Source organism: Pseudomonas sp. MYb541, assembly GCF_037479595.1.
GTDB classification, from domain to species: Bacteria; Pseudomonadota; Gammaproteobacteria; order Pseudomonadales; family Pseudomonadaceae; genus Aquipseudomonas; species Aquipseudomonas canadensis.
In genome coordinates, this window is record NZ_JBBGYS010000003.1 from 57,672 (window position 1) to 114,089 (window position 56,418).

At 60.7% G+C, this 56,418-nt stretch carries 50 protein-coding genes (1 of these 50 cut by a window edge); 26 read left to right on the top strand and 24 right to left on the bottom strand.

Annotation, left to right across the window (positions count from 1 at the left end; translation table 11 throughout):
• The 3 genes from lon to WH299_RS02725 form a co-directional block, all read left to right on the top strand.
• Window positions 1-791, top strand: the final stretch of a protein-coding gene (gene lon / locus WH299_RS02715; protein WP_028616934.1) for an endopeptidase La. The gene continues 1,606 nt to the left of window position 1, outside the view; the window shows 791 of its 2,397 coding nt (coding positions 1,607-2,397); its start codon lies off the left edge, out of view; its stop codon occupies window positions 789-791.
• 148 nt (window positions 792-939) lie between these two features.
• Window positions 940-1,212, top strand: a complete 273-nt coding sequence (locus WH299_RS02720) for an HU family DNA-binding protein (protein ID WP_003174819.1) — start codon at window positions 940-942, stop codon at window positions 1,210-1,212.
• A 230-nt stretch (window positions 1,213-1,442) separates the two neighbouring features.
• Window positions 1,443-3,317, top strand: coding sequence for a SurA N-terminal domain-containing protein (locus WH299_RS02725; RefSeq protein WP_122729205.1), 1,875 nt, complete (start codon window positions 1,443-1,445; stop codon window positions 3,315-3,317).
• A gap of 48 nt (window positions 3,318-3,365) precedes the next feature.
• On the opposite strand, the gene WH299_RS02730 is transcribed toward WH299_RS02725, so the two are convergent.
• On the bottom strand, window positions 3,366-3,806 hold the full coding sequence (locus WH299_RS02730; protein ID WP_122729203.1) for a helix-turn-helix domain-containing protein: 441 nt from the start codon (window positions 3,804-3,806) through the stop codon (window positions 3,366-3,368).
• 79 nt (window positions 3,807-3,885) lie between these two features.
• Between WH299_RS02730 and WH299_RS02735 the strand changes: the two genes are divergently transcribed.
• The gene (locus tag WH299_RS02735; protein WP_339549539.1) at window positions 3,886-4,380 is read left to right on the top strand and encodes a DUF2938 domain-containing protein; all 495 of its coding nucleotides are present in this window, start codon (window positions 3,886-3,888) and stop codon (window positions 4,378-4,380) included.
• A gap of 89 nt (window positions 4,381-4,469) precedes the next feature.
• On the top strand, window positions 4,470-4,994 hold the full coding sequence (locus WH299_RS02740; RefSeq protein WP_122729199.1) for a GNAT family N-acetyltransferase: 525 nt from the start codon (window positions 4,470-4,472) through the stop codon (window positions 4,992-4,994).
• Here the strand turns inward: WH299_RS02740 and WH299_RS02745 are convergent.
• Window positions 4,974-6,146: an MFS transporter gene (locus WH299_RS02745; RefSeq protein ID WP_339549540.1), complete on the bottom strand. Its 1,173-nt coding sequence runs from the start codon at window positions 6,144-6,146 to the stop codon at window positions 4,974-4,976. The genes WH299_RS02740 and WH299_RS02745 overlap by 21 nt on opposite strands.
• 119 nt (window positions 6,147-6,265) lie before the next feature.
• Here WH299_RS02745 and WH299_RS02750 point away from each other — a divergent pair, with 119 nt between their 5' ends.
• Both WH299_RS02750 and WH299_RS02755 read left to right on the top strand, forming a co-directional pair.
• Complete coding sequence (locus WH299_RS02750) at window positions 6,266-7,165, top strand: LysR family transcriptional regulator (RefSeq protein WP_122729195.1); 900 nt, start codon at window positions 6,266-6,268, stop codon at window positions 7,163-7,165.
• A gap of 89 nt (window positions 7,166-7,254) precedes the next feature.
• Complete coding sequence (locus WH299_RS02755; RefSeq protein WP_122729193.1) at window positions 7,255-8,040, top strand: DUF2242 domain-containing protein; 786 nt, start codon at window positions 7,255-7,257, stop codon at window positions 8,038-8,040.
• A 1-nt stretch (window position 8,041) separates the two neighbouring features.
• Here the strand turns inward: WH299_RS02755 and aceE are convergent, their stop codons facing one another.
• Window positions 8,042-10,702, bottom strand: a complete 2,661-nt coding sequence (gene aceE, locus WH299_RS02760; protein ID WP_339549541.1) for a pyruvate dehydrogenase (acetyl-transferring), homodimeric type — start codon at window positions 10,700-10,702, stop codon at window positions 8,042-8,044.
• Between the two features lie 146 nt (window positions 10,703-10,848).
• Between aceE and WH299_RS02765 the strand changes: the two genes are divergently transcribed.
• Entirely contained in the window at window positions 10,849-11,319 is a 471-nt protein-coding gene (locus tag WH299_RS02765) for a MarR family winged helix-turn-helix transcriptional regulator (RefSeq protein ID WP_122729189.1), read from the top strand.
• 65 nt (window positions 11,320-11,384) lie between these two features.
• Here the strand turns inward: WH299_RS02765 and WH299_RS02770 are convergent, their stop codons facing one another.
• A complete protein-coding gene (locus tag WH299_RS02770; RefSeq protein ID WP_339549546.1) occupies window positions 11,385-12,389 on the bottom strand; it encodes a transketolase-like TK C-terminal-containing protein in 1,005 nt (334 codons plus the stop codon).
• Between the two features lie 200 nt (window positions 12,390-12,589).
• On the opposite strand from WH299_RS02770, the gene WH299_RS02775 reads away from it, so the two are divergent.
• Window positions 12,590-12,715, top strand: coding sequence for a hypothetical protein (locus WH299_RS02775; RefSeq protein WP_256656620.1), 126 nt, complete (start codon window positions 12,590-12,592; stop codon window positions 12,713-12,715).
• An 8-nt stretch (window positions 12,716-12,723) separates the two neighbouring features.
• Here WH299_RS02775 and WH299_RS02780 read toward each other — a convergent pair whose 3' ends face one another.
• On the bottom strand, window positions 12,724-13,752 hold the full coding sequence (locus tag WH299_RS02780) for an AraC family transcriptional regulator (RefSeq protein WP_122729185.1): 1,029 nt from the start codon (window positions 13,750-13,752) through the stop codon (window positions 12,724-12,726).
• Window positions 13,749-14,879 (bottom strand): carbon-nitrogen hydrolase family protein, encoded by a 1,131-nt coding sequence (locus WH299_RS02785; RefSeq protein ID WP_339549547.1) that lies wholly within the window; start codon window positions 14,877-14,879, stop codon window positions 13,749-13,751. The genes WH299_RS02780 and WH299_RS02785 overlap by 4 nt, the downstream gene beginning before the upstream one ends.
• A gap of 211 nt (window positions 14,880-15,090) precedes the next feature.
• Here WH299_RS02785 and WH299_RS02790 point away from each other — a divergent pair, with 211 nt between their 5' ends.
• Together WH299_RS02790 and WH299_RS02795 are read left to right on the top strand one after the other, a co-directional pair.
• Window positions 15,091-17,130, top strand: a complete 2,040-nt coding sequence (locus WH299_RS02790) for an NADPH-dependent 2,4-dienoyl-CoA reductase (protein ID WP_122729181.1) — start codon at window positions 15,091-15,093, stop codon at window positions 17,128-17,130.
• A gap of 57 nt (window positions 17,131-17,187) precedes the next feature.
• Window positions 17,188-18,072, top strand: a complete 885-nt coding sequence (locus tag WH299_RS02795) for a pyridoxal-phosphate dependent enzyme (protein ID WP_122729179.1) — start codon at window positions 17,188-17,190, stop codon at window positions 18,070-18,072.
• Here the strand turns inward: WH299_RS02795 and WH299_RS02800 are convergent.
• The 3 genes from WH299_RS02800 to WH299_RS02810 all read right to left on the bottom strand — a co-directional run bounded on the left by WH299_RS02800 (window position 18,062) and on the right by WH299_RS02810 (window position 20,760).
• Complete coding sequence (locus WH299_RS02800) at window positions 18,062-18,619, bottom strand: cytochrome b (protein ID WP_339549548.1); 558 nt, start codon at window positions 18,617-18,619, stop codon at window positions 18,062-18,064. The two genes, WH299_RS02795 and WH299_RS02800, sit on opposite strands and share 11 nt — an antisense overlap.
• Before the next feature lie 114 nt (window positions 18,620-18,733).
• Entirely contained in the window at window positions 18,734-19,561 is an 828-nt protein-coding gene (gene phnX / locus WH299_RS02805; protein WP_339549549.1) for a phosphonoacetaldehyde hydrolase, read from the bottom strand.
• 50 nt (window positions 19,562-19,611) lie between these two features.
• On the bottom strand, window positions 19,612-20,760 hold the full coding sequence (locus WH299_RS02810; protein WP_339549550.1) for a 2-aminoethylphosphonate--pyruvate transaminase: 1,149 nt from the start codon (window positions 20,758-20,760) through the stop codon (window positions 19,612-19,614).
• Between the two features lie 110 nt (window positions 20,761-20,870).
• Between WH299_RS02810 and WH299_RS02815 the strand changes: the two genes are divergently transcribed.
• Together WH299_RS02815 and WH299_RS02820 are read left to right on the top strand one after the other, a co-directional pair.
• On the top strand, window positions 20,871-21,728 hold the full coding sequence (locus WH299_RS02815) for a LysR substrate-binding domain-containing protein (protein WP_339549551.1): 858 nt from the start codon (window positions 20,871-20,873) through the stop codon (window positions 21,726-21,728).
• Window positions 21,729-21,827: 99 nt separating this feature from the next.
• Entirely contained in the window at window positions 21,828-22,535 is a 708-nt protein-coding gene (locus WH299_RS02820) for a YebC/PmpR family DNA-binding transcriptional regulator (RefSeq protein ID WP_028616915.1), read from the top strand.
• 122 nt (window positions 22,536-22,657) lie between these two features.
• On the opposite strand, the gene WH299_RS02825 is transcribed toward WH299_RS02820, so the two are convergent.
• Both WH299_RS02825 and zapE read right to left on the bottom strand, forming a co-directional pair.
• Window positions 22,658-23,959, bottom strand: coding sequence for a protein kinase (locus tag WH299_RS02825; protein WP_339549605.1), 1,302 nt, complete (start codon window positions 23,957-23,959; stop codon window positions 22,658-22,660).
• A 39-nt stretch (window positions 23,960-23,998) separates the two neighbouring features.
• Window positions 23,999-25,093 (bottom strand): cell division protein ZapE, encoded by a 1,095-nt coding sequence (zapE, locus tag WH299_RS02830; protein WP_339549552.1) that lies wholly within the window; start codon window positions 25,091-25,093, stop codon window positions 23,999-24,001.
• Between the two features lie 215 nt (window positions 25,094-25,308).
• On the opposite strand from zapE, the gene WH299_RS02835 reads away from it, so the two are divergent.
• The 7 genes from WH299_RS02835 to WH299_RS02865 all read left to right on the top strand — a co-directional run bounded on the left by WH299_RS02835 (window position 25,309) and on the right by WH299_RS02865 (window position 31,616).
• The gene (locus WH299_RS02835; RefSeq protein WP_431490645.1) at window positions 25,309-25,806 is read left to right on the top strand and encodes a Csu type fimbrial protein; all 498 of its coding nucleotides are present in this window, start codon (window positions 25,309-25,311) and stop codon (window positions 25,804-25,806) included.
• A complete protein-coding gene (locus WH299_RS02840) occupies window positions 25,800-26,342 on the top strand; it encodes a Csu type fimbrial protein (protein WP_323624301.1) in 543 nt (180 codons plus the stop codon). The genes WH299_RS02835 and WH299_RS02840 overlap by 7 nt, the downstream gene beginning before the upstream one ends.
• An 18-nt stretch (window positions 26,343-26,360) precedes the next feature.
• Window positions 26,361-26,903 carry a Csu type fimbrial protein gene (locus WH299_RS02845; protein WP_339549553.1) on the top strand — a complete coding sequence of 181 codons (543 nt, stop codon included), beginning with the start codon at window positions 26,361-26,363 and terminating at the stop codon, window positions 26,901-26,903.
• A gap of 2 nt (window positions 26,904-26,905) precedes the next feature.
• Complete coding sequence (locus tag WH299_RS02850) at window positions 26,906-27,394, top strand: Csu type fimbrial protein (protein WP_028616910.1); 489 nt, start codon at window positions 26,906-26,908, stop codon at window positions 27,392-27,394.
• A 25-nt stretch (window positions 27,395-27,419) separates the two neighbouring features.
• Window positions 27,420-28,208: a fimbrial biogenesis chaperone gene (locus tag WH299_RS02855; protein ID WP_122729167.1), complete on the top strand. Its 789-nt coding sequence runs from the start codon at window positions 27,420-27,422 to the stop codon at window positions 28,206-28,208.
• A gap of 139 nt (window positions 28,209-28,347) precedes the next feature.
• The gene (locus tag WH299_RS02860; protein WP_339549606.1) at window positions 28,348-30,642 is read left to right on the top strand and encodes a fimbria/pilus outer membrane usher protein; all 2,295 of its coding nucleotides are present in this window, start codon (window positions 28,348-28,350) and stop codon (window positions 30,640-30,642) included.
• Window positions 30,639-31,616, top strand: a complete 978-nt coding sequence (locus WH299_RS02865; RefSeq protein ID WP_339549554.1) for a Csu type fimbrial protein — start codon at window positions 30,639-30,641, stop codon at window positions 31,614-31,616. The genes WH299_RS02860 and WH299_RS02865 overlap by 4 nt, the downstream gene beginning before the upstream one ends.
• Here WH299_RS02865 and WH299_RS02870 read toward each other — a convergent pair.
• Both WH299_RS02870 and WH299_RS02875 read right to left on the bottom strand, forming a co-directional pair.
• Window positions 31,613-32,350 (bottom strand): anti-sigma factor family protein, encoded by a 738-nt coding sequence (locus tag WH299_RS02870; protein ID WP_339549555.1) that lies wholly within the window; start codon window positions 32,348-32,350, stop codon window positions 31,613-31,615. The two genes, WH299_RS02865 and WH299_RS02870, sit on opposite strands and share 4 nt — an antisense overlap.
• Window positions 32,347-32,853 (bottom strand): RNA polymerase sigma factor, encoded by a 507-nt coding sequence (locus tag WH299_RS02875; RefSeq protein WP_122729159.1) that lies wholly within the window; start codon window positions 32,851-32,853, stop codon window positions 32,347-32,349. Before WH299_RS02875 ends, WH299_RS02870 begins: the two co-directional genes overlap by 4 nt.
• Window positions 32,854-33,036: 183 nt before the next feature.
• Between WH299_RS02875 and WH299_RS02880 the strand changes: the two genes are divergently transcribed.
• The gene (locus WH299_RS02880; protein WP_122729157.1) at window positions 33,037-34,119 is read left to right on the top strand and encodes a catalase family peroxidase; all 1,083 of its coding nucleotides are present in this window, start codon (window positions 33,037-33,039) and stop codon (window positions 34,117-34,119) included.
• Window positions 34,116-34,655 carry a cytochrome b gene (locus tag WH299_RS02885; RefSeq protein ID WP_028616903.1) on the top strand — a complete coding sequence of 180 codons (540 nt, stop codon included), beginning with the start codon at window positions 34,116-34,118 and terminating at the stop codon, window positions 34,653-34,655. The genes WH299_RS02880 and WH299_RS02885 overlap by 4 nt, the downstream gene beginning before the upstream one ends.
• A gap of 33 nt (window positions 34,656-34,688) precedes the next feature.
• Here the strand turns inward: WH299_RS02885 and WH299_RS02890 are convergent, their stop codons facing one another.
• Together WH299_RS02890 and WH299_RS02895 are read right to left on the bottom strand one after the other, a co-directional pair.
• Complete coding sequence (locus WH299_RS02890; protein ID WP_339549557.1) at window positions 34,689-35,840, bottom strand: M14 family metallopeptidase; 1,152 nt, start codon at window positions 35,838-35,840, stop codon at window positions 34,689-34,691.
• Between the two features lie 466 nt (window positions 35,841-36,306).
• The gene (locus tag WH299_RS02895; protein WP_122729152.1) at window positions 36,307-36,648 is read right to left on the bottom strand and encodes a DUF6124 family protein; all 342 of its coding nucleotides are present in this window, start codon (window positions 36,646-36,648) and stop codon (window positions 36,307-36,309) included.
• Window positions 36,649-36,780: 132 nt separating this feature from the next.
• On the opposite strand from WH299_RS02895, the gene WH299_RS02900 reads away from it, so the two are divergent.
• The gene (locus WH299_RS02900; protein ID WP_339549559.1) at window positions 36,781-37,413 is read left to right on the top strand and encodes a LexA family protein; all 633 of its coding nucleotides are present in this window, start codon (window positions 36,781-36,783) and stop codon (window positions 37,411-37,413) included.
• On the opposite strand, the gene WH299_RS02905 is transcribed toward WH299_RS02900, so the two are convergent.
• From WH299_RS02905 to WH299_RS02920, 4 genes are read right to left on the bottom strand one after another with little or no spacing between them, the layout of a single operon-like run.
• Window positions 37,410-39,335 carry an acetyl/propionyl/methylcrotonyl-CoA carboxylase subunit alpha gene (locus tag WH299_RS02905; protein WP_339549561.1) on the bottom strand — a complete coding sequence of 642 codons (1,926 nt, stop codon included), beginning with the start codon at window positions 39,333-39,335 and terminating at the stop codon, window positions 37,410-37,412. The two genes, WH299_RS02900 and WH299_RS02905, sit on opposite strands and share 4 nt — an antisense overlap.
• Window positions 39,332-40,138 carry a gamma-carboxygeranoyl-CoA hydratase gene (locus WH299_RS02910; RefSeq protein ID WP_028616898.1) on the bottom strand — a complete coding sequence of 269 codons (807 nt, stop codon included), beginning with the start codon at window positions 40,136-40,138 and terminating at the stop codon, window positions 39,332-39,334. Before WH299_RS02910 ends, WH299_RS02905 begins: the two co-directional genes overlap by 4 nt.
• A 15-nt stretch (window positions 40,139-40,153) precedes the next feature.
• Window positions 40,154-41,761 (bottom strand): carboxyl transferase domain-containing protein, encoded by a 1,608-nt coding sequence (locus WH299_RS02915; RefSeq protein ID WP_339549562.1) that lies wholly within the window; start codon window positions 41,759-41,761, stop codon window positions 40,154-40,156.
• 11 nt (window positions 41,762-41,772) lie between these two features.
• Complete coding sequence (locus WH299_RS02920; protein WP_122729145.1) at window positions 41,773-42,936, bottom strand: isovaleryl-CoA dehydrogenase; 1,164 nt, start codon at window positions 42,934-42,936, stop codon at window positions 41,773-41,775.
• Window positions 42,937-43,086: 150 nt separating this feature from the next.
• Here WH299_RS02920 and WH299_RS02925 point away from each other — a divergent pair, with 150 nt between their 5' ends.
• Together WH299_RS02925 and WH299_RS02930 are read left to right on the top strand one after the other, a co-directional pair.
• Window positions 43,087-44,721 (top strand): AMP-binding protein, encoded by a 1,635-nt coding sequence (locus tag WH299_RS02925; protein ID WP_339549563.1) that lies wholly within the window; start codon window positions 43,087-43,089, stop codon window positions 44,719-44,721.
• 119 nt (window positions 44,722-44,840) lie between these two features.
• Window positions 44,841-49,589 carry an NEL-type E3 ubiquitin ligase domain-containing protein gene (locus WH299_RS02930; protein WP_339549564.1) on the top strand — a complete coding sequence of 1,583 codons (4,749 nt, stop codon included), beginning with the start codon at window positions 44,841-44,843 and terminating at the stop codon, window positions 49,587-49,589.
• A 601-nt stretch (window positions 49,590-50,190) separates the two neighbouring features.
• Here WH299_RS02930 and WH299_RS02935 read toward each other — a convergent pair.
• The 3 genes from WH299_RS02935 to WH299_RS02945 all read right to left on the bottom strand — a co-directional run bounded on the left by WH299_RS02935 (window position 50,191) and on the right by WH299_RS02945 (window position 52,616).
• Window positions 50,191-51,090, bottom strand: coding sequence for a hydroxymethylglutaryl-CoA lyase (locus WH299_RS02935; protein WP_323624309.1), 900 nt, complete (start codon window positions 51,088-51,090; stop codon window positions 50,191-50,193).
• A gap of 16 nt (window positions 51,091-51,106) precedes the next feature.
• Entirely contained in the window at window positions 51,107-51,499 is a 393-nt protein-coding gene (locus WH299_RS02940) for a MerR family transcriptional regulator (RefSeq protein ID WP_038844104.1), read from the bottom strand.
• Window positions 51,500-51,680: 181 nt separating this feature from the next.
• Window positions 51,681-52,616: a LysR family transcriptional regulator gene (locus tag WH299_RS02945; protein ID WP_028616891.1), complete on the bottom strand. Its 936-nt coding sequence runs from the start codon at window positions 52,614-52,616 to the stop codon at window positions 51,681-51,683.
• Window positions 52,617-52,767: 151 nt separating this feature from the next.
• Between WH299_RS02945 and WH299_RS02950 the strand changes: the two genes are divergently transcribed.
• Complete coding sequence (locus WH299_RS02950; RefSeq protein WP_016977420.1) at window positions 52,768-53,997, top strand: acyl-CoA dehydrogenase; 1,230 nt, start codon at window positions 52,768-52,770, stop codon at window positions 53,995-53,997.
• Window positions 53,998-54,024: 27 nt separating this feature from the next.
• On the opposite strand, the gene WH299_RS02955 is transcribed toward WH299_RS02950, so the two are convergent.
• Together WH299_RS02955 and xthA are read right to left on the bottom strand one after the other, a co-directional pair.
• Window positions 54,025-55,356 carry a substrate-binding domain-containing protein gene (locus WH299_RS02955; protein WP_068935122.1) on the bottom strand — a complete coding sequence of 444 codons (1,332 nt, stop codon included), beginning with the start codon at window positions 55,354-55,356 and terminating at the stop codon, window positions 54,025-54,027.
• 197 nt (window positions 55,357-55,553) lie between these two features.
• Window positions 55,554-56,366: an exodeoxyribonuclease III gene (gene xthA / locus WH299_RS02960; RefSeq protein WP_339549565.1), complete on the bottom strand. Its 813-nt coding sequence runs from the start codon at window positions 56,364-56,366 to the stop codon at window positions 55,554-55,556.
• Window positions 56,367-56,418: the final 52 nt, after the last annotated feature.

The window sequence follows — 56,418 nt, forward strand, 5'->3', positions numbered from 1 at the left end:
GTGTACGGGGCCTGGAGCGCCAGATAGCGAAGATCTGCCGTAAGGCGGTCAAAGAGCATGCACTGGAAAAACGCTTCTCGGTGAAGGTCACGGCCGATTCCCTGGAGCACTTCCTGGGCGTGAAGAAATTCCGCTATGGCCTGGCCGAGCAGCAGGATCAGGTAGGGCAGGTGACTGGCCTGGCGTGGACTCAGGTGGGCGGCGAATTGCTGACCATCGAAGCCGCGGTGATCCCTGGCAAAGGCCAACTGATCAAGACGGGTTCCCTGGGTGACGTGATGGTTGAATCCATCACTGCCGCGCAGACCGTGGTGCGCAGCCGCGCCAAGAGCCTGGGGATCCCCCTGGACTTCCATGAGAAGCACGACACCCATATCCACATGCCGGAAGGGGCGACCCCGAAAGACGGCCCTAGCGCTGGCGTAGGTATGTGTACGGCCTTGGTGTCGGCATTGACTGGCATTCCAGTGCGCGCCGATGTCGCCATGACGGGGGAAATCACCCTGCGTGGCCAGGTATTGGCCATCGGTGGTCTGAAAGAGAAATTGCTTGCTGCACACCGCGGTGGTATCAAGACGGTGATCATTCCTGAAGAGAATGTTCGCGACTTGAAGGAAATTCCAGACAATATCAAGCAAGATCTGCAGATTAAACCGGTTAAATGGATTGACGAGGTCCTGCAAATTGCGCTGCAATACGCGCCGGAGCCCTTGCCGGATGTGGCTCCGGAGATAGTTTCCAAGGACGAAAAACGTGAGTCTGATTCCAAGGAAAGAATTAGCACGCATTAATGTGTTAAAGCCTGGGGGCTTCCTTGACAGCTTTTTAGAGCCCTTGTTATAAAGCGGCTCTTAAGTGTCTGTAGGCCATTCAGCACTGGTTTTTGCTTTCACCAAAAAACTTAGAATCATACTCAATAGATATATAAGGGGACTTAGAGTGAACAAGTCGGAACTGATTGATGCTATCGCTGCATCCGCTGATATCCCGAAAGCTGCTGCTGGCCGTGCGCTGGATGCAGTAATCGAATCCGTCACTGGCGCTCTGAAGGCCGGCGACTCCGTGGTACTGGTAGGCTTCGGTACTTTCTCTGTGACTGACCGCCCAGCTCGCACTGGCCGTAACCCACAGACTGGCAAAGCACTGCAGATCGCTGCTGCCAAGAAACCAGGTTTCAAAGCCGGTAAAGCCCTGAAAGAAGCCGTTAACTAAGCTTCGATACAGCCTTTACCTACCCAGGTCGAACCCAGGTTCAACCTGGGAGCGGAGCGGCAGCAGACCCGTGTATGCATCGGGTCGCCAAGCCGGGGGGAGAACCAAAGCCCTCGTCCGCTCCGCCAGTTGCGAGAAGGCGCATCCTTGGATGCGCCTTTCTTATATCCGTACTCTACCCACGCTCCACGGTTGCCAATTTCTGAAGTTCAACCGTTTCTGGGGGACGCATGCTGCAAAATATCAGGGACAATTCACAAGGCTGGATTGCCAAGACCATTATCGGGATCATCGTCGCATTGATGGCGTTCACCGGTATCGAGGCCATTTTCCAGGCTTCGGGTAACAGTAAGCAGGACGTGGCCAAGGTCAACGGTGAAGAAATCACCCAGACCGAGCTGAGCCAGGCCGTCGACATGCAACGTCGCCAGCTGATGCAACAGCTGGGCAAGGATTTCGATGCTTCCCTGCTGGACGAAAAACTGCTGCGCGAAGCGGCCCTCAAGGGCCTGATCGATCGCAAGCTGCTGCTGCAAGGCGCCGCCGATTCCAAGTTTGGCTTCTCTGAAGCCGCGCTTGACCAAGTGATCCTGCAGACGCCGGAATTCCAGGTGGACGGCAAGTTCAGCGCCGAACGCTTTGACCAGGTGATCCGTCAACTCGGCTACAGCCGTATGCAATTCCGTCAGATGCTGACCCAGGAAATGCTGATCGGCCAGGTTCGCGCAGGTATTGCCGGCAGCGGTTTCGTCACCGATTCCGAAGTGCTGGCATTTGCGCGTCTGGAAAAACAGACCCGCGACTTCGCCACCGTCAACATCAAGGCCAACCCTGCCGCGGTGAAACTCACCGACGATGAGGTCAAGGCTTACTACGACCAGCACGCCAAAGAGTTCATGACTCCGGACCAGGTGGTCATCGATTATCTGGAACTGAAGAAGTCTTCCTTCTTCGACCAGGTCAGCGTGAAGGACGAGGAGCTGCAGGCGGCCTACCAGAAAGAAACCGCAAACCTCGCTGAACAGCGTCGTGCCGCGCACATTCTGATTGAAGTCAACGACAAGGTCACCGACGCGCAAGCCAAGGCCAAGATCGAGGAGATCCAGGCACGCCTGGCCAAGGGTGAGAAGTTCGAAGCCCTGGCCAAGGAGTTCTCCCAGGATCCGGGTTCGGCCAACAGTGGCGGCGACCTCGGCTTTGCCGGCCCAGGCGTCTACGACCCGGACTTCGAAACCGCCTTGTACGCGTTGAACAAAGACCAGGTCTCGGCACCGGTGCGCAGCACCTTCGGTTGGCATCTGATCAAGCTGTTGGGCGTTGAGGCACCGCAAGTGCCGACGTTTGCCAGCCTGAAAGACAAGCTGACCAAAGAGCTGAAAACCCAACAGGTTGAGCAGCGTTTTGTTGAAGCGACCAAGCAATTGGAAGATGCGGCATTCGAAGCCTCCGACCTGGCCCAGCCGGCGTCCGACCTGAAGCTGACCGTTCACACCTCCGCGCCGTTTGGCCGTGACGGTGGCGAAGGTGTTGCGGCCAACCGTGCCGTGGTCACTGCTGCGTTCAGCCCGGAGGTGTTGGATGAAGGTGCCAACAGCACCGCCATCGAGTTGGACCCGGAAACCATCATCGTGCTGCGTGCCAAAGAGCACCTGAAGCCTGCGCAATTGCCGCTGGAAAGCGTCAATGCGGCGATTCGCACGCAGATGGCCAAGGAGCGCGCCAGCGCGGCTGCCAAGGCTCATGCTGACGAGCTGATCGCCAGCCTGCGTGATGGCAAGACCCCGCTGAACCAGCCGGTCGACGGCCAGGCGTGGAAGGTCACTGAAGCGGCTACCCGTAGCCAGGAAGCGATCGACCCTGCCGTGCTGCAAGCTTTGTTCCGCATGCCCAAGCCTGCGGCCAAGGACAAGCCGACCTTCACCACTGTGAGCCTGGCGGATGGTAGCCTGGTGATCGTGCGCTTGAACGGCGTCAACGAAGCCGCGGCCCCAACGGACGAAGAAAAGGCGCAATACCGCCGCTTCCTCGCCTCCCGTGTCGGTCAGCAGGACTTCGCGGCGTACCGCAAGCAGTTGGAAACCAAGGCTGACATCAAGAAGTTCTGATGTCGGTTTAAACAAGAAGCCCCCGGCCTGAAAAGACCGGGGGCTTTTTTATGGGCGCTGGAGTGGGCTGCTCGCTTGTGAGGCCCCCGTCGTCCTGCTCCTTTTCAGTCTGCCTGCGGCGACTTTTAGCAGACGCTGGAAGTTCGGGCATTGGCCATGGTCAGTCGCGGGGCACTCTGCAGCGTGGCGCAATCCGAGGCTCATCGCTTTCAGGCGCTTGATGGTCGCGTCTATGCTGTCGGCCTTGTCCAGCAACAGCTGCCTGTCCACCTGCAATGGGCCCTCGAAGGGGAGCATGCTGCGGATCTCGTCCAGGGACAGGCCGCCAGCTTGCCCAAGGGCAATCAGCGCCAACTGATCGAGCACATCGGGTTTGAAGTGCCGTCGTTCGCCGGGTGCGCTGGTCGCGGCGATCAACCCGGTCTTTTCATAGAACCGCACGGTGGAAGAGGGTAGTCCGGTACGTCGGGCCACTTCTGAGATATCCATGATGCATCCCTTGACTTGAAGTTGACTTCAACTTCTATCCTGCCTGTGAACGAGAGTCTCATCAATCAGAGGGCAGGCAATGTTGTCGATGGCAGAAGGCGTCAGGTTGGTATTGGTCGGAGTGGGTGCGACCGTCGTGATGGACGTGTGGTCGCTGCTCCTGAAAACCTTGGGAGTTGCGACGCTAGACTACGCCATGGTGGGTCGATGGGCGGGCCACCTTGGTCGTGGCACGTTCGCCCATGCCAGTATCGGCAAGGCGACGCCGGTACGTGGGGAAGCCTCCTTGGGGTGGGTGATTCACTATGCCGTCGGCATCGCCTTTGCGGCGCTGCTGGTGGGCCTCTACGGCGTGCAATGGTTGCATGTGCCTACGTGGTGGCCTGCGCTGATAGTGGGCACGGTCACGGTGGTGATTCCTTACTTCGTCCTGCAGCCGGCCATGGGCGCGGGTGTGGCGGCGTCTCGCACGGCCACGCCTTGGAGAAATCGCCTGCGAAGCTTGGTGTCTCATGGCGTGTTTGGTGGCGGTTTGTACCTTTCGGCTGCGACGCTTGCGCAAACAGTGGGGTAGGTAAGGCAGCAGTACTGTGCGATGAGGACTTGTATCCAGTTGTGTTTAACAGGGATGCTGGAGGGCCACTGACGAAGGAGTGTTCAAACATGTGGACTCAAGGAAGCGACAGTTTGGCGATCCGCCGTGCCAGCGCGAAGGACGCTGTGGCCGTATTGCAGGTGTTCGACGAGGTGATTGCCTGGTTTGTCGCCATCGGCAACCATGGCCAATGGGGCACTGAGCCCTGGTCGACGTCGCCCCGGCGCGTCGTGCAGGTGACTGAAGCTTGCGCATTGCCCGGCGCTTGGGTCGTGGAAGGCCCTGACGGGCGCATTCACGCAGCATTGGTCCTGGGTGAGCCTATGCCCTATGTGCCTGCGGCAACTGAGCCGGAGGTGTACGTGCGTCTGCTGATCGCCGCACGCGATAGCGGTGTACGTGGCCTGGGCCGGCGTCTCATGGCTTTCGCCGATGAGCGCGCCCGTGCCTTGGGAGTGCAGCGTTTGCGGGTAGATTGCTACGGTGGTGGGAGCGGCGATCTGGTGCGGTTTTATGAGTCTTGTGGGTATGAGCGCCTCTCAACGTTCGACGTGGAGGGGTGGCCGGGCCAGTTATTGGGGCGCAGTCTTTAGCGCACCGGCAAAGGCCAGCAACATCAGCAGCATGACTGCCCAGGCAAATGCGCCGACGCCCCAACCCTGCAGCAACACCCCGCCTGCCACGCCGCCGCCCGCTATGCCCAGGTTCCAGAAGGTCACCAGCATCGATTGCGCGGCATCGGCCGATTTGCCCGCCGATTGGGCCAGTGCCGTTTGCAGCAATGCGGGCAACCCGCCGAACGCCAGGCCCCATAACGCCACGGCGACGTAGATGACCGCTGGCAGGTTGATCCAGAACGCCAGCGCCAAGGCAATCAGGCCAAACATCGCGCAACTGATCAGCAGCAGCACGCGCAGCCATCGATCAATCAGCACGCCAGCCAGCCATATGCTCAATAACGCCGCAAGGCCGAACACCAGCAGCACCTGGTCGATATCGACAGCCATTCCTGCTGGCGCCAGCAGCGGCGCGATGTAGGTGTAGAGAATGTTATGGGCCAGTACGTAGGTGAACGTCACCCATAGCACCGGACGAATGCCCGGCAACTTCAGCACTTGATGCAATCCCAAGCGTTTTCCTGCCGGTTCGCCTGCGAAGTCTGGGAGTTGCCAGCGCGCCCATACCAACAGCACCAGCGTCAGTCCGGTCATGATCGCAAAGCTCAGGCGCCAGCCAACGGCGGCCCCGAGGAAGGTGCCTGCGGGTACACCCAGCGACAGCGCCAGCGGTGCGCCAAGCATGGCCACTGCAATTGCCCGGCCTTGCAGGTGTGGCGCAACCATCCGGCTGGCATAACCGGCCAGCAGCGCCCACAGCAGGCCGGCAAATACACCGGCAAAAAAGCGCGCCACCAGGGTCAGCCCGTAGTGACTGGAAACGGCGGTCACGCTGTTGACCAAGGCGAAGCCGCCGATGGCCAGCAGTAGCAAGGGGCGACGTCGCCAGCCTCGGGTCAACAGCGTCAGTGGAATGGCCGCCAGCAGTGACCCCAGTGCGTACAGCGTGACCATTTGACCGACCAGTGCGGGCGATACGGCCAGTCCTTCGCCTATTTGCGGTAGGAGCCCGGCGGGCATGGCTTCGGTGAGGATAGTGATGAAGCCGGCGCTGGCCAGGGCAAGCAGACCGCCCAGCGGCAGTGTTTCGGGTCGGGCGTTTACGGGGGAATCGGTGAGGGCAGTCATCGTGCTCTGTCCATGCAAGAGGGCAAGGCGCCAGAGTAGGGGGCTGTGTCTGGCGGAAAAACAGGCTAAGGTTCCGAACTTATCGGACTTGAATGTCCGCAATCATCGAGGACCCTTTCATGGACAGCCTGGGCAGCCTTTCCGTATTCGTGCAGGTCGCGGAGACCCGCAGCTTCACCGCCGCCGGGCGGGTGCTGGGCGTATCGTCTTCGGCCATCGGCAAAAGCATCGCGCGGATGGAAGAGCGCCTGGGTGTGCGGTTGTTTCACCGCAGCACCCGCAGCATCACCTTGACCAGCGAAGGCGCGCTGTTCCTTGAGCGCTCGCGACGCATCCTGGCCGAGGTCGAAGCCGCCGAGCGAGAGTTGAGCGAAGCCAGCGCCACCCCTCGGGGCAAGTTGCGTATCAGCCTGCCGCAAGTGCGTGGCTTGCTGATGCCGGTGCTCAGCGATTTCATGCGCGCCTACCCGGACATCGAGCTGGATGTGGATTTTTCCGACCGCATGGTGGACGTGATCGAGGAAGGGTTCGACGCGGTGATTCGCACCGGCAAGCCAGAAGATTCGCGGCTGATGGCCCGTCATCTGGGGCATTACCAGTTGGTGCTGGTGGGCACGCCGGGCTATTTTCGCGAATATGGCACTCCGCTACAGCCGCAGCACTTGCGCGAGCATGCCTGCCTGCGCCACAAGTTCTGCGCGACCGGCAAGCTGGAACCTTGGCCATTGCGGCTTGCACCGGGTGCCGCCGAGCCCATCTTGCGTGCGCCGTTGGTAAGTACCACCATCGAGTCCCTCAACCACGTGGTGCACGAAGGCTTGGGCATTGCCTGCTTGCCGGACTACATGGTCAACCAAGCCGTGCGCGAGGGACGCCTGCAAAGGGTGCTGGATGATTATCTGGAGCACCGCGGCAGTTTCTGGATGCTCTGGCCATCCAGTCGCCACGCTTCGGCCAAACTGCGCGTGTTTATTGATCATATGTGTGCCGGGCTGTTTCCTACGGGCAGTGTCGTGTAAGGCAGTGACGTTTTACCGACAGGAATGCGCGCGCCAAGGCCGTGTTCTGTTGCACAATACCGCCCGGACCGTTTTCCTCAGGATTTTCAATGTCGACATCATTTCACTTGCGTAGCCTCGGGCTGGCGCTGGTGCTGGCGGGCGCCGCGGGCTGCTCGTCACCCAAGACCGCCATTTATGAACATGAGAATTTCGACGACTCCGGCACGTTTTCCAGGGATTACCCGGTCACGGACGTCGCAGCGTGTGAAGCCGCGCGGCGTGCCTTGCTGAGCCAGGGCTACATCATCACCAGCAGCGACCCGAAACTGGTGGTGGGCAACAAGAGCTTCCAGCAGACCGGTGAGACCCACTTGCAGATCAGCTTCAATGTGGTGTGTGCCGATGATGGCAAAGGCACCCACCATTCGACGATGTTCGCCAACGCCTTGCAGGATCGCTACGCGCTGAAGAAGGTCAACAACTCCGCGAGCCTGGGTGTGGGCGTGCTGGGCTCGGTGTCGATGCCGATCGGCTCCACCGATGACTCCATGGTGAAAGTGGCGAGCGAGACCGTGTCCGCGCCGAAGTTCTACGAGCGTTACTTTGCGCTGGTGGATGTGTTCCTGCCGCAAGAGGTGAAAAAGGCCGAGAACATTCCTGAGAAGCCCAAGGCTGAGCTTGGCGTGCCGGAGCCTAAGGCCGCACCCGTCGCCGAGCCCGTCGCCGAGAAAGTCGAGCCGCCGAAGGAAGAGCCCACTGTGTCACAGCCGGTGGCACCTCCTGTCGAGGCTGCGCCGATTGCACCGCAGGCCGAGCCTGCACCTGCGCCAACCAATCCCGAGCTGCCACCGCCGACAGAAGCCATTCCGCCGCTGCCGACGCCTGCGCAGTAACTCAGACCGCTACGGGATTCGCCTTGTCGACGTTGATCCCGTAGCGGCTGATGGCTTCACTGACTTTTTCACGCCCTATGACGCCGTCATCCGCCAGTGCCTTCAAGGCCGCCAGTACGATGAAGTGCCGGTCCACTTCAAAGAACGCCCGCAGGGTTTCACGGGTATCCGATTGCCCGAAGCCGTCCGTGCCCAGCGCTACAAAACGCCGACCGGGAATGAAGGCGCGGATCTGATCGGCGAAGAGCTTCATGTAGTCGGTCGCCACCACCACCGGCCCGGTTTGCCCGGCCAGGCATTGCTCCACATAGCTCATTCGTGGCTCGCTATCCGGGTGTAGCAGGTTCCAGCGCTCCACCTCTTGCCCCTCACGGCGCAATTCGGTGAGGCTGGTTGCGCTCCATACATTGCTGCGCACGCCGAAGTCCTTTTCCAGCAGGTCAGCCGCAGCCATCACCTCGCGCAGGATTGAGCCACTGCCCATCAGTTGCACCTGCGCCTGGTTGCTTCCACTCAGCCGGTACATCCCCTTGAGAATGCCGTCTTCCACCCCTTCTGGCATTACCGGGTGCGGGTAGTTTTCGTTGAGCAGGGTGATGTAGTAGTAGATGTCCTCCTGTTGCACATACATGCGCCGCATGCCCTCGTGAATGATCACTGCCAACTCGTAGGCAAACGTCGGGTCGTAGGACACGCAGCACGGGATAACCGACGACAGGATGTGACTGTGCCCATCGTCGTGCTGCAAGCCTTCACCCATCAGCGTGGTGCGTCCGGCCGTAGCGCCCAGCAGGAAACCACGCGCACGCGCATCGCCTGCCGCCCAGGCGAGGTCGCCGACCCGCTGGAAGCCGAACATCGAATAGAAAATATAGAACGGCACCGTCATCAGGCCGTGGTTGCTGTAGGACGTACTGGCCGCAATCCATGAGGAAATGGCGCCGGACTCATTCAGGCCTTCCTGCATGATCTGCCCGTCTTTGCTTTCCTTGTAGTAGCTCAGTTGCCCTGCATCCTGTGGGGTATAGAGCTGGCCCACGGCGGAGTGGATACCGATCTGACGGAACAGGCTTTCCATACCAAAGGTGCGCGACTCGTCTGGCACGATGGGCACGATCAGTTTGCCCAGATGCGGATCTTTGAGCAGGGTGCCGAGGATACGCACAAAGGCCATGGTGGTGGAGATCGAGCGCTCGCCCGTGTCCTTGAGCTGGGTAGAAAAGGCGCTCAGCTCAGGGATTTGCAACGATTCGACCGCGCTGTGTCGTGCTGGTACATAGCCGCCCAAGGCCTGGCGGCGTGCAGCGAAGTAGCGGGCTTCTTCACTGTCAGCGGCAGGTTTGATGTACGGAATGTCGGCAAGCTGGTCGTCGGCCACTTCCAGGCCGAAGCGGTCGCGGAAAGCTCTTACTGCCTCTGCGCCCATCTTCTTGAGCTGGTGGTTGATGTTCTGGCCTTCACCGGCTTCACCCATGCCAAAGCCCTTGACGGTTTTCGCCAGGATCACAGTGGGCTGGCCAGTGTGGCGTACGGCAGCGGCGTAGGCGTTGTAGACCTTGTCCGGGTCGTGCCCGCCTCGTGAGAGTTTCCATATTTCGTCGTCGGACATATCTGCAACCAACGCTAGTAATTCCGGGTATTTGCCAAAGAAATGTTCGCGTACGTAGGCGCCGTTCTGTGATTTGTAGTTCTGATAGTCGCCATCCACGCATTCCATCATGCGTTGGCGCAGCAGCCCGTTCGTGTCTTTGTCCAAGAGCGCATCCCAACCACCGCCCCAGATCACTTTGATCACGTTCCAGCCGGCGGCGCGGTACAGGCTTTCAAACTCTTGGATCACCTTGGCATTGCCGCGCACGGGGCCGTCCAGGCGTTGCAGGTTGCAGTTGACCACGAAGATCAGGTTGTCGAGTTTCTCGCGTCCGGCCAGGGAGATGGCCGCCAGTGATTCCGGTTGGTCCATTTCGCCATCACCGAGGAAGGCCCAGACCTTGCGCCCCTGGTGTTGCTTGAGGCCACGCAATTCCAGGTAGCGCATAAAACGCGCCTGGTAAGCGGCGGTGATGGGCCCGAGCCCCATGGACACGGTGGGAAATTGCCAGAAGTCCGGCATCAGTCGTGGGTGCGGGTAGGATGAGATGCCCTCGCCACCGGCCTCGCGACGGAAGTTGTCGAGTTGAGTTTCGCTGATGCGGCCTTCCAGGTAGGCGCGGCCATAGATGCCGGGGGAGGAGTGGCCCTGGATGTACACCAGGTCGCCGTCAAAGGTATCGGTACGCCCACGGAAGAAGTGATCGAAGCCTACGTCATACAGCACCGCGGCTGACGCATAGGTCGCAATATGCCCGCCGACACCAGAGTGTTTACCTGCGCGGAGCACCATCGCCATGGCATTCCAGCGGATATAGGCGTTGATGCGACGTTCGATGGCCAGGTTGCCGGGGTAGGGCAGTTGCCGGTCCACCGGGAGGGTGTTGACGTAAGGGGTGGTGACCCGCCCGTAGAAGTCGCCATGCCGCGCCACGTCGAAATCCAGCAACTGATCGATCAGGTAGTGCGCGCGCGGGCGGCCTTCGGTGGACAGCACCGATTCGATGGACTCGAGCCATTCGCGGGTTTCCTGTGGATCATCGTCGCGTCTGACTGCGTTGTTCGGGGTCATATGAGGCTCCAGGGTAGGCGGATTTCAAGTGGCAGGCTCCTTGTGGGAGTACCGACTAAAGTAATTGCAATTGCAACTACATGACCGAATCTAGCGCGAGATGAGCTACTATTGCAACCTTCTTGGAATGTCCCGGATGGTGTTGCATGTCGTCGAAAGAGCCTGATGTATGGTTCCGTTTTGTCAGGGCTCACAGGACGGTCATCCGTGAAATCGAGCGTCGCCTGGCCGAGGCGGACCTGCCGCCGTATGCCTGGTATGACGCTCTGTGGGGCTTGGAAAGCGGCCCCGACGGCACTCGCCGCATGCACGAATTGGCTGATGTGCTGGCCATCGAACGCTACAACCTCACGCGTCTGGTCGACCGCCTGGAAAAAGACGGCCTGGTGGTACGTTCGCGCTCCGACGGGGATGGCCGGGCGGCATTCGCCTCGATCACCGAGGCCGGTCGGGTGCTGCGTAAAAAGATGTGGAAGATCTACGAAAGCACGGTGGATGAGCTGTTCCTGTCACAGATCGAGCCGGGGCAGCGCCAAGGGTTTGCCGATGCGCTGGAGCGCACAGCGGGGCTGGCGATGGAGGCTGGGGTACAGACCCGCAGCCGGCGCAAAACCTGAAATGTGCTGAAGATCTAATGTGGGAGCGAGCAAGCCCGCTCCCACATTTTTAATCGTGTTCCCGTTCATATGAGTGGATACCGGTTCATCGCTATCTGCACTTGCTGCGGATCGATACGCCCTTCATCCGCCAACGCCCGCAGCGCCATCACCACAATCCAATACCGACTCGGCGCCCTGGCCTGCACCGACCCCGCTCCCAGCGCCACAAACCGTGCATCCACATACCCCGCTAACTGATCGACAATCGCCTGCGGATAGCCGGTCACTGCAATCACTGGCGCTGCATTCCCGGCCAGGCAATCGCGCAGGTGGCAACTGCGCTTGAGCCCCCCGGGGTGCAGGCGATTCCAGCGTTCAGCCACTGCAGCCTCACGCGCCAGTCGTGTGTAGCTGGGGCAGCTCCACAGTTGCGCGGTGATGTCCCAGTCCTGTTCCAACAGCTGCTTGGCCTGCAGCACCTCTTCAAGCGCCCGGCCTGCGCCGAGCAGTCGCACATCCGCAGGGGTGTCAGGTTGGAGTCGGTACATGCCCTTGAGCGCGGCTTCTCGGTCCTGTTCACTCAGGGGCGCCGCGCTTTCATGATCATGCAGGGCCAGGTAATAGAACCCGGGTTTGCCGTCGACATACAGGCCACGCAACGCCGCCAGTACAATCGCTCGGGCTTCCTCGCCGGAGGCCGGGTCATACGGCGTGCAGCGCGGGTGGGTGGCGAGCCATAACGGCAGGGAAGGCTGCGCGCCCTTGGGCCACCGGGAGGGTTGGTTTTCGATGTCGTTGCACAGGATGCCGCGCTGTTGTGTGGCGTCCGACAACGCACTCAACTGCGCCGACGAGTGCGCGCTGTGCAGGTACAGCAAGGGTTTTTCGGCAGTATTGCGTGCAAACCAACTGGGCCAGTTACCCACACGCCGGGAGTGTGACTGGCCGCGAATCACCCAGGCTTGGCGGCTGAATTCCAGGGTGTTGGCCATGCTCATCACGGTATACAGCGGTGAGCTGTCGACGGTGGCGGTGGTGTTCAATGCGTCGATACAGAGTTGCGCGGCGTGTGCAGTAGTGGCGGACATCGGGAGGTTCACCTGGCGACGAATGCCATTACCCTAAAGGAAATTTGTACATAATTGCAATTGCAATCATTGCAATAGTTCCTCAAAGCCCAGGTGCTAAATCCCGGTAACGCTGCTACGTTTAATCCTTAAGTGCAGGAACGTCATGGCGTAGACATTTTTTCGTCATGACGGCACTTTAGGCTGGCTGTGCAGGTCATTTGTTCACAGCCGCTTTTAACGTCAAGAAGGAGTCCACCATGGACGATTACCAGGAAGAACTGCTTGAGTACCACGCGATCGAGTTGGACCCGCTGGAACCCGCAGACGATGCAACAGAGCTGTAACATCGGCTTCAGGCGGAATGCCGCTGACTGCGGCGAAATTCCCCTGGGGTCTGGTTGTTCCAGCGCCTGAAGGCCCGTTGAAACGCTTGGGCCGAAGCAAAACCGAGCAAGTAGGCGATCTCGCCGAACGCCAGTTCCGTATCGCGGATGTAGGTCATGGCCAGGTCGCGGCGGGTATCGTTGAGAATCGCGCGGAACTGTGTGCCTTCGTCGGCCAGTTTGCGGCGCAGCGTCCAGGTAGGCAGCTTCAAGCGTGCCGCCACTTCTTCCAGGTCGGGTTCCCGGCCGCCATTGAGCATCGGCCCGAGCAACCGGGTAATGCGCTCGCGCAGGCTGCGGGTGCGGGTCAATTGCTCTAACTCTCGCTCACACAGTTGTAACAACAGGTTCCAGGTGCTGGGGCAATGCTGTGGGTTGCGCAGGGCCAGGGTCTGCTGGTTGAGGCGTAATTGGTTGGCCTCGGCGCCGAAGTGGATGTCTCCCAGCATGCTGTACTGATCGCTGTACTCCGGCGCTTCAAATTCGATGTCGATGCGTTGTGCCTGCACCGGCTGCTGGGCCAGGCTCGACAGTTGATGCAGCCAGCCGGCGATGATCGAGTCCACCACAAAGCGGTTGTAGGCGTTATAGGGGCTGATGGAATAGAAGCGCAGCCAGGCGCCTTCAGCATCTTCGACAAAGCTCGACTGTCCACGGTAATTGGAGCCGTACAGCGCTTCGAAGCGGGTGAGTGCACGCGCCGCTTCGCGCACGTTGGGGGCCTGGGCGGCGGTGACGCCCGCCAGTCCGCCTTGGCTCAGGCGGCTGAGTTGGCCCATGCGCAGTCCCAGGCCCGGGTCGCCGGTCAGTTGGATGGCCGCATGGCCAAGGCGCATGTAGCGCGGGATCGACAAACGGGCACCCGCTTCGGCGAGACGTGCCGGGTCGAGGCCGTATTGCAGCAGCAGTGGCTGCGGGTCCAAGCCATGGCTGTGGATGGCGTCGGCCAGGGCGTGCACGAAGCCCACCGACAAATCCCCAAGCCGTACGGGCTTCACAGCCAGACATTCAACAGGCGTGCGCCACGGGCTTCGCCATCGGCGTTGATTTGCCCGTTGCTGCTGAGAAAGCTGTGCCCGGCAGTGCCCAGGTCCCAGAATTGCCCGCGCAGGAACACGCTCATGCCGGCGCTGGCCTGGCTGATGGGTTGCTGGCTGATCAACGTGAGGCGACGCCAGGCTTCGCCCTCACTGAGTTCTTCGGGCTTGAGGCTGATTTCGGTCGGGGTCGACACGCTTTTGAAGCCGCGCCAAGGGCGATCCCAGGTATCGCGACCCAGTACCAAGGCCGGCACTGCGATCAACTGTGCGCCTTGTTCGTTGAGCTTGCGGTAGTTGTCCGGGTACCAGCTGTCGCTGCCCACCAGTACGCCCAAGCGGCCAGCCGGAGTGTCGACCACGCTGACGACATTTTCGTCACCGGGCTCGATAAAGCCACGTTCGTCGTAGATCGGGTAAAGCTGGCGTTGCGGGTTGCCGATCGGCAAGCCATCGGCGGCAAACACCACGCTGGCGTTGTACAAGGCGCCATGGCCAACCCGCAGTTGGCCCTGGCTCACCCTTGGGTTTGGCAGGGTGATGGAGCCGGCGACCAACGTAACGCCGAACTCCTTGGCCAGGCCGCCGAACAGCACTTGGTAGTCCCGCGCCATGCCGTCGGCTTTCATGCGCAGGTAGGCGTCATCGGTGCGGTTGTCACCGGTGGCACTGATCCAGGCGCGGGCGAACAGCAGCGGGTTGCTGACCGACAACCAATTCATTGCATCTTTGGCGTGGAGGGCCTGGTACACCTCGTTCTTTTCGCCAGTGAGCATCAACCAGGTACCGATGTGTTCGGGCAGAACCACGATGGTCTTGTCGTTGATCAGCCCTTGGTCGCGGGCTTTTTGCAGGTAGGCCGCGAGCTTCAAGTGCAGGCGTTCCAGGCTCTGGTAGTCGGCCGGGAACAGCTCCGGCTGGATGCCCAGCAAGTTGCCACGGTCGGCTGGCAGGCCTTCGTTGACGGCGAGGGTGATACGCAGGTCCGACAGGTAATGCGCCACGGGGCGCTCCTGGGTCCAGACCAGATACGCGGCGACGGCGGCAACCAGGGCCATGGTGACGGTAAAAGCGAGAAGTTTACGCATGGGGGAACAGACAACAGACCGTGTGCAGGGTTCGCGACTAGGGTAGGGCCCATAAGCCGGCTTGCCAAGGGGCGCTGTGCATTTGGATCAATAACTTGTCAGTTTCGGTCATTGAGCCGTCGTCCACCGCCTCTTAGTCTGTGGGACATAAACCGATGGCAGGCCATTCGAGCCTTCCACGTCCCGTGATGATCCGTTGTGGAGCTTGACCATGACCGCTGCTGCCTACCCGCACCTGCTGGCCCCGTTGGACCTGGGTTTTACCACCTTGCGCAACCGTACCCTGATGGGTTCGATGCACACCGGCCTGGAAGAAAAGCCCGGCGGTTTCGAACGCATGGCGGCTTACTTTGCCGAGCGCGCCCGTGGCGGCGTGGGCTTGATGGTCACTGGCGGCATCGGCCCGAATGATGAGGGCGGTGTGTATGCCGGTGCGGCCAAGCTGACCACCGACGAAGAAGCGCAGAAACACAAGATCGTGACCCAGGCCGTGCACGAAGCCGGCGGCAAGATCTGCATGCAGATCCTCCACGCCGGCCGGTATGCCTACAGCCCCAAGCAAGTAGCACCGAGTGCGATCCAGGCGCCGATCAACCCGTTCAAACCCAAGGAACTGGACGAAGAGGGCATCGAAAAGCAGATCCAGGATTTCGTCACCTGCTCGTTGCTGGCCCAGGTCGCCGAGTACGACGGCGTGGAAATCATGGGCTCCGAAGGTTATTTCATTAACCAATTCCTCGCCGCTCACACCAACCACCGTACCGACCGCTGGGGCGGCAGCTACGAAAACCGTATGCGCCTGGCCGTGGAAATCGTGCGCCGTGTGCGCGAGGCCGTGGGCCCGAACTTCATTATCATCTTCCGCCTGTCGATGCTGGACCTGGTGGAAGGCGGCAGCACCTGGGAAGAAATCGTGCAGTTGGCCAAGGCCATCGAAGGTGCTGGCGCGACGATCATCAACACCGGGATCGGCTGGCACGAAGCGCGCATCCCGACCATCGCCACCAAGGTGCCCCGTGGGGCGTTCAGCAAAGTCACCGCCAAGCTGCGCGGTGCGGTGCAGATTCCACTGATCACCACCAACCGTATCAACACCCCGGAAATCGCCGAGCAGATCCTCGCCGAAGGCGATGCCGACATGGTCTCTATGGCGCGGCCATTCCTGGCCGACCCGGACTTCGTCAACAAGGCTGCCGCCGGGCGTGCCGATGAGATCAACACCTGCATCGGCTGTAACCAGGCGTGCCTGGACCACACCTTCGGCGGCAAGTTGACCACCTGCCTGGTCAACCCGCGGGCGTGCTACGAGACTGAACTCAATTACCTGCCGGTCAAACAGATCAAGAAGATCGCCGTGGTGGGCGCCGGTCCTGCGGGCCTGGCGGCTGCCACGGTGGCGGCAGAGCGCGGGCATCAAGTGACCCTGTTCGATTCCGCCAGCGAAATCGGCGGCCAGTTCAACATCGCCAAGCGTGTGCCGGGCAAGGAAGAGTTTTTCGAAACTCTGCGCTACTTCAAGCGCAAATTGCAGACCACCCACGTCGAGCTGTGCCTCAACACCCGCGTCGATGTGGCGCAACTGACGGCAGGCGGTTACGACGAGATCATCCTCGCCACCGGCATTGCGCCGCGTACCCCGGCGATTCCAGGCGTCGACAACGCCAAGGTGCTGAGCTACCTGGACGTGATCCTGGAACGCAAGCCCGTGGGCAAGCGCGTTGCGGTGATCGGCGCGGGCGGTATCGGTTTTGACGTGTCGGAATTCCTCGTGCACCAGGGCGTGTCCACCAGCCTTGACCGCGAAGCGTTCTGGAAGGAGTGGGGCATCGACACCCAACTGCAAGCCCGTGGCGGTGTGGCTGGGATCAAGGCCCAGGTGCATGCCCCGGCGCGCGACGTGTTCCTGCTGCAGCGCAAGACCTCCAAGGTCGGCGATGGCCTGGGCAAGACCACCGGCTGGATCCACCGTACCGGCTTGAAGAACAAACAGGTGCAAATGCTCAACAGCGTCGAATACCTGAAGATCGACGATGAAGGTCTGCATATCCGCATAGGTGCCGAGGGCGAACCGCAGGTGCTGGCGGTGGACAACATCGTCATTTGCGCCGGCCAGGACCCGCTGCGCGAATTGCAGGATGGCTTGGTCGCGGCCGGCCAGAACGTGCACCTGATCGGCGGTGCCGATGTGGCGGCCGAGCTGGACGCCAAGCGCGCCATCAACCAAGGCTCGCGCCTCGCCGCCGAGCTGTAAGACCCGGAACGGGGCGGTGTTAGACTACCGCCCCGTTTTTCACGCAGACTCCCTCCGATGGGCCCCTTCGATTGGCTTCCCCATGCACCGCTTGAACCTGTGCGCCTGGATTGGCTGAAAGGCGTCGAGCTGGCCGTGTTGCGCCTGGACCGCATCGACCCGCTGATCAGCGGCAACAAGTGGTTCAAGCTCACCGGGCACTTGGCGCAGACGCCAGATGCGCGCGGCATCATCAGCCTGGGCGGTGCCTACTCCAACCATCTGCATGCGCTGGCGGCGGCGGGGAAGCGTTTCGGTTTTCCCACGGTGGGCCTGCTGCGGGGGCATCCTCAAGACAACCCCACAATCCAAGACCTGAAAGCCTTCGGCATGCAGCTGTATTGGCTGGGCTATGGCGGCTATCGTGCGCGGCATGAGTCGGGTTTTTGGCAACCTTGGCGCGAGCGATACCCGCATCTTCATCCCGTGCCCGAAGGCGGTGGTGGACTCGCCGGTGCGATTGGCTGTGGTGTGCTGGTCAATCAGGCTCGCGCGCAGTTGCCCGCACTGGGCTGGGCGGATTACGACGCGTGGTGGTTGGCGGCGGGTACGGGGACCACCTTGGCGGGGTTGGTGTTGGCAGAGGCGGGCGCGCACCGGGTGTATGGCGCCATGGCGGTGCCGGACGACCACGGCGTGGCACAGAACGTCGATGCCCTCGTGCAGGGCGGCTATGAGCTGCTGAACGCCAGCCGAGGTGGCTTCGGCAAAGTCGACCCGGTGCTGCTCGACTTCATCGACGCCACGCAACAGGCTTGTGGCTTGCCCCTGGAGCCGCTCTACACCGGTAAGGCGTTACTGGCCTTGAAGGCGCAGATCGAGGCCGGGCGCTTCACCCCCGGCACTCGCCTGATCTTCGTTCACACCGGCGGCCTTCAGGGCAACCGGGGCTTCACGGGTTAGCGCGCTTGCCCGGCATCATGCGCAACGCCGTGTTGTCCCGCAGGATGTAATGGTGGGCAATCCCCGCCAGCGCATGCAGCCCGATCAGCCAATAACCGACCTTGCCGAACCACACATGCCAGCCTTCGATCTCCTTGGCCAGTGCTTTGTTCTCACCGATCAACGGCGGCAATTCCATCCCGTAGAACATCACCGAATGCCCCTCGGCACTGACGATCAGCCAACCGGCAATCGGCATGCCGATCATCAACGCGTAGAGTGCGAAGTGCATCAGGGTCGCCAACAGGCTTTGCCATTGCGGCGGCGCCGGTACGATCTTCGGCGCCACTCCCAGGCTGCGTGCGAACAACCGCAGCCACACCAGCACAAACACGGTGAGGCCGAACATAAAGTGCATCTCGACGATCAACGTTCGTGCACCGCTGCCTTTGGGAAATTGGCCGCGTAACTCAATGCAGGCGTAGACCACCGCCAGCAGCACCACCATCAACCAGTGCAACGTGATTGACATGGTGCTGTAACGTGTATCGGAGTTTTTCCACGGCATCGCTGGGTTCCTCACTCATCAGGGCAAACCTCCATTCTTTGGTGATGGAGTCCTTTAACTGTATGCCGGTTTTGCGCGGTTTGCCTGGCGTAAGTGCCCTGGTTTTGACCTCGGTCAGTGGCTCTGCGGCATTTCCCCACGGGCCAGCCGTGCGTTGATGTCGGTGATGACCGCAGGCAGGTCATTGATCGTGTCGATCAGGTAGTGCGGGCGCGAGCCTTCGAACATCGCCTCGATCCGTTTGCGCTCGCTGGCCAGGGTCGTGGCATCCAAGCTGCGAAACTGCTCGTAGGTCAGGCCCAGCGCATTGCCGGAGCAGGTCAGGGCCACGGTCCACATGCCGGCGCGCCGTCCTTCGAGGATGCCCGGCACGGTGTCGTCGACCTTCACGCACGCCGCCACATCGTCAATGCCTAGGGCGATGACGTTGGCCAGAGCCTGGGCCGGCCATGGGCGACCGTTGGGCACTTCGTCGGTGGCGACCACATGGTCGGCGATATAGCCGTTGGTGGCGGCCAGGGCGACGACTTTATCCATGACTTGCTTGGGGTAGCCGGAGCAGGAACCGATCTTGATGCCTTGCACACGCAACCGGGCGATGGTGTCGAGGGCGCCAGGGATCAGCGCCGAGTGTTCGGCGATCTTCTCGATCTGCAAGGGCATGAAGCGCTGGTAGATAGCTGTCACGTCGTCATCGGTCGGCGTACGGCCAAAAGCCTTGTGGTAGCGCTCGGCGACCTGCGGCTGGTCGCAAAGGGTGCGGATGTGGTCCCACTTGCCCATGCCCATTGGGCCACGGGCTTCTTCGATGGAGACTTGCACGTCGAATTCGGCGAAGGCTTCGACAAAGATCTGCGTGGGGGCGAAGGAGCCAAAGTCGACCACGGTGCCGGCCCAGTCGAGGATCACCGCCTGAAGGGTGTTGGGGTTCTGATAGTTCATACACAAATCCTGTAGGAGCTGGCGTGCCAGCGATGAACGAAAATGAGGTTTTACAGAATGACCGCGTCGCCGGTGATCGCCGGCAAGCCGGCTCCCACAGGTTGGAGCACATTCATGTCCTGCAGTACTTGCGCGATCGCGGCGACGGCTGCTTGCATGTCCGTCGCATCCACCTGCCCGATGCAGCCCACGCGGAAGGTTTCCACCTGGGTCAACTTGCCCGGATAAAGGATGAAACCCTTGGCCTTGACCCGTTCGTAGAAGTCCTTGAACTGGTAGCGCGGGTCCTGCGGGGCGTGGAAAGTGACGATGATTGGCGCCTGGATTTCAGTCGGTAGGAAGCTGCGCAGGCCCAGTTCGGCCATACCGTCGAGCAGTGCCTGGCAATTGCGTGCATAGCGTTGATGGCGGGCGGGCAAACCGCCTTCCTCGACGTATTGCAGCAGCGCTTCGTGCAGGGCTGCGACTACATGGGTCGGCGGGGTGAAACGCCATTGGCCGGTCTTGGCCATGTAGGCGTTCTGGTCGAACAGGTCCAACGCCAGGGAGTGGCAATTGCCTTGGGCCGCGGCCAGCGCCTGTTTATCGGTGAAGACAAAACCCATTCCCGGCACGCCTTCCAGGCACTTGCCTGACGCGGCGATCAGCGCATCGAAGGGTACTTCGCGGGCATCGATCGGCAGCGCTCCAAACGAACTCATGGCGTCGATGATCAGGCGCTTGCCGTGGGTTTTGACTACTTGGGCGATCTCGGCCAGGGGGTTGAGAATGCCGGTGCTGGTTTCGCAGTGGATCAGTGCGACGTGGGTGATGGCCGGGTCGGCTTGCAGCAGACCGTCCACATCGGCGGCGGTGGTGGGTTCGTCCTCGGCGGTTTCAAAGGTGCTGAAGTCGCGGCCGAGCACTTCACAGATTTTTGCCAGGCGCTTGCCGTAGGCGCCGTTGATCAGCACCAGCACCTTGCCGTTACGCGGCACCAGGGTGCCGATGGCGGCTTCGACGGCGAAGGTGCCGCTGCCTTGCAACGGCACGCAATGGTGGCTGGCCAAGCCGTCGATGATTGCCAGTAATTGTTCGCAGACGCTGGCGGTGAGGCGGTTGAAGCGGTCGTCCCATGAACCCCAGTCCACCATCATGGCCTGGCGGGTGCGGGCGGAGGTGGTCAGCGGGCCGGGCGTGAGCAGGATGGGCGTCGTCATTACAAGTCCTTGCGAAGCATCGGATGAATCTACGGCGCCTAAATTGCAGTTTGGCTTGTCATCAATCAAATTGTTTGTTGTTATGCGAGCTATCAGTGAGGCCGATAGCTATGAACCTGTTTCAACTGCGTGCATTCGATGCCGTGGCCCGCGAGGGCAGTTTTACCCGTGCGGCGGCGCGGTTGTTTATCAGCCAGCCTGCGGTGACCGGGCATATCAAGGCGCTGGAAGAGCACTATCAGATCCCGTTGTTGCGCCGCACCGCCAGACGCGTGGAATTGACGGAGGAGGGCGCGCGGTTGGCGGCTATCACCCGGGCCATCTTCGGCCTGGTGGACGAAGCGCAGACGATGCTCGAGGCCAACCGCCAATTGCTCATTGGGCGCCTGGAAGTCGCGGCCGACGGCCCGCACCTGGTGATGCCGATGATCGCCAGCCTGCGTGCGCGCTACCCCGGCATCACCGTCAACCTGCGCTTGGGCAATGCCAGGGAAACCCTGGCTGCGTTGCTGTCTGAGCATGCGGATGTGGCGGTGCTGACGGAGGTGCAACCGCGCAACGGCCTGCATCTGCAGCCTTTGAGCGAGTCACGGATTTGCGCGCTGGTGCCGGCCAGTCACCCGTGGGCCGCGCTGCCCAAGGGGATCCGCCTGGAGCAACTCAATGAGGTGATCATGGTGCTGCGCGAGCCGAGTTCCATCACCCGGCGTACGTTCGATGACGCTTGCCTGGCTGTCGGTGTACAGCCCAAGGTGCTGCTGGAACTGGACAGCCGCGAGGCGGTGACCGAAGCCGTTGCCGCTGAATTGGGCGTAGGCGTGGTGTCGTCGATGGAGGTCAGCCCGGACCCGCGCGTGCGCGCCGTGCCGATCCAGGGCAACGGGCTGGTTAACCGGCACATGCTCGGTTGCATGGAGCGGCGTCGGTCGTTGCGCTTGATTCAGGCGTTTTTCGAGTTGGCGCCCTGACGGTTTTTTGGTGGAACGTTGCGTTTTTGCGCTATAAACTCTGCCCCCAAAGCGCCGGCCAGTAGACGTTTGGGCGCGATGGACAGAAGAGAGTGAGTCATGGGCGCACAGTGGAAAGTCAAACATAAAGAAGCGGCAGCCAATGCCAAGGGCAAGATCTTCGGCAAGCTGGTGAAAGAAATCACCATCGCCGCCCGCAACGGCGCCGACACCTCCACCAACGCCCACCTGCGTCTGGTGGTGGAACAGGCCAAAAAGGCCTCGATGCCCAAGGAAACCCTGGACCGCGCCATCAAGAAAGGCGCCGGTCTGCTCGGCGAAACCGTGCAATACCACCGCGTCACCTACGAAGGCTTTGCGCCGCACCAGGTGCCGCTGATCGTCGAGTGCGTGACCGACAACATCAACCGCACGGTGGCGGAAATCCGCGTGGCCTTCCGCAAAGGCCAACTGGGCGCTTCCGGTTCCGTGGCCTGGGACTTCAACCACGTCGGCCTGATCGAAGCCTCGCCGGACAGCCCGGACGCCGATCCGGAAATGGCCGCCATTGAAGCTGGCGCCCAGGATTTCGAAGACGGCGAAGAAGAGGGCACCACCTTGTTCATCACCGAGACCACCGACCTCGACGCCGTACAGAAAGCCTTGCCGGAGCAGGGTTTCACCGTGCTGTCAGCCAAGCTGGGCTACCTCTCGAAGAACCCGGTGAGCGGTTTGAGCGATGAGCAGATGGCTGAGGTTGAAGCCTTCCTCGAAGGCTTGGACAACCATGATGACGTGCAGGATATGTTTGTCGGGTTGGCGGGCTGATTTGTAGCTGGATAAATGGGGTCCAACTGTGGGAGCGGGCTTGCTCGCGAATGCGCAGTGTCAGTCGACATATTTATTGACTGATACACCGCATTCGCGAGCAAGCCCGCTCCCACACTGGTTTAGTGGCGCTGGATAGATTGCAGCAGCGCTTCGATTTCCTCGAACCCCGGCCGTGCCATCACATCAGGCTGGCAGCACCGTTCTTGGAGCATCAACAACTTGCTGCTCACCTGTTCATCAACCCGCTCCAACAACTCCCCCAGCAACACCCCGAACGCCCGCACTTCAATCCGCTGCAACGCCCTGGTTTCCACGCTATCCGCCGTGGCATGAAACGACGCCGCGCCAAAATCCCCCAGCAAGCAGTCGCCGGCTGCATTCCACAGAATATTGTGGCCATACAGGTCACCGTGGGTGATGCCGTGCCGGTGCAGGTGCGCGGCGACCGAAGCGATGCCCCGCGCCATGCGCAGCGCCACTTCCAGGCTGAAGCGAGTTCCCGATTCATAAATGTCGCGGGTGCACGACGCCAGGCTCGGCAGGGCAGCAAGGTTGCGGTAGCTCGGGTCGATCAGGTCCATGACCAGTGCGGCTTGGTCATCCGGGTGGCCGACCACGCGGCCCTCTACCTTGATCAGGTTGGGGTGCAGCCCGGCAGCGATGCAGGCCTGCATTTCGTGCAGCGGCGAGCCATCGCTGGTGATGGTGCCTTTGTAGAGTTTGACCGCGACGGGCTGGCCTGACGGTTTCCACAGGGCCTTGCGGATAATGCCGGAAGCGCCTTCGCCAAGGACTTCGGCCAGTTCCAGCTCTGGCCAGGGAATATTCGGCGTAGCGTCATCACCCGTTACGTCCACGGCCATTTCCACAGGGTTGCCGGCATAGGCCAGCCAAGTCAGGCTTGGCAGTGTCAGTAACCATTCCGGCAGTTGGGTGAAGCGGTTGGAGGCGATGCGCAGCAATTCGAGGTTATGGCAGTTGGCCAGGCTTTCTGGCAAGTGCGCCAGTTGGTTGCCGGCCAGCATCAGCTTTTGCAGGAGCGGTCGCTTGCCCAGTTCATCGGGCAACTGGCTGATCCGGTTATCGGTCAGGATCAACCAGCGCAACAACGGCGGCAGCGCGGCGGCAGGCACGTGGCTGATCTGGTTGGCCTTGAAGCCGATCATGCTCAGTTTGGCGCATTGGCCCAAGCAAGCCGGCAGCTCGGTGAACAGGTTGTCCGAGCAGAACAGCACGCGCAGGTGGGGCAGCCGGTGCAGGTCGTCGGGCAGGCTGCTCAGGGCGTTATCGCTGAGGTTGAGGATCTCCAGGGAGTCGGCCAGTTCGAAGATTTCCCGGGGGAATTCGGTCAGCCCGCAGGACAGGTCCAGGCGGGTGATACCGGCCAGTTGGCCGGCCTTGAGTTGGGCGAGGGTATGCATGAACGGGGTGGTCACTCGGCAAAGGGGCATCAATGGCGCTCATGATACCGGGTCGGGTGCCGGTTGCGGGTCAGCCTGTTGCAATTGTCCCAAACGGCTGGCGGTGCGGGCGAGGTCGATGGCCTGGCCGCTCAGGGCGAGGTCTAGGGGCTGCGCGCCGATCAGGATCAGGTGCTTGTCCCGGTCGTAGAGCACGTCCACCAGGTTGATAAAACGTTGCTGCACGGCGATTGGGCAGTCTGCCAGTTGAGGCAGGCCGTCGATGATCCAGTGATCGTAGTCCCGGCACAGCAGCAGGTAGTCCATTACTGCGGTCAACTGCTCGCAAAGATCGCTGAAGGTGAAGGCGATGGAGCGGCCTGCGCGGTGACGGCAGATCAACGTCCGATTGCCGACGGCCAGGGGCTGTGGCGGGCAGTCGGCAGCGGGAAGACCCAAGGCTTCGCGCTGACGCGCAGTCCCCGGCCAAACGTACTGACCGCTGGTAAAGCGTTGTGTGCTTTGGGCCTGGGGCAGGCTGCGAAAATCCTGGGGCGAACTGACTTCCAATACCTCCATGCGCGCATCGATCAGGTCGATCACCGGCTTGAAACGCTCGTGGTACAGCGGGTTGGGCAGCAGCCCCTGTGGCGCATAATTGGACGTCACCAGCACCAGCACACCGCGTTGGAACAAGGCTTTGAACAGCCGCGTGATCAGCATCGCGTCGCCGATGTCGTGGACGTGAAACTCGTCGAAACACAACACCCGGCAGTCCGTCAGCAGTTCGTCGAGGGTCACGGCCAGGGCATCGTCCTGTTCACGATGCGTGAACATGCCGCGATGCAGGCGCGCGAAAAAGTCATGGAAATGCACGCGCTGCTTCTCGGTAATCGGCAACGCTTGGAAAAAACCGTCCAGCAACCAGCTTTTGCCGCGCCCCACCGGCCCGTGCAGGTACAGGCTACGGGTGGGCCGGCCGGCGAGCAGATGCTGGGTTTCTCGGGCCAGGGCAGCAATGGCTCGGGTTTGTCCGGCACTGAGGGTATAACCCTGTTGCTCGGCTTTTTGCTGGAAGAACGCGGGGATAGGTGAGGCGTCGAGGGCGTCGGTTTTCTTGCCGAGCAGGCGACGGATCAGGGAAAGCGCGGCCAATGCGAGTCACTCTGTATTTCAGTGGTCGCTCACTTTAGGGCGACTGCTGCGTTTTGACCAATAGAGAAGGGCGTTGCGTGCTATCTCGAAAAGGCATGTCACGCTTGCAAGCCTGCCCCGACTGGCAGTTTCTCGTTGAGTGACTAACCTTCTACACAGCAGTCACCCCTGTACAAGGATTTGGGGCAGTGAAGGGACGAGCAGTATTGGCAGTCATGGGCGCGATGCTCTGCAGCACGGCTTTCGGGGCGCAACTCCAGGTGGAGGTGCGTATCGACGTGCAGCGGGGCTGCCAGTTGGTGGGCACCACCCGCAGTGCTGGCATCGAGCAGCTTGGCGTATTGGATTTCGGCAGCGCCGCGCGTCTGGATGACCCGGCCGGGCCCCTGAGTGCGGCATTGATCAGTCAGCGCCAGCCACGGCTGGAATGCAACCCGGACACACCGTATCAGGTGCGTGTGGATGGTGGCCTGCATGGCGGCACCGGTGAAGTGCGTTACCTCAGCGCTGCCCCTTTGATCAAACCTATTCCCTATCGAATTTATGCCGACGCCGCGCGGCGCGTGCCGTTGCCGGTGGATGTGCCGATCAGTGGTCGCGTGCCGGACGCAGGCTTCGTCGACCTGCCGCTGTATGGGCGCATCGAGCCGCTCAAGGACATCCCCGCCGTCGGCCGCTACACCGACCTGCTCAAGGTCACTGTCACATGGTAAGCCGCTATTTGGCCGTGATGGCCATGGGAGGCCTGCTGGTGCTGGCGGATGACGCGCAGGCGGCTGTCGCCACCGGGTTTATCCAGGCGCGACTGGTGATCACCGCCAGTTGTGAAGTGAGCAAAGGCGTCGAAAGCGCGCCGGTCAACCCCACGGGCGGTACGGCGATGCTCGACTTCGGCAGCCAGGGACCGACTTGGAACAACACGCTGGGCGCAGCGGTCTCCGACGGCGACAAGGCGCCGCTGGCGGTGTCGTGCAACCCCTCGGTCTCAAGCTTCACCGTGACTATCGACGGCGGCACCAACGGCGATGGCACTACGCGGCGCCTGAGCAATGGGCGTCAGATGATTCCGTATCGGCTGTCCGCCGATCCACAGGGTCGCAGCACCTACAGCATCGGCCAGCAACGCAATTTTGTCGTGGCCAAGGGCACCCAGATACCGATCCCGGTGTTTGGCTCCGTGGTGGCAAATACCAGTGCCTTACCGGCAGGGATCTACACCGACACGTTGACGGTGACACTGGACTGGTAACTCAAGAGGATGAACACCATGCATGTACTTGTTTCGCGATTAGGCGCTTGTGCGCTGGGGCTGGCAATGGCCTCCAACCTCAATGCGGCAACCACGGTCACCGGCCAGATCACATCGAGCCTGATATTGATCGCCAGTTGCCAGGTCAACGGTTCCGGTGCCGCGACCGGGCTGAACTTCGGTAGCTTGAACTTTGGCACTACCAACAGTCTGTTCACCAACGCCGATGCCCAGTTGCTTGGCGGCACTGGCACCGGCGGGGCGCTGTCGATCCTGTGTTCCAGCGGCACCACGCCAGCGGTCAAGGTGCGTGCCGGTGCCCATGACGGTGCGTCCCCGGGTGGCAGTCGTGCGTTGGCCGACGGTGCAGGCAACTTCGTGCCCTACGACTTCTACACCGACAGCGGCCACTCCGCGCTGTTGGCGATTGACGGCGTGATCACGCTCGCCACCAGTACCGGCGTGGCGCGAACCGTCAACCTCTACGGTCGGGCGGTGGGCAAGGCGGGGCTGCCAGCCGGCACCTACACCGACACCGTGGCCGTGGAACTGACGTTCTAGCGATGTGGCTCAGAGTGTTGCTGGCCTGTGGGCTGGCGGTGCCGCTGCCGTTGTCGGCGGTGACCAGCCAGAGCTTCCAGGTGAGCGCGACTATCACGCCGGGTTGTCTGATTGTGGGCGGGGGCTCCAATTACGGCGCGTTGACCTACGGCAGTTACTCGGCGCTGGCCACCAGTACGGTCACGGCGGCGCTGACCGGGGGTGTCACCTTGCAATGCACGCCGGGGGTGACATTGAGCATGAGCGTCGACGGCGGCCTGCACAGCAGCACCGGGCGCAATCTGCAGCTCAACAGCGGCAGCGCGCGGGTGGCTTACCAGTTGTTTCGGGATGCGGCGTTCAGCCAGAGCCTGGGGATCGGCCAGAGCGTCAATGTGGCGTACAGCGATGCGAACAACATCAGCCTGCCGATCTACGGGCGGGTGCAATTGCCGGGCAATCAGCCTGGGGGGACATACAGCGACACGCTGCAGGTGCAGCTGACGTGGTAAGGCAATCGGTATAAGGAGTGGGGTTATGCGTTCACCTTCCCGGCGGCTGTGGGCCGCGGGTATTGCCTTGAGTGCGGTGTGCACGGCGGGGTTCGTACAAGCGGCCAGTTCGGTGCTGATCTGGCCCATCGACCCGGTGCTGGAGGCCGATCAACAGGCCAGCGCACTGTGGTTGGAAAACCGTGGAAGCGAAACCGCGAGCCTGCAGATTCGTGTGTTCGCCTGGAGCCAGAGCGGCTTTGACGAGCAATACCAGAACCAGCGCGATGTGATCGGCAGCCCGCCGGTTGCGCGAATCGAGCCTGGGCAGAAACAACTGGTACGCCTGACCCGCACCCGCGAAGTCCCGCCGGGGCAAGAGTTGGCCTACCGCATCATCATCGATGAAATCCCTTCGCCCTTGCAGGTGCCGACACCGCCGGAGGGCAAGAACACTGCGGCGGCGATTCGCTTCCAGATGCGTTACTCGGTGCCGCTGTTTGCCTATGGCGCCGGCCTGTGGAGCAAGGAAGACAGCACACGCCAGCGCGACCCCAAGGGAGCAGGCAAGCCAGACTTGAGCTGGCACAAGGTTACGGTGGCGGGGCGCAACTACATCGAGGTGCGTAACCAGGGCGCCGTGCATGCGCGCCTCACCGATGCCTCATTCAAACAGGGCGGCCAGACCAAACCCCTGGTGGATGGCCTGTTGGGCTACGTGTTGCCGGGCGCGACCATGCGTTGGCCAGTGCCGGATGCGCTGTCGGCTGATCAGCCCCTGCAAGTCAGGGTCAACGGTGCGCAACAGTTGGAGAACCTGGCGCCGAAGCGGTAACCGAGTGTAGCGGGGCGGGACGCTCCGGGATTTAAACGGATGGAGATGTCCATTGAAGGACACAACGCCATGTGTGAGTCGTGGTCGGGCTCGTCGTCTATGGCCGTCGGTGGCAGTGGTAAGCGGGCTATGGGCCGCCATGGTTGCGCCCCAGGGCGTGGCTGGCGACCTGCCACCGCCGCCGAGCAGTATGGAGGCTGTCGCCGATGCACAGTTGTTTCTGGAGCTGGTGGTCAACCAGATGGACACCGGTCGCGTCATCGCGGTCGATCAACGTGCCGGGCAACTCTATGTCCCCGCCAGTGCGTTGCAGGATGTAGGCATGAAGCTACCCGGTGACCTGAGTGGCAGCGTGGCGTTGGACACCATCCCAGGCCTGCACAGTGACTACGACAGCAATGGTCAACGCCTGCTGCTGGATGTGCCGCCTGCCTGGCTGAAGGAACAGTTCATCGGCAACCGCAACACCTACCCGCGCACCCAGGCGATGAGCAGTTTCGGCGCCTTGCTCAACTATGACCTGTACTTCAACGATACCGACGAAGGCGGCAGCTACCTCGCCGCCTGGAACGAAGTGCGGCTGTTCGACAACTGGGGCACCTTGTCCAATACCGGGCAATACCGCCAGACCTTGGCCGATGGCGTCAGCAGCAGTACCTTCAACAACGGCTACCGGCGCTATGACACCACCTGGCGTTTCTCCGATGACGAACGACTGCTGACCTACGAGGCCGGTGACGTGATCAGCGGCGCCTTGCCCTGGAGCAGCTCGGTGCGTCTGGGTGGGGTGCAATTTTCACGGGACTTCGCCGTGCGCCCGGACCTGGTGACCTACCCCTTGCCGCAATTTGCCGGTGAGGCCGCGGTGCCGTCGTCGGTGGACCTGTTTATCAACGGCTACAAATCCGACAGCGCGTTGCTGCAACCAGGGCCTTACACCCTGACCAACGTGCCATTTATCAATGGTGCCGGTGAGGCGGTGGTGGTGACCACCGACGCGCTGGGTCGCCAGGTGTCGACCACGGTGCCGTTTTATGTGACGAGTTCGCTGCTGCAAAAAGGCCTGACGGATTTCTCGGTGGCCGCCGGTTCCTTGCGCCGGGAATACACCTTGAAGGATTTCGCCTATGGCCCTGGCGTTGCCAGCGGCACCTTTCGTTATGGTTATTCCGACAACCTGACTCTGGAAAGCCACGCCGAAGCCTCCAGTGACCTGACCCTCGGCGGCCTGGGTGGCAACCTGCGGCTGGGCAACTTCGGCGTGCTCAACACTGCCGTCAGCCAAAGCCAGTTCGAAGGGCGCAGCGGCCAGCAACTGAGCCTGGGGTATTCATACAACAGCACGCGCTACAGCCTGTCGTACCAGCGGGTCGAACGGCGCGACGAGTACGCCGACCTGACCCTGGTCGACACTCCCTATGCCAGCCTCAGCAAACGCAGCGAGCAAGTGACCTTGAGCCTCAACCTTGAGCGCTTCGGCAGCCTGGGCGGAGGTTACTTCGACGTGCAGGCAGCGGACGATTCGCGCACGCGCTTGCTCAACCTGAGCTGGAGCAAACCCCTGTGGCACAACACCAGTTTCTACCTGTCGGCCAACCGTGAGATCGGCGACAGTAACTGGGCGATGCAGGCGCAGTTGGTTATCCCGTTCGACCTCAACGGCAGCCTGGCCGTGAGCACCGAGCGCAGCAAGGATGGCGCCAGTCGCCAGCGCCTCAACTACAGCCACGCGGTGCCGAGCGAAGGCGGGGTGGGTTACAACCTCGGTTATGCCCAGGGCGACGGACCGGCGTACCGCCAGGCCGACCTGACCTGGCGCTTGCAGTCGGTGCAGTTGCAGGCCGGCGTGTACGGCAGCAGTGACGCCGAGACGCGTTGGGCGGATGCCAGTGGCTCGCTGGTGTGGATGGGCGGCGATATGTTTGCCGCCAACCGTATCAATGATGCGTTTGTGGTGGTGAGTACTCAGGGCTTCGCCGGGATCCCGGTGCGCTATGAAAACCAGCTGGTGGGTGAAACCGACCGTAATGGCCACTTGCTGGTGCCGTGGAGCAGCGCGTACTACCGCGGCAAGTACGAAATCGATCCGCTGAACCTCCCGCTCAACGTGCAAAGCCCGAATGTGGAGCAGCGTGTGTCGGTGCGCCGTGGCAGCGGCTACCTGCTGGAGTTTCCATTGCGTCGGGTGCTCGCAGCCAGTGTCACGCTGGTGGACACCCAACATCAGGAATTGCCCCTCGGCAGCCTGGTGGTGCATGAGCAAAGCAGCCAGCAGGCGGTGGTGGGCTGGGATGGCCTGGTGTACCTGGAAAACCTCTCGGCCCATAACACGTTGCAGGTCACGTTGGGTGAAGGGCGTACGTGCCAGGCGCGGTTCGAGATGGACGAGCAGCAACAGGGCGTGCCGTTGATTGGGCCGTTGGTGTGCCAATGAGAGGGCGCGGCATTGCGTTGATAGGCAGTGTGCTGCTCTGCGGTAGTGCGTCGGCCGCTTGCTCGGTGGTGGCGACCGCGCCGGTCAGTTTTGGCTCCGTCAGCTCAATGACGGTGAACACGACGGCGCAAGGCAGTTCCACTGCCAATGTCGGGCTGCGCTGCACGCCGACCCTGATCGCGCTGGTGCCGGGCAGCGATCACTTCATTGCCACTATTACCTCTGCCACGTCAGGTATGGTGGGACCGACCGGAGACGTGATCGGTTACACGATCTATGGCAATAACAGCGCCAGTTTCCCTATCAATCGCGGGGTGGCTTTCGATTTTGGTACCAATGGCATTGCCTCGTCCTTTGGCTTGGTCGCCGGGCCCGGTGCCAAAACCCTGCCGTTGTATGTCGGGAGCATTACCGGCAGCAACGTGGCAGCGGGGGTCTATACCGAGACCTTGAACATTGTCTGGAGTTGGGACTATTGCTCACTGCTGAGCCTGGGCAATGTGTGCCTCGCACGCGACAAGAGTTCCAACCCGCCGGTGGCGACCCTGACAGTGAGCATGACGGTCACCAACGACTGCCAGATCACCGCGCCCAATATCAGCTTTGGCAGCGCCCCGGTCATCAGCGGATTTACCGCCGTGACCGGGCAGACCATCAATATCGCCTGCACCAAGGGCAGTGCCTACAGCGTAGGGTTGAGCGACGGCCAGAACGCCGTCAGCGTGGGCGGTCGGCGGCGGATGATTTCGGGCAGTAACTACCTGGCCTATGACATCTTCAAAAGCGCTGGCACTACGCGCTGGGGTAGCGTCGGCGCTGCACGGCGCGCCAGCTCCACCGCCGAGATCAACCCCGGCAATGGCTTGGGCACCGGCAGCCAGGTGTTCAACTACAACGCCAGGATCTACACCGATCAGACCACGCCACCCGCCGGCACCTACCTGGACAATGTGGTGCTCGACGTCGGTTTCTAGAACTTCAGCATCGGCGGGGCAGGCTGATCCACCGGGCTGACCACCGCATAGTTGTAGCCGGCACCTGACCAGTACTGCGCCTGCAAACCATCGGCACTGCGGCTGCCCCTTGGCAGGAAACCGTTTTCCGGTCCCGGTGGGCGGATATAGAAACTGATGCGCCGGCCTTGCGGGTCCTCATACAGCACCATGGCCGCGGCGCCTTGCTCGGTGGTCAGCAGGCGCCCGCTGACCGGTGTGAACCCGGAAGCACTCAGGTCCGGCAGGCGGTGTGCCTGGTTGAAGTAGCGGTCGAGCCAGGCCTGCATCGTGCCACTGCCCTGCACTTTGTAATCGGCGGGCATGATGCCGTCCTGGGCGAATAAGCGGAACGCCTGCATCGCGTCGGCCATGGGCAGTTGGGCGGGTTGGGTGGCTTCACGGGCGTGCCAGCCACCGATACCGCCGAGGCTGATAGCGATCAGCAGCACGGCGGCCGTAGCAAAATGGCGCTGTGATTGACGCTTGATGCGCTGGCGGATCAGCGCCGGGTCCAGGTCCGGGTTGGCCGGCTGTTGCAGGGCACCGCCCAGCGCGGCACGCAGTAACTGCGCGTCGTGTTGCCAGGCGTGGACCTGGGCGGCGACATCCGGGTGGGCGGCCAAGTAGGTTTCAAGCATGCGGCGATCACTCTCCAGCAGTTGGTGATCGACGTAGGCATGCAAATCGCGTTCGCTGGGGGGCAGGCTGATCATTTGAGTATCCGCAGGGAAGGGCTGGCAATTTCGCCATCACTGAGTTGACGCAAGGCTTGGCGCGCCCGGGACAGGCGCGACATCACGGTGCCGATGGGCACCTCAAGAATCTCGGCGATTTCCTTGTAGCTCAGGCCTTCGACCGACACCCACAGCAGCAGCGCGCGCTGCTCGGTGTTGAGTTGATCGAAGGCTTGCAGGGTCGCTTGGGCGATCACCGTACGTTCCACCGACGGCTGCGCATCGTCGCGTCCGGTGAAGAATTCCAGCATGCGCGCGTAGCGCCGGGTGCGACGGTGGGCATCGAGGAACTGCCGGTAGAGGATCGAAAACAGCCAGGCGCGCAAGTCGCCTTCAACGCGTTTGTCGGCCCAGCTGATGATCGCCCGCTCCAGGGTCGACTGCACCAGGTCGTCGGCGCTGCTGGCGTTACGGGTCAGGGACACGGCAAAACGCCGCAGCCTGGGGATGAGTTCACGCAACTGTTCGTCGAGTTCATGCATGGGAATCTGGCTGGTCACTACGCTGGGACTAGAGAGACGTGCGGCGTGAACGGTTATTCCCGATCCTGGGAAATAAATCAAAGGCCAGGGAATAGAGCCGATCGGCGTTCGTCTTAATGCTCCGACCTTATGTTCACCTCTCCTTATGTTCACCCCTAAGGCCTTCGGCCCTGGAGTTCCTTCATGGTAGATCACTCATCACCGCCCCGTCCTCCGCTGAGCACTGCGAGCCTGATCGCGCGCCTGGCAGGTATCGGTGCCGTGGTTGCGGTTGTGGCGGGGGCTTTCGCCTACGTCAATGGCACCCTCGACCCACAGCGCCTGCGTCCTAAAACCCTGGTCAATGCCCTGGAAACCAACAACGGCGTGCACCCTGGCTTCCGGCGTAACCACGCCAAGGGTGTGTGCGTGGCCGGGTATTTCGAGAGCAGTGCCGAAGGCCGTGCCTATTCCAGCGCCCAGGTATTCAGCGAGGCCAGGACGCCGTTGATCGGTCGGTTCGCCTTGCCGAGCGGTAACCCCTACGCGCCGGACAGCAGTGTGCCGATCCGCAGTTTTGCCGTGCAATTCAGCCAGGCCAACGGCCAGCAATGGCGCACCGGCATGAACAGCATGCCGGTGTTCCCGGTCGGCACGCCCGAGGCGTTCTACCAAATGCTCAAGGCCGGTGCGCCGCAGCCTGCCACCGGCAAGCCGGACCCGGCGAGCATGCCGGCATTTTTTGCCGCCCATCCCGAGACTGCGCCGTTCCTGGCGTGGGTCAAGACCGCCAAGCCTTCGGCCAGTTATGCGACCGAAACCTACAATGGGATCAACGCGTTCTTCCTGGTAGGGGCCGATGGCAAGCGCCAGGCCGTGCGTTGGGGCGTGGTGCCGCAGCGTCAGGATGCGGCGGGCGATCTCGCCGCCGCCGGCAGTGATTTCCTGGAAAAGGACTTGGTCCAGCGCCTGGCAATCGGGCCGTTGCGCTGGCAGTTGAACATGACCCTGGCCAACCCCGGCGACCCCGTGGACGATGCAAGCAAGGCCTGGACTGGCGAGCATAAAGTCATCAACGCCGGCACCTTGGTGCTGCAAAGCAGCCAGCCGCAGGCTGATGGCGATTGCCGTGATATCAATTTTGATCCACTGATTCTGCCCAGCGGCATCGAAGCCTCCAATGACCCGTTGCTGGCCGCTCGTTCGGCGGCGTACGCCAGTTCGTACCTGCGTCGTGCCGGTGAAGTCAGCCCGTTGCACAGCGCCCCTCAGGAGTCGAAACCATGAATGCCCAACCGCGGTTTTTCGCACCCCTGGCGCGCCTGCTGCACTGGCTGATGGCGCTGATGGTCATCGCCATGCTGTTTATCGGCGCGGGCCTGGCGGCTTCTGTTTCGGAGCGCCATGAATGGTTGATCCACCTGCACAAGCCGTTGGGGATCGCGATCCTGGCCTTGGTGATCGTGCGCTTGGTCGTGCGCTTCGCCACACGCCAACCGCCGTTGCCTGCCGACTTGCCGCTGTGGCAAGTACTGGCGGCCAAGGCGTCCCATCTGGTGTTGTATGCCCTGATGCTGGTGTTGCCGCTGCTGGGCTGGGCGATGATTTCGGCGGCCGGCGACCCGGTGATGCTCAGCAGTTCGGTGCAGTTGCCGGCGCTGGTGGGGGCGAATGCGCCGTTGTTCGCGGTGCTGCGCAGGGCCCATGGATTTCTGGCGTACCTGCTGTTCCTGACGGTGCTGTTGCACTTGGCGGCGGCGCTGTTCCATGGGTTCATCCGCCGCGATGGTGTGTTGCAAAGCATGACTGGGAGTAAACGCTGAGTGTGTAGGAGCCGGCATGCCGGCTCCTTGGGGTTAGCGTAGGGCTGTCACGATATCGGCGACCGTGCTCAATACGTCCTTGCCCAGTTGCTTGGAGCGTTCACCGGACCAACCGGTTGTAACGTTGGGGGCGTCGTCGTTGTCCTTGAAGGGCATCTCCAGGGTCAGTGACAGGCAGTCGTATTGCTGGCCTACCGCGTTGCACGCCAGGGTCATATTGGCCTCGCCGGGCAGGTCGCGGGTGTAGCCGTAGGTGGTCTGGAAGTCGCGGGTCAGGCCGCTCAAGTGGCTGCGGAAGTGTTTTTCCAGCGTCTCGATGCGTGGGGTGTAGCCGGGATTGCCTTCGCAGCCGGCGGTGAAGACGTAGGGGATTTCTTCGTCGCCATGGATATCGAGGAACATGTCGACGCCGTATTTTTCCATCTGTTGTTGCACGAACAACACTTCCGGGCTGATCGCTTGGCTGGCGCTCTGCCATGCGCGGTTGAGGTCCTGGCCCATGGCGTTGGTGCGCAGATGGCCGTGGAACGCGCCGTCCGGGTTCATGTTGGGCACCAGGTACAGGTCGGCGACTTTCAGCAGGTTTTTCAACTCATCATCACCGTCCTGTTGCAGGCGTTCGATGATGCCTTCTATAAACCATTCGGCCATGTGTTCGCCAGGATGCTGTTGGGCGATGATCCAGACCTTGCGTCGACCGGCGCCGCCTTTGCCGCGACGCAGCAGTTGGATATCACGGCCTTCAACACTTTTACCGGTTGCCAGCAGTTGGGTACCGGCGCGGTTCAAGGCTTGCTCGATCAGCCAGTCGTGACGCTCACGGCTGTAGGGTTCGAAATAGGCGATCCAGGCGTGCTTCTCACGGGTCTCAAGGCTGATATGCAGGATTTCCCCATCAAAGCGCGAGGGCACCCGAAACCAGTTGATATGGTCGTATGACGCCACGGCGTTGTAGCCGCTCCACGCGTGTGGGTAGGAAGACTTACCCGCGTTACTCAGGCGAAAAGTGTGGGTGTGACCCACGTGCATGCCTTCGGCCTTGAAGTGGAACCATTGGAAATGTTGGCTACGGGTGTCGGGTTTGATCGCCAGCAACAACTGGTGGGAATCGTGGGCATCCAGTACCTGGATATTGCCACTGTCGAAGTCGGTGCTGATCTTAATGGAGGTCAAGGCCACGGTCATAGTCTGGTTGCCTGAATATGAGTGTTGTGGCGGCTATATTACACAGGAGTCAGGTAAAGACTGGACGCAAAATTATTGCACGGGGGAGGGGGGCGTCATCCTTGACGCCGCAGCAGCTTAGAATCTATGAGATTGATTCTCAAGCGCTATTTCGCAAAGGTTTGGACTAGAGCGTTCGACTGGCTTTCTTTTGACGATGGTCTTTTGCTACCATGCGCGCCATCGAGCAACACACAGTCTTCATTAGCCTGAAGCCATGCCAGGGAAACTGGCAAAAAAAAGACCCGGCCAAAGAGCCGGGTCAAAAACCGTGATTAGCCTGATGAGGAGATATTCCAAGAGTCCGACCTAAGGTCCCTTGGTCTATCGACTGATCTCGCGATCAGCTAGGCCCAATAATAATCATTATCATTTGCAAGTCAAATGTTTTTATCCGTGAGATAGAAATATTTTTCTTCTGCGCCTGTTATCCGTTCGCTCGAGCCGCTGGCGCCTGCAACGACCGCTCCACCATCGCCTTCGCCATATCAATCAAGTACACCACCGAAAACGCCAGGTCGCGATGGTTGCCCTGGTGGCTGCTCGCAGATTCATAGGCCGTAGCTGCGGCACTGCGCAACAGGTCCGAGGCGTGCACCAGGGCTTCCTCCTGGCTGATGCCTGGTTTGATGGCGAACAGGGTGTCGTCAGGGGCTGTCGTCGACATATCTTCTTTCAAGTAAAAGTCCAACGCGCGCCGGACGGCACCGCTGCTACGCAGGTCGTGGTCTTCAGGGGTTTCGGGTAGGGGATACGGGCTGGTCGTCATAAGGGGCGGTACTCTGTCGTGGGTGGCAAAAACCTTATGTCCGATGATAGTACGTATCGTATTCATGTCATTTTATGGATTACTACAAACTGTTTATTGCCCTGAAAACTGCGTGACGTATTGTCAGCGCCCATGGATAAATGGATAGCGTTGGTCAAGGCCAACATGGAAGACCGCAAGGTCACGCAGGGTGAATTGGCTGAGCGCTTGGGCATGTCTCAAGGCGGCGTGGGGCATTGGCTCAATAAACGCCGTGCGCCTAGCGTAGTGGATATGAATCGGGTGTTGGCGGCGTTGGGGTTGGGGTATCTGGAAGTCGCGCTGGACATTCGCGAGCGGGCCGAGGAAGTGCCTGTGCAGAAGCACTACACCCCGTATTTCCGCTACCCGGTCAGCGATTGGAGCGGGCTGTGCGAGGTCCGTGAAGAGCGTGCGGCCTATTGCGCTGCCCGCTTTGAACTTACCGATTACCATGCCCAGGGCGAAGCGTTCTGGCTGCCGGTCAGCGGCGACGCTATGACCGCGCCCAGCGGGCTGAGCGTCAGCGCGGGCATGCTGATCCTGGTCGACCCGGCCATTCAGGCCGAGCCTGGCAAGCTGGTGGTCGCCCAATGGGCCGCGAGCCCCCAGGCGACCTTCCGCCAGTTGCTGGAAGAAAGCGGCCAGCTCTACCTGGTGCCGCTCAATCCCACCTACCCAAAGCAGCCATTCACTGATGACTGCCACATCCTGGGCGTCGTTGTGCAAGCCACGGCAAAGTTCTAGCCGGCCGGTTCGAGTTCCACCAACGCGCAACCTTCTGCAACCATTTCACCTTCCTTGCAGAACAGCGCCTTGATCACCCCGGCTTGAGGCGCGCGGATGCTGTGTTCCATCTTCATGGCCTCCAGCACCACCAGTTGCGTGCCGGCCTCAACGTTTTGGCCGACTTCCACCAGCACCCGCACGATACTGCCGTTCATCGGCGCCGTCAGGCCGCCTTGATGGGACTGGTTGGCCTCAACCGCCGCAATCGGGTCGAACACTGTCACGCCCTGCATCTCGCCGTCCCAGAGCAAAAACACGCGGGTGCCGCTGCGAACTGCCAGATGGCTGCGACGCACGCCTTGTTGCTCGATCAGCAACTGTTCGCCTCGCAAGTTCGGCGCATCCGAGGCCAGCGTGACTAACCGATCCTGGCCATTGCAGCTCAAATGCAGCGAAACTTCGGCAGGCAACCCGGCACGAAACCCTCGCGTCTCCCCCCAAGGTCCATCACCCTTCGGCAAGCTCTGAATGAAGGCCGCGCCCGCCGCTTGCCAGAATTCATCACTCAATTCCCCAGGCGCCGGCAGCAACTGCTCCTGATAGCGCGGAATGAACCCGGTATCCAACTCGGCTGCCGCAAATGCCGAGTGTCCGATAATCCGCCGTAAGAAGCCCAGGTTGGTCTTGAGCCCGCCGATGGCAAACTCCTCCAGCATGGCCAACAATCGCAACCGCGCCTGTTCACGGTCTTCACCCCAGGCAATCAGCTTGCCGAGCATGGGATCGTAGAACGGCGACACGCTGTCGCCTTGCTCCACGCCGCTGTCCACCCGGCGCCCAGGGCCCGGTGCGGATTCGCGGTACAGCGCCAGGTGACCGGTGGCGGGCAGGAAGTCATTGGCCGGGTCTTCGGCATACAGCCGCACTTCGATCGCATGGCCGACCAGCGGCACCTGCTCCTGGGTGATCGGCAACGCCTCTCCCTGGGCGACACGGATTTGCCAGGCCACCAAGTCCAGGCCAGTGATCGCCTCGGTCACCGGGTGCTCCACTTGCAGCCGAGTGTTCATCTCCATGAAGAAGAACTCACCGCGTGCGTCCAGCAAGAACTCCACGGTGCCTGCGCCGACATAGCCGATGGCCTGGGCGGCGCGCACGGCGGCTTCGCCCATGGCCTTGCGCTGTTCAACACTCAGTCCCGGTGCTGGCGCCTCTTCGACAACCTTCTGGTGACGACGCTGGATCGAGCAGTCACGTTCATTGAGGTACAGGCAATGTCCATGCTGATCGGCAAACACCTGGATCTCCACATGGCGTGGCTTGAGCAGGTACTTTTCCACCAACATCTGCCCATTGCCGAAGGACGACAGTGCCTCGCGCTGTGCCGAGGCCAGGGCTTCGGCCAACTGGCTGACATCCTCGACCACCTTCATGCCCTTGCCGCCGCCACCCGCCGTAGCCTTGAGCAGCACGGGATAGCCGATACGCTCGCAGGCTGCGCGGAAGGTCTCCAGGTCCTGGGCTTCGCCGTGGTAACCCGGTACCAAGGGGACCCCGGCGGTTTCCATCAAGGCCTTGGCGGCCGACTTGCTGCCCATGGCATCGATGGCCGAGGCGGGCGGGCCGAGAAAGATCAATCCGGCCGCTTCAATCGCGCGGGCAAAACCTGCGTTCTCCGACAAAAAACCGTAACCCGGATGGATCGCCTGGGCACCGCTGGCCTGGGCTGCAGCGATCAGTTTGTCGATTTGCAGGTAGCTGTCAGTGGCCTTGCTGCCGCCCAGGTCGACGCGGATATCCGCCTCACGGCTGTGGCGCGCATCGCGGTCAGTGGCGCTGTGCACCGCCACGGTGGTCAGGCCCATGGCCTTGGCGGTGCGCATCACTCGGCAAGCAATCTCGCCCCGGTTGGCCACCAGTAGGGTCGTCAACGTGCTCATGAACGCGGCTCCTGCGATTGCCAGCTGGGTGGACGTTTTTGCAGGAAGGCGCGCAGGCCTTCCTGGCCTTCGGCGCTGACACGAATGCGCGCAATGGCGTTTTCGCAATAGCGGCGCAGGGCCGGGGTGAGGGCGCCGTGGCCCACTTCGCGCAGCAAGTCCTTGCTGGCGCGCATGGCCGCCGGGCTGTTTTGCAGGAGGTTGGCAATCCACTGTTCGACCTGTTGATCCAACTCGCTGATCGGATAGCTTTCCGCCAACAAACCGATCTCCCGAGCCCGCTGGCCACCAAAGCGTTCAGCGGTCAACGCATAGCGCCGTGCTGCACGCTCGCCGATGGCTTGCACCACGAACGGACTGATCACCGCCGGCGCCAGGCCAATGCGCACTTCCGACAGACAGAACTGCGCATCGTCCGCACCAATCGCCATGTCACAGCAACTGATCAAGCCCAGCGCACCGCCGTAGGCCGCGCCTTGCACCACCGCCAGGGTCGGGATTTTCAACTTGGCCAGGTTGTACATCAACTCGGCCAACTCACGGGCATCGTCCAGATTGGTGTGGTAATCCAGCTCGGCCGATTGCTGCATCCAGGCCAGGTCGGCCCCGGCGCTGAAATGCTTGCCGCGCCCACGCAGCACCAGAAAACGCAGGGAAGGATCGCCCTGTACGTGGTCGAGGGCAATGATCAGTTCGCGGATCATTTCGGCGTTGAACGCGTTGTTCTTGGCTTCACGACTGAGCCACAGCGTGGCAAAGCCACGGCGGTCGGTGATCAGTTCGAGGGTGTTGAAGTCGCTCATGGGATACAGCTCCATTTACATGCGGAACACGCCGAAGCGGCTCGGCTCGATGGGGGCATTCAGCGAAGCGGACAAGGCCAGGGCCAGCACGTCACGGGTCTGCAACGGGTCAATCACACCGTCGTCCCACAGGCGCGCGCTGGAGTAGTAGGGGTGGCCCTGGGTTTCGTACTGGTCGAGGATCGGCTGCTTGATGGCGGCCTCTTCTTCGGCGCTGAACCCCACGCCGGCGCGTTCGGCCTGCTCGCGCTTGACCTGCACCAGCACGCCGGCCGCCTGTTCGGCGCCCATCACGCCGATGCGTGCATTCGGCCACATCCACAGGAAGCGCGGGTCATAGGCGCGGCCACACATGCCATAGTTACCGGCGCCAAAGCTGCCGCCGATGATCACCGTGAACTTCGGCACCTTGGCGCAGGCCACGGCGGTGACCAGCTTGGCGCCGTGCTTGGCAATGCCGCCGGCTTCGTACTTCTGGCCGACCATGAAGCCGGTGATGTTCTGCAGGAACAACAGCGGAATGCCGCGCTGGCAGGCCAGTTCGATAAAGTGCGCGCCTTTTTGCGCGGCTTCTGCAAACAGGATGCCGTTGTTGGCCAGGATCGCAATCGGGTAGCCATGCAGGTGTGCAAAGCCGCACACCAGCGTGGTCCCGAACAGCGCCTTGAACTCATCGAACACTGAACCGTCCACCAGCCGTGCGATCACTTCGCGCACATCAAAGGGCTGCTTGGCATCGGCCGGGATCACGCCATACAACTCTTCGCTGCTGTACAACGGCGCCACGGGCGGGCGTTGCAGCAACTCGCCCTGTTTGCGCCAATTGAGGTTGGCCACACTGCGCCGGGCCAGGGCCAGGGCGTGTTCATCGCTGTCGGCATAGTGGTCGGCGACGCCAGAGATCTTGCAGTGCACATCGGCACCGCCGAGGTCTTCGGCGCTCACCACTTCACCCGTCGCGGCTTTCACCAGCGGCGGGCCGGCAAGGAAGATGGTGGCCTGGTTGCGCACCATGATCGCTTCGTCGGCCATGGCCGGCACATAGGCGCCACCGGCGGTGCACGAGCCCATTACCACTGCGATCTGCGGGATGCCTTTGGCGCTCATGTTGGCCTGGTTGAAGAAGATCCGCCCGAAGTGTTCGCGGTCGGGGAACACTTCATCCTGACGCGGCAGGTTGGCGCCGCCGGAGTCCACCAGGTAGATGCACGGCAGGCGGTTCTGCTCGGCGATCGTCTGGGCGCGCAGGTGTTTTTTCACGGTGAGCGGGTAGTAGGAACCGCCTTTCACCGTCGCGTCGTTGGCGACGATCATGCATTCGACGCCTTCCACCCGGCCGATCCCGGCAATCACCCCGGCGGCAGGCACGTCTTCGCCATACACCTGATGGGCGGCCAGTTGGCTGAGTTCAAGGAACGGCGAGCCGGGGTCGAGCAAACGGTTGATGCGCTCGCGGGGCAACAGTTTGCCGCGTGAGGTGTGCCGCTCCTGGGCCTTGGCGCCGCCGCCTTGCTGCACGTGAGCGAGCAGGCTGTGCAGCGCGTCGACCTGTTGGCGCATCGCTGCGCTGTTGGCGGCAAACTCCGCCGAACGTGGGTTGAGTTGGGTATGCAAGGTGGCCATGGTGCGCTCCTTCAGCGGGTTTCGTTGAAGAGTTCGCGACCGATCAGCATGCGGCGGATCTCACTGGTGCCGGCGCCGATTTCATACAGCTTGGCGTCCCGCAGCAGCCGACCGGCAGGGAATTCATTGATATAGCCGTTACCGCCCAGGATCTGGATCGCGTCGAGTGCCATCTGCGTGGCGCGTTCGGCGCTGTAAAGGATCACCCCGGCCGCATCCTTGCGCGTGGTTTCGCCACGCTCACAGGCCTGGGCCACCGCGTACAGATAGGCGCGACTGGCGTTGAGCTGGGTGTACATGTCGGCGACCTTGCCCTGGATCAGCTGGAATTCGCCAATGCTCTGGCCGAACTGCTTGCGGTCGTGGATATAGGGCACGATCAGGTCCATGCAGGCTTGCATGATCCCGGTGGGGCCGCCGGACAGCACCACGCGTTCGTAGTCCAGGCCGCTCATCAGCACTTTCACGCCGCCGTTAAGCACGCCGAGGATGTTTTCTTCGGGTACTTCAACGTCATCGAAAAACAGCTCGCAGGTGTTGGAGCCGCGCATGCCCAGCTTGTCGAATTTGTTGCTGCGGCTGAAGCCTTTCCAGTCACGCTCGACGATGAAGGCGGTGATGCCGTGAGGGCCTTTCTCCAGGTCGGTCTTGGCGTAGATCACGTAGGTGCTGGCGTCGGGGCCATTGGTGATCCAGGTCTTGCTGCCGTTGAGCACATAATGATCGCTGCGTTTGTCGGCGCGCAGTTTCATCGAGACCACATCGGAACCGGCATTCGGCTCGCTCATGGCCAGGGCGCCGACGTGTTCGCCGCTGATGAGTTTGGGAAGGTACTTGAGTTTCTGTGCGTGGTTACCGTTGCGGTTGATCTGGTTCACACATAGGTTGGAGTGTGCGCCGTAGGACAACGCCACCGAGGCCGAGCCACGGCTGATCTCTTCCATCGCTACCACGTGGGCCAGGTAACCCAGGCCGGCGCCGCCGTATTCTTCCGGGACGGTGATGCCCAACAGGCCCATGTCGCCGAATTTCTGCCACAGGTCGGCGGGGAACAGGTTGTCACTGTCGATTTGTGCTGCGCGCGGCGCGATTTCCTTGCTCACGAAGGACTGCACCTGGTCGCGCAGCATGTCGATGGTTTCACCGAGGGCGAAGTTCAGGGACGGGTAACTCATGGACAGGCACCTTAATGTGAGCGTTGTTTTTGTGTGGAGGGCGCGCCAGGGGAGGGCGCTCACCTTTACGTTAACGTAAGCTTGCGTTGCGATGCTGTCAATCGTAGTTTACGTTTACGTCAACCTACAAAAAAGACAACAGGGGTCGTTATGGATCAACCAAACCAGAGCTACAGCCGTGGCTCCCAGGACAAGACCTTGCTGGCCATGACCATTGGCCAAGCCTTTGACCGAACCGTCGCGCAATTCCCCGAGGGTGAGGCCTTGGTGGTGCGTCATCAGCAGCGCCGCTACACCTGGCGGCAATTGGCCGAAGCGGTCGATGTGCACGCCCGTGCGTTTCTCGCCCTGGGCATGCAGACCGGCGATCGTCTGGGCATCTGGGCACCCAATTGCGCCGAGTGGTGCATCAGCCAGATCGCCAGTGCCAAGCTCGGCGTGATCCTGGTGAATATCAACCCGGCCTACCGCAGCAGTGAATTGGACTACGTGCTCAAGCAATCCGGCTGTCAGTGGCTGGTGTGCGCCGGGTCGTTCAAGACGTCCGATTACCACGCGATGTTGCAGGAATTGAAACCCGACCTGCGCGGCATGATCAGCCTCGACCCCAGTCCTCCCCCAGGATTCATGCCTTGGTTGCAGCTATCGGCCCTCGGTGCAGGCGTCTCACCCGAAGAGTTACACAGCCGCCAGGCCAGCCTGCATTTCGACCAACCCGTGAATATCCAGTACACCTCCGGCACCACCGGCTTCCCCAAGGGCGCCACCCTCAGCCACCACAACATCCTCAATAACGGCTACATGGTCGGCGAAAGCCTGGGCTTGACCGCGCAGGACCGCCTGGTGATCCCGGTGCCGCTGTACCACTGCTTCGGCATGGTCATGGGCAACCTGGGTTGCATCACCCACGGCACCACCATGATCTATCCCAATGACGGTTTTGATCCGCTGTTGACCCTCAGCGCCGTCGCCGAAGAACGCGCCACCGGCCTGTACGGCGTGCCCACCATGTTCATCGCCATGCTCGATCACCCGCGCCTTGGCGAGTTCGACCTGTCTACCCTGCGCACCGGCATCATGGCCGGCGCCACATGCCCCATCGAAGTCATGCGCCGCGTGATCAGCGAGATGCATATGAGCGAAGTGCAAATTGCCTATGGCATGACGGAAACCAGCCCGGTGTCCTTGCAGACCGGCGCGGATGACGATCTGGAGCGCCGCGTGACCACGGTTGGCCGCACTCAGCCGCAACTTGAAAACAAGATCATCGACGCCGACGGCAACACCGTTGTGCGCGGCGAAATCGGCGAACTCTGCACCCGTGGCTACAGTGTGATGCTCGGCTACTGGAACAACCCCGACGCCACCCGCGAGGCCATCGACGCCGCCGGCTGGATGCACACCGGCGACCTGGCGAGCATGGACACCCATGGCTACGTGTGCATCGCCGGGCGCAACAAGGACATGATCATTCGTGGCGGCGAGAACGTGTACCCGCGTGAGCTGGAAGAGTTTTTCTTCACCCATCCGGCGGTGGCGGATGTGCAGGTCATTGGCATTCCGGATGAGCGCTACGGTGAAGCGATCGTTGCGTGGATCAAGTTCCATCCGGGCCATCTGGCCAGTGAGCTGGAGCTCCAGACGTGGTGCAAGGGACGTATCGCGCACTTCAAGACGCCCAAGTACTTCAAGTTCGTGGATGAGTTTCCGATGACGGTGACGGGCAAGGTCCAGAAATTCCGCATGCGCGAGATCAGTATTGGCGATTATGGGCTTCATCGTTAATGATGGATTGCCAGTCCTGCCAGCTTATAAGGGGCAGGGCTGAAGGTGCTTATATACCTCTCTGTTGGCACTCGAATATCACATATTGACCGTTCATTCGGCCAATTAGAGTTCGCCACATGGCAGACCTTGAACAAAGTGGAAAAAATCCGGTAAACGATACGCGCAGTGTTCATGGCGTCGTTGTGCAGGCGCGCCTGTCATCGTGGTACAGCGCTGCAACAGTCAAGCGCAAACAAGCGTTACATGAGTGGGAGTTGAATATTCCGCACTGGTATAAAACGCTGTCCCCGGACAGACGGAAAGTCTTGGAAGCGGCCCATCAGAGAAGTATGGGTGCGCTTAATATGCTGGATGGGATTTTAAAGGATTTAAAAGGTGCTATCGAATTCGCCGAACCCTTGCTGCAGGCAGCGATACAACAGAAAACCGGGCGATTCATTGATGTAAAACGTGTTTTTTTTGCGCGTAAGGAATTCATGGCGGCTGATCGCTCAAAGGTCTTCGGCGTTGAAGCAACAGGGTATTGTTACTACACAGGCCTCAGCTTGATAGAGGCGGCCCTGCAGAACTTTTCCGCGAATGAGGCCGTTGAATCAAATGACGACGATTCCAGCCTTATCACGCATTACGACTTTCATCGGCGGCCCGCACCAACGACGTTCAACGCAGGGGCAGTGCTGGCGCGTAGTGACCCTCTCAAGCCTCATGTGTTTGCCGGCTTATGTCGAGACCTGGATTTGGGCAAGCTGTATTTGGCGCATGTAACGTCAATTGTCAAACCGCCGGACAAGCCTGAGGGAGTTTCAGACAACGATGCCGCAAGGGTGCGTAGTCGAATCACGGCTTCAACGAGGCAACAGATATTATTCGCCGCTGAAGTAGCGCTGGAGCTCGGCAATATAAAACAAGACGCCTACACGCTATTAAAAGAGCTGGCTTTTTGGAAGGCTGATGTGACGTGGAGAGGCAAGAGTGTACATTTTTCAAACTTGAATATGCTGCATGTTGAGCTAAAGCAGATCATTGTTATCGGGCCCCTGACATTCGGGTATGTGCGGGGCGTCAAAGTGTTTCACAGGGAACCTTGTATTGTCTTTATTCCTGGAGATCCTATTTGTGAGTTGAAAGAGTACGCCGGTCTTGGCGGTCTACAGACTGATCTCGTCGAAAGATTGTGCTCGGGCGAGTATCGACGGTTTTTCAGCCAGTATGTGCCCTACGAGCAACAAACGAAATTTTTTAGTAGCGTGAAACTTCACCTTGATCAACTCAATATGTATGCCGAAGACGAAGATTTCGACCCTGAAAAAACAAGCACCGGTACTTGGTCAACAGGTTATGGCATCAGCATGCCTAGGACGTGGGGTGATCATTCTCTGCAAAAAGTCGATTTAATATTGAGCAATGCACGGGCGATGGTGGTATCCACCGCCAGTGCCGATGACAACGCCCGTAACGCATGGTTGATGTCGTTGGCCAGTGTTGCGTTGACCGTGGTGAATGTTGCCTCATTCGTCGTCCCGCAACTGGCGCCGTTGATGCTGCTGATTGGCGCGGTGCAAATGCTCTATGAGATTGCTACGGGCGCAGAGGCTTGGGAAGAGGGCGACATGAAAGAGGCGTGGGCGCATGTTTCGGCCGTAGCCTTTAATGTGACGACGGCAGTTGTAGGCGCCAAGCTGTTGCCGATGATCAAGACCCCGTTTGTCCAGGCACTGGCACACGTCCGTTGTCCTGACGCCAATGTGCGTTTGTATGCGCCTGGGCTGAAACCTTACCTGCGACAGGTATCACTGCCCGAATCCTTGAAGGCCAATGCAAACGGGTTGTTTGAACACGACGATAATTTATACCTGGCGGAAAACGACGGGCATTACTTGGTGGAGCCGTCGGGCACCGGTAACACCTACCGGATTGTGCATCCGCAAAACCCTTCAGCCTACTCGCCGCAGGTTCGCCTTACGGAGGCTGGGGCTTGGATACATGAACATGAAAATCCGCTGACATGGACCACGCCGCAATTGATGCAGCGCCTGGGGCCAGTGGCGCAGAGACTTGGACAGCAACCCTTAAAGCTTGAGCGCATCTGCCAAATGGCTGCGGTGGATAGCAGCATGTTGCGCAAGATGCATGTAGACCAGGGGCGCGTCCCAGGTCTATTGGCAGACATTCTCAAGCGTTTTGACATCGACGAGACAATCGCGAGTGAAAAAAAACCGGGTGTCAGGGCGTCATTATTGGCGAAACACCAGGCCGATCTTTTTGCGCAACGTTATGCGGCAACCGAGAGCGAAAGCGGTGCAGCGGTCGGATTGCTCAAACGGTTGCTCGGATCGCTGCCCGATAGTGTGGCGCAAGAGCTGTTGAGCCACGCCAGCAAGGCTGAAGTGCAGATGATCGAGCAGCACCAACGCGTACCGTTGCGTTTGGCAGAGGAGGCCCGCTGCTATCAACAAGAAGTACGCTTGGCGCGGGCTTACGAAGGGCTCTATCGCAAGACCCTGGGCAATGACGATACGCAACGTATGGTTCTGCATAGCGTGAAGACGCTGCCTGGCTGGCCATCTGACCTGCGCATCGAGGTGCTGGAAAAGACCAGCGAAGGAGGTGAGCGCGTTGTCGACTCCATAGGGCCGGAGGGTGTGGCGGCGAAGCGACTTTTGATCAAGTTTGGCCCACAAAATCTTTATGAAGTACGGGATGACAAGTTCGGAGTATTGAACCAGCAGGCCGATATCTATGGAGCTATACAGGCGGCGGTTTCGCCAGAGGATTTGACGGTGATGAAGTTGACGGCCGGTGACCGTGGCGCGAGCCTGAAACAAGCGCTGCAGCAGAAGCCGCTGATGCCGCGTGATCAATTGCGCAAGTTACTGAAAATGCAGCCTGTGAAACCAGGGTATAAACCGCCAATGCGCCTCGCTGACGGACGTTTTGGTTATCCACTAAGCCCGTTGAGAGGCGCTGGCCGCCGGCCTTTTGTGTGTGAAATGAAAGCGGCAAAGCTCTATCCGTCTAAGTCCATCGAAGCGGTAGAAGAGATGCTGGGCCTCAGCGAGCTTGACGATGCTGGGATGTTGGCAAGACTGGAGCAGCTTGAGCAGGAGTTCAATCAACTTAATGCCGATTTGAAGGACTGGGAGCAGAAGGCGGGCGCGGTTGGTTCTGCCAGGGACCGGCGCAGAGTCGCCAATACCCTGAAAGGAGTCTGGCGGCGGACCTCCCCGCAAGCGTTCGCCTCAGATCAAACGCCCATCGGTCACATTCTCGATTTGTCCGACGAGGTTGTCGGAGAGTTACCCCCGATCACCGCCAATATGGACCATGTGGGCAGTTTGGTTTTACCTCGAATGGCGCTGACAGATGCTTCCTTGCCCTTTCTGAGTTCATTCAGGCGCTTGCGCTGGCTGAATATGAGCGATAACCACCTCACCCGGTTGCCGGAGTTTGCTGACGGCGCGGTGACCAAGCTCGACTTGAGTAATAACGCTATCCGACTGACCGAACAGAGCCGTATGCGCCTGGAACGCATGCAGAGTTTGAAGATTCTCAGGCTCTCCGGTAACCGCCAATTGGGGTGGGTGGCCAATCTGCACGGGCTGCGCAATCTTATCCAGATTTACCTGGCGAACACTGGAACCACAACGTTTCCCGCTGGCGCTGAGCAGTTGACCAACCTGGCCATGATCGACCTGCATTCAAATCGAATCACCACTTTGCCTGAGTACGCTTACCAGCATCTGGATCGAATCAACTTGCATGACAATCCGTTTTCGGCAGCGACCCGTGCACGTCTTCGACTTGACCCGTTGGATCCGGCTCAATGGGGCGATCACGTTACGCACGACGAAGCGCGAGAGCTTTGGCTGCACGACTCTCCCGTAACTGAGCGGGTCCGCCGGGGCATGACTTGGGATGAGGTCAAGCTCAACCCTCAGTCGGATGCGTTTTTCACCGTGCTGGCAGACACCACCCGTTGCGCCGAATACGCCTCTGGGGTGACCCGTCCTGCAATGGCGGAGCGGGTCTGGGAGATGCTTGAAGCCGCGAAGGAAAGCCAGGCCATTCGTGAGTCGTTATTCAAGGCCGCTGATGATCGAATCACTTGTGGTGACGGCAGTTCGGTTGAGTTCATGAACCTGGAAAGTGAGCTGTTGGCGGCCAAGGCGCTTGAGATGGCAGGAGAGGGAGATGCGGAAGGCAAGCTTATTGCCACTGCCGAACAGCTATTTCGCCTGAAGCTGGTAGACGTCATCGCTCAGCGGGATGTCGAAGCGCGAGGGCGTGGTTTTGCTGAGCAGGTCGAAGTCATTCTTGCCTATCGAACCAGGCTGGCGGACAGGCTTGGGTTACCGGTCAAGTCCCGCGGCATGCTGTTTCCTCGGCAAGCTAATGTGAGCCAGGCAGCTATCGATGATGCCTATGCACAAGTGCTCGTGGATGAGCGTGTTATCAGCAACAAGGTTGATTTTTTTTTGGAGAGGGCGTTTTGGGAGAAACATCTTCGCAGCCACTACTCACGAGAATTCGCGTCGTTGATGGAGCTGGTTATTGAGGAAATAGACGAAAAAAGCGCGGCGTTGGATGAACTTTCAGCATTACAAGACGCTCAGGATAACGCTGCAGATCAAGCGACAAAAGATGCCTGGCAGGCAAAACATGATGAGGTGGTCGACCGACTGGCGAGCCTGTTGGGCAAGACCCGGGATGAGATACTGGTGGATGGCTCGATGCAAAGTGTTTTTTACAATGACGAAATGAAGCTGCTCGGTGCCGAGCGGGCGCGAGAGGAAAGGCTTAATCTACAAACCTTGACACGAAGCGTGCTTGAAAAAGTCGGCGCGACGCACGGCGCTCAGGTCTGAATTTGATGCGCCCACGAGGGGCGGGCCAACAAGCTTGAACGCATCGCCTGATAAGCATTCCGACAGACAGCACAAAGGGGACCCGAAGGTCCCCTTTAATTTGTCGTTGCGTGCTCTTTTTTTATTATTGAGGGGCGGTCTATTGTTGTTTTTGGCAACCGTTACCCTTTACCGCTGTTTTTGGCGACCCCCATCCGGGGTCAAGAGCAAACGTATTTTTTTGAGCGCTGATCTGCTTCTTCGTTAACGATCCAACCAGTGGGTAGCTACCTGAGGTAGTTTTATTTTTCTCTAACCGGTTGCGGGTTTCGGCACGCCGTACCCTGCGAAGCACATCTTCTCCAAAAAAATCTGTTAGCTGCGTCTCTGCCGTGTTGTTTTTGTTATGTCAGAGTCGTTTCGTCTTATTTTTATTAGGTTTGGCGCTTTTTATTCTTGTTATGCCATAGAGATAGCAGAAGCCGTGCCAACTTTTAAAAACCCTTTAAAATCAATGGTTTGATTTTTGTATAAGATTTCGCTTGCAGAAAATACGACAAAAAATGTTCCCGTGTTACTCGATGTGTAGGCGTGCGGTAACACATTGTCACGGCTAAGCTACTCAACCGGCGTTACGCGCCTTGGCCACGCGTGACCCTGTCGGCCGGCCCAGCACGTTGCTGATTTGCTGACCGGCGCCAATCAATGCCTGCAGGTCGATACCCGTCTCGATACCCAGGCCGTCAAGCAGGTACAGCACATCTTCGGTAGCGACGTTACCGCTGGCGCCCTTGGCGTATGGGCAGCCGCCGAGGCCCGCGATAGAGCTGTCGAACACCGTGATCCCTTCCAGCAAACTGGCGTAGATGTTTGCGATGGCCTGGCCATAGGTGTCATGGAAGTGGCCGGCCAATTTCTGCCGAGGCACCTGGGCCCCGACCACGTCGAACAGTCGCCGCGTGGCGCCCGCCGTGCCGGTGCCGATGGTGTCGCCCAGGGACACCTCATAGCAGCCCATGGCGTATAACTCGTGCGCCACCGCCGCGACCTGTTCCGGCGCGATCTGGCCTTCGTACGGGCAGCCCAGCACGCACGACACATAACCCCGCACGCTGACCCCATTCTGCTTGGCCGCCGCCATGATCGGCGCAAAGCGCTCCAGGCTTTCGCTGATGGAGCAGTTGATATTGCGCTGGGAAAACGCCTCGGATGCGGCCGCAAACACCGCCACTTCCTTCACGCCGGCGGCCAGCGCATCCTCGAAACCGCGCAGGTTCGGCGTCAGCGCGCCATAGGTCACGCCGGGTTTGCGCTGGATCTGCGCGAACACCTCGGCGGAACCGGCCATCTGCGGCACCCACTTGGGCGATACAAAACTGCCGACTTCGATATAGCTCAAGCCAGCAGCGCTGAGAGCGTCCACCAACCGAACCTTGTCCGCTACGCTGATGGGCTGGGCTTCATTCTGCAGGCCGTCGCGCGGGCCTACTTCCACCAGGCGCACATGTGAGGGGAGAGACATGGCAATTACCTTCTGATCAATGGCCGGCCTGGCGCAGGGTGTGGGCCAGGGCCTGGGTGCAGCGCTCTTCAGCGGTGTCCAGTTCCAGCTTCATTTGTTCGATATCCAGCAACTGCTGCTCAAGCTGCTCACGGCGCTCGGCGATTTTCGCCAGCATGCTGTTGAGTTGCACGTGGTTACCGCTGGTGGGGTCGTAGAGCTCGATGAGTTCGCGGCACTCGGCCAGGGAAAAACCGATACGCTTGCCCCGCAGGATCAGCTTGAGGCTGACCTTGTCCCGGGCCGAGTAGATGCGCTCCTGACCCCGACGTTCCGGGGCCAGCAGGCCTTGTTCTTCGTAGAAGCGAATGGCGCGGGTGGTGATGTCGAGCTCGCGGGCGAGGTCGGAGATGCTGTAGGTGGTACTCATGGGGGCGCTCAAGAAAGTCTTGGCATTAAGCTAATGGCAGGTTGACGTAAACGTCAAGCGAATCCCTGTAGGAGCCGGCTTGCCGGCGATGGTCGTCAACGATGACGCAGCAAGCCCGGACAAGTGCGGTGACTGTGCGTTTTTCGCCGGCAAGCCGGCTCCTACAGAGGGTGTGACAATCTCAGGATTGTTGTTTGTCGAGCTTCTTCTCGTGCGCCGTGACTTGCTGGCACAACTCGATCATCTGCTCGCGCATCCAGCGGTTCGCCGGGTCCTGGTCGGTGCTTTCGTGCCAGTACAGGTGGGTTTCCACCGGCGGCACGTCGTTGACCGGCAGGTTGAACCAATGCAATTCATGGCGGCGCGCGAAGCGCTCGGGCACGGTCATGACCATATCGGTCTGCTGCAACACCTGCGAGGCCATCAAGTAGTGCTGGGAGCGCAGGGCGATCTTGCGTTGCAGCCCCATCTTGCCCAGCGCCAGGTCCACATGGCCCAGGCCGTTGCGCCGGCTGGAGATATGGATGTGGGTCAGCCCCAGGTAATCATCCAGGCTCAGCTTGTCCTTGCCCGCCAGCGGATGGCCCTTGCGCATGGCGCACACGTAGCGGTCTTCCATCAGCTTGACGTGGCGTACCTGCGGGTCGGTGTTGAGCGGCGCGTCCACGGCAAAGTCCAGGCGCCCAGCAGCCAGTTCCTTGGTGGTTTCGCGGCGCTTGGACAGGAAACTCTCGATCACCACCGTGGGCGCCAGGCGGCGCAGGCGCTGGAACAACAGTGGCAGGATCACCGCCTCGGTGAGGTCGGTCATGCTGATGCGATAAGTCTTGGCCGCCTGTTGCGGGTTGAAGATGCGGCTCTCTTGCACCGACACCCGCAGCAATGACAGCGCATTGCGCACCGGCCCGATGATGTTTTGCGCCATCGGCGTGGGCACCATGCCCTGGGCGGTGCGCACGAACAACGGGTCGTTGAAGGTTTCCCGAAGACGTGCCAGAGCGTTGGACACCGCCGGTTGGGTGATGCCGACAATCTGTCCGGCGCGGGTCAGGTTGGCTTCGGTGTAGATAGCGTCAAAGACGATGAAGAGGTTGAGGTCGACCTTGCTCAGATTCATTTCGTTGCGCTCTTATTGTTAGGTGTCCATCGGTCAATCATATATCGGTGATGAATGTTAATACACGCCGAGAATAGGTTAGGTAAATTTTCGTAGCTCATCTAGCATCGACTTCATGACCTAAACAACCTCTCAGAGAAGGGAGCTGCTCATGGATTTCGCCTATTCGCCCAAGGTTCAGGAACTGCGTGAGCGCGTCACTGCGTTCATGGACGCTTACGTTTACCCGGCCGAGCCGGTGTTCGAACGCCAGGTCAGCGAGGGCGACCGCTGGCAGCCCACCGCAATCATGGAAGAGCTGAAGGCCAAGGCTAAAGCCGAAGGTTTGTGGAACCTGTTCCTGCCGGAATCCGAGCTGGGCGCCGGCCTCACCAACCTTGAGTACGCGCCATTGGCCGAAATCATGGGCCGCTCGCTGTTGGGCCCCGAGCCGTTCAACTGTTCCGCCCCCGATACCGGCAACATGGAAGTGCTGGTGCGCTACGCCAACGAAGAACAGAAACAACGCTGGTTGCAGCCGCTGCTGCGCGGCGAGATTCGCTCCGCATTTGCCATGACCGAACCGGATGTGGCGTCTTCGGACGCTACCAACATGGCTGCCCGCGCCGAACGCCAGGGCGATGAGTGGGTAATCAACGGCAAGAAATGGTGGACCTCCGGCGCCTGCGACCCGCGCTGCAAGATCCTGATCTTCATGGGCCTGAGCAACCCGGACGCGCCGCGTCACCAGCAACACTCGATGATCCTGGTGCCGGTGGACACCCCCGGCGTGAAGATCGTGCGCCCGCTGCCGGTGTTCGGCTACGACGACGCACCCCACGGCCATGCCGAAGTGCTGTTCGACAATGTGCGCGTACCCTACGAAAACGTGTTGCTGGGTGAGGGCCGTGGCTTTGAAATCGCCCAGGGCCGCCTTGGCCCAGGCCGTATCCACCACTGCATGCGTTCCATCGGCATGGCCGAGCGCGCGCTGGAATTGATGTGCAAGCGTTCCGTCAGCCGAACTGCATTCGGTAAGCCATTGGCGCGCTTGGGCGGCAATATCGACAAGATCGCCGACTCGCGCATGGAAATCGACATGGCGCGCCTGCTGACCTTGAAAGCAGCCTACATGATGGACACCGTGGGTAACAAAGTCGCGAAAAGCGAAATCGCCCAGATCAAGGTGGTTGCACCGAATGTGGCCTTGAAGGTGATCGACCGTGCGATCCAGATCCATGGCGGTGCTGGTGTCTCCAACGACTTCCCGCTGGCCTACATGTACGCCATGCAACGTACCTTGCGCCTGGCCGATGGCCCGGATGAAGTGCACCGGGCGGCGATCGGCAAGTTTGAGATTGGCAAGTATGTGCCTAAAGAACTGATGCGCAGCGGGCAATAAGCAGCAATAGGCGGGGAGGTTGGGTATTCAATACACCCAAACCTCCACCCGCCGATTTTTGATCCGCCCTTCATCCGCCGTATTCGCCGCTACCGGCATCTGCGCGCCAAACCCGCGGATATCGCGCAATACCACGCCGTTCTTGACCAATTCCCGGCGCACCGCCATTGCCCGCAACTTTGACAGCAACGCTGCCCGCTGCGGATCGTTCTTGGCATCGCCAAAGCCCACCAGCGTCACCTGCTTGTCCAGCTTGTTGTGGCTTTTGAGGTACGCCACCACCCGCTGCAAATCCTGGCGGGCCTTGCTGTCCAGGCTTGCGCTGCCTTCCTCGAAACGAAAATTCACCGTCAGGCGCTGGGCATCCCGCGCAATTGCTTGATAGTCATCAGGCATCGAAGTACGCGGCTCCACGGCCATCGCCTGTACCTGCTGCGCGATAAAACCATTGGCTGCCACGATCGCCTGGCCCTTGCTGCTTTGGCTGAAGTCCACCAACGCCTTGGCCCATGGATTGCGACTCAACGGCGGCAAGTAAAAGAGCAGCCGACGTGACAGCGGATAATCCTCGGTCGCAATCAGGCTGTTCAACGGCAACATGGGTTGCGAGTCGCCATCCACTATCGCCGCCGCTTTGGCCTGGCGGATGTAGGGCAGCCCGATAAAGCCAATGCCCTGGGGATCCTGGCTGACCGCGTCGGAGAGTTGCTCGCTGGATTCGAAACGCTTGGCGCCCGGCGCGAGCGGCTTGCCACGCAGACGCAGTACCAGGTCCTTGAACGTATCGTAGGTGCCGGATTGATCATCCCGCGCGTACAGATGAATCGGCCCTCCGACGCCACCGAGCGCCTCCCAGGTACTGACTTCGCCATTGAAGATCTGCGCCAGTTGCTCGGTATTCAGGGTGTTCAACGGGTTTTGCGGGTGGAGGATGATGGCCAGGCCATCGATGGCGATCACCTGTTCGGCTTCGGGGCTTTTCAGGTCGCCGAGGGGTTCGAGGTCTACCAGTTCGCTGTCTTTTATCGGGCGCGATGAAGCTGCCAGGTCGGCTGTGGCTTTCTTTAGCGCCGTGAAACCGGTACTTGATCCGTGAGCGGCGACTTCGATGATCACCGTCTTGCCCTGGCGTGTCTTGCCGATCACGCGTTGTTCATTGGCACCTTCGGCCGGTTCGCTGTGCACCGCCTGTAAGCCCTGCTGTTCCATCAAGCCCTTGACCAGTGCAGGACCCAGTGCCGCACCAATGGTATTGGAACCCTGGATACGCAAAGCAGGGCCTTGATCAGGAACGGGAAGGGGAGCGGAAACGGCGAAGAGGGGGAAAAGCACCAGCAGGAACAGAACGCGCAGCCTCATGCCGGCACCTTCTCAAGCCAAAGGGAGTGCCGCGAGAATAAGTCAGGCAGGTTGCATAAATATGACAGGCGCACAGCAACTCTAAATGTGGGAGCGGGCTTGCTCGCGAATGCGGTGAATCAGTCAGAAAGTAATTGGCTGACACTCCGCATTCGCGAGCAAGCCCGCTCCCACATTCGACCGAGTACAGCTTGAAGTTAGCTCAGTTCAAGCCAGATCGGTGCATGGTCCGACGGCTTTTCCAATCCACGCAGCTCGTAGTCCACCCCGGCATCCTTGACCCGCGGCAGCAGGCCATTGGAGGCGAGGATCACGTCGATGCGCAGGCCGCGCTTGGGTTCGTCCTCAAACCCACGGCTGCGGTAGTCGAACCAGCTGAAGCGGTCTGCAACCTCTGGGTTGAGGTGACGGAAGCTGTCCACCAGGCCCCAATTTTTCAGGCGGGCCATCCACTCGCGTTCTTCCGGCAGGAAGCTGCACTTGCCAGTCTTGAGCCAGCGCTTGGCGTTGTCGGCGCCAATGCCGATGTCGATGTCTTCCGGGGAAATGTTGATGTCGCCCATCACCACCAGCGCCTGGTCATTGCTGAACTGGCTCTCCAGCAACTGTTGCAAGTCTTCATAGAAGCGCTGCTTGGCCGGGAACTTGGTGGGGTGGTCGCGGCTTTCGCCCTGGGGGAAGTAGCCGTTCATGATGGTGACCGGGTGGCCGTTCTCATCGGCAAAGGTGCCCCAGATAAACCGGCGTTGGGCGTCTTCTTCGTCGCTGGCAAAACCTTTGTGCAGGCTCAACGCCGGCTGGCGCGAGAGCAGGGCTACACCGTAGTGACCTTTTTGGCCGTTGTAGTACACGTGATAGCCAAGGGCCTGTACTTCGGCCAGTGGGAATTGGTCATCGTGGACCTTGGTTTCCTGCAGGCCGATCACGTCGGGCTGGTGCTTTTCAATCAGCGCCGCCAGCTGATGAGGGCGGGCGCGCAGCCCGTTGATATTGAAGGAGACGATTTTCATGGTCGGCAGTCCAGTCCTGGCAAAAGGGCGATGCTAGCGGACAAGTCGGACG

Bases quoted from the DNA above. Each gene is read 5' to 3' on its own strand.
- phnX (WP_339549549.1), bottom strand. From the start codon at position 19,561: ATGAACTATCAGAACCCCAACACCCTTCAGGCGGTGATCCTCGACTGG.
- WH299_RS02920 (WP_122729145.1), bottom strand. From the start codon at position 42,936: ATGAGTTACCCGTCCCTGAACTTCGCCCTCGGTGAAACCATCGACATG.
- WH299_RS02875 (WP_122729159.1), bottom strand. From the start codon at position 32,853: ATGCATGAACTCGACGAACAGTTGCGTGAACTCATCCCCAGGCTGCGG.
- WH299_RS02740 (WP_122729199.1), top strand. From the start codon at position 4,470: ATGTGGACTCAAGGAAGCGACAGTTTGGCGATCCGCCGTGCCAGCGCG.
- WH299_RS02755 (WP_122729193.1), top strand. From the start codon at position 7,255: ATGTCGACATCATTTCACTTGCGTAGCCTCGGGCTGGCGCTGGTGCTG.
- WH299_RS02765 (WP_122729189.1), top strand. From the start codon at position 10,849: ATGTCGTCGAAAGAGCCTGATGTATGGTTCCGTTTTGTCAGGGCTCAC.
- WH299_RS02745 (WP_339549540.1), bottom strand. From the start codon at position 6,146: ATGACTGCCCTCACCGATTCCCCCGTAAACGCCCGACCCGAAACACTG.
- WH299_RS02860 (WP_339549606.1), top strand. From the start codon at position 28,348: ATGGTTGCGCCCCAGGGCGTGGCTGGCGACCTGCCACCGCCGCCGAGC.
- WH299_RS02930 (WP_339549564.1), top strand. From the start codon at position 44,841: ATGGCAGACCTTGAACAAAGTGGAAAAAATCCGGTAAACGATACGCGC.
- WH299_RS02845 (WP_339549553.1), top strand. From the start codon at position 26,361: ATGCATGTACTTGTTTCGCGATTAGGCGCTTGTGCGCTGGGGCTGGCA.
- WH299_RS02725 (WP_122729205.1), top strand. From the start codon at position 1,443: ATGCTGCAAAATATCAGGGACAATTCACAAGGCTGGATTGCCAAGACC.
- WH299_RS02890 (WP_339549557.1), bottom strand. From the start codon at position 35,840: ATGACCGTGGCCTTGACCTCCATTAAGATCAGCACCGACTTCGACAGT.
- WH299_RS02925 (WP_339549563.1), top strand. From the start codon at position 43,087: ATGGATCAACCAAACCAGAGCTACAGCCGTGGCTCCCAGGACAAGACC.
- WH299_RS02835 (WP_431490645.1), top strand. From the start codon at position 25,309: ATGGGCGCGATGCTCTGCAGCACGGCTTTCGGGGCGCAACTCCAGGTG.
- WH299_RS02730 (WP_122729203.1), bottom strand. From the start codon at position 3,806: ATGGATATCTCAGAAGTGGCCCGACGTACCGGACTACCCTCTTCCACC.
- WH299_RS02870 (WP_339549555.1), bottom strand. From the start codon at position 32,350: ATGATCAGCCTGCCCCCCAGCGAACGCGATTTGCATGCCTACGTCGAT.
- WH299_RS02950 (WP_016977420.1), top strand. From the start codon at position 52,768: ATGGATTTCGCCTATTCGCCCAAGGTTCAGGAACTGCGTGAGCGCGTC.
- WH299_RS02910 (WP_028616898.1), bottom strand. From the start codon at position 40,138: ATGAGCGACTTCAACACCCTCGAACTGATCACCGACCGCCGTGGCTTT.
- WH299_RS02905 (WP_339549561.1), bottom strand. From the start codon at position 39,335: ATGAGCACGTTGACGACCCTACTGGTGGCCAACCGGGGCGAGATTGCT.
- WH299_RS02855 (WP_122729167.1), top strand. From the start codon at position 27,420: ATGCGTTCACCTTCCCGGCGGCTGTGGGCCGCGGGTATTGCCTTGAGT.
- aceE (WP_339549541.1), bottom strand. From the start codon at position 10,702: ATGACCCCGAACAACGCAGTCAGACGCGACGATGATCCACAGGAAACC.
- WH299_RS02770 (WP_339549546.1), bottom strand. From the start codon at position 12,389: ATGTCCGCCACTACTGCACACGCCGCGCAACTCTGTATCGACGCATTG.
- WH299_RS02795 (WP_122729179.1), top strand. From the start codon at position 17,188: ATGGGCCCCTTCGATTGGCTTCCCCATGCACCGCTTGAACCTGTGCGC.
- WH299_RS02955 (WP_068935122.1), bottom strand. From the start codon at position 55,356: ATGAGGCTGCGCGTTCTGTTCCTGCTGGTGCTTTTCCCCCTCTTCGCC.
- WH299_RS02935 (WP_323624309.1), bottom strand. From the start codon at position 51,090: ATGTCTCTCCCCTCACATGTGCGCCTGGTGGAAGTAGGCCCGCGCGAC.
- WH299_RS02750 (WP_122729195.1), top strand. From the start codon at position 6,266: ATGGACAGCCTGGGCAGCCTTTCCGTATTCGTGCAGGTCGCGGAGACC.
- WH299_RS02840 (WP_323624301.1), top strand. From the start codon at position 25,800: ATGGTAAGCCGCTATTTGGCCGTGATGGCCATGGGAGGCCTGCTGGTG.
- WH299_RS02895 (WP_122729152.1), bottom strand. From the start codon at position 36,648: ATGACGACCAGCCCGTATCCCCTACCCGAAACCCCTGAAGACCACGAC.
- WH299_RS02735 (WP_339549539.1), top strand. From the start codon at position 3,886: ATGTTGTCGATGGCAGAAGGCGTCAGGTTGGTATTGGTCGGAGTGGGT.
- WH299_RS02800 (WP_339549548.1), bottom strand. From the start codon at position 18,619: ATGCCGTGGAAAAACTCCGATACACGTTACAGCACCATGTCAATCACG.
- WH299_RS02820 (WP_028616915.1), top strand. From the start codon at position 21,828: ATGGGCGCACAGTGGAAAGTCAAACATAAAGAAGCGGCAGCCAATGCC.
- WH299_RS02810 (WP_339549550.1), bottom strand. From the start codon at position 20,760: ATGACGACGCCCATCCTGCTCACGCCCGGCCCGCTGACCACCTCCGCC.
- WH299_RS02865 (WP_339549554.1), top strand. From the start codon at position 30,639: ATGAGAGGGCGCGGCATTGCGTTGATAGGCAGTGTGCTGCTCTGCGGT.
- WH299_RS02850 (WP_028616910.1), top strand. From the start codon at position 26,906: ATGTGGCTCAGAGTGTTGCTGGCCTGTGGGCTGGCGGTGCCGCTGCCG.
- WH299_RS02915 (WP_339549562.1), bottom strand. From the start codon at position 41,761: ATGGCCACCTTGCATACCCAACTCAACCCACGTTCGGCGGAGTTTGCC.
- WH299_RS02900 (WP_339549559.1), top strand. From the start codon at position 36,781: ATGGATAAATGGATAGCGTTGGTCAAGGCCAACATGGAAGACCGCAAG.
- WH299_RS02815 (WP_339549551.1), top strand. From the start codon at position 20,871: ATGAACCTGTTTCAACTGCGTGCATTCGATGCCGTGGCCCGCGAGGGC.
- WH299_RS02945 (WP_028616891.1), bottom strand. From the start codon at position 52,616: ATGAATCTGAGCAAGGTCGACCTCAACCTCTTCATCGTCTTTGACGCT.
- WH299_RS02885 (WP_028616903.1), top strand. From the start codon at position 34,116: ATGAATGCCCAACCGCGGTTTTTCGCACCCCTGGCGCGCCTGCTGCAC.
- WH299_RS02940 (WP_038844104.1), bottom strand. From the start codon at position 51,499: ATGAGTACCACCTACAGCATCTCCGACCTCGCCCGCGAGCTCGACATC.
- WH299_RS02880 (WP_122729157.1), top strand. From the start codon at position 33,037: ATGGTAGATCACTCATCACCGCCCCGTCCTCCGCTGAGCACTGCGAGC.
- xthA (WP_339549565.1), bottom strand. From the start codon at position 56,366: ATGAAAATCGTCTCCTTCAATATCAACGGGCTGCGCGCCCGCCCTCAT.
- WH299_RS02825 (WP_339549605.1), bottom strand. From the start codon at position 23,959: ATGCATACCCTCGCCCAACTCAAGGCCGGCCAACTGGCCGGTATCACC.
- WH299_RS02785 (WP_339549547.1), bottom strand. From the start codon at position 14,879: ATGCGTAAACTTCTCGCTTTTACCGTCACCATGGCCCTGGTTGCCGCC.
- WH299_RS02790 (WP_122729181.1), top strand. From the start codon at position 15,091: ATGACCGCTGCTGCCTACCCGCACCTGCTGGCCCCGTTGGACCTGGGT.